This is a genomic window from Amycolatopsis pigmentata, assembly GCF_042684065.1.
Taxonomy (GTDB): domain Bacteria; phylum Actinomycetota; class Actinomycetes; order Mycobacteriales; family Pseudonocardiaceae; genus Amycolatopsis_E; species Amycolatopsis_E pigmentata.
Map to the genome: position 1 here is coordinate 11,346 of NZ_JBHUKR010000005.1, position 40,777 is coordinate 52,122.

Genomic DNA, 40,777 nt, shown 5'->3' on the forward strand with positions numbered 1-40,777 from the left:
GCCCGGCCTTACGCGGGCGAAGTCGATCTCGACGAGGCCGGCCGCCAGCGGCCGGGAGTGCTGATCGAGCGGTTGGAGTAATTACTTGTGCCGACCCGCGGCTGTCAGAGTGACCACAGAGCGCGCCCTTTCTTTCCGCTATCGGGGCGGCAGGGCGCCCATTCGCTTGACGTTACGTGTGTTGGTAAGGAGCGCCCTGTCGACACGATCGCGTGGGCGCGCAAACTCGCGGAGAGGTTGGAGGGTCGGCGGTGACCTTGGTTCCGACAGCCGAACTCGTCGCCGACGCGGTCGCCAGGGGCGGCGCGGTGGCCGCGCTCAACGTGATCACGCTGGAACACGCGGAGGCGATCTGCGCGGCCGCCGGCGCACGCGGAGTTCCGGTGATCCTCCAGATCAGCCAGAACGCCGTGCGGTACCACGGAAACCAGCTCATGCCGATCGTCGCGGCGACCGCCGCGGCCGGCCGGCTCGCCACGGTCCCGGTCGCGCTGCACCTGGACCACGTCACCGACGAGGAACTCGTCCGCCAGGCGGCCGCGGCCGGTTTCAGCTCGCTGATGTACGACGCGGGAGCACTCCCGTACGAGGAGAACGTCGAACGGTCCGCCCGGGTGGCCCGTGCCGCGCACGCGGCCGGGCTGTGGGTGGAGGCCGAACTCGGTTACGTGGGCGGAAAACCCGGCGCGCCGGCGAGCGCGCACGCGGCGGGCGTGCGCACCGATCCGGACGAGGCCGCCGACTACGTCCGGCGCACCGGCGTGGACGCGCTGGCCGTCGCCGTCGGCAGTTCCCACGCGATGACCACCCGCACCGCGAACCTCGACACCGAACTGATCGCACGGCTGCGCGCCCGGCTCGACGTGCCGCTGGTGCTGCACGGTTCCTCCGGGGTGCCGGCCGGGCAGCTCAGTGCCGCCGCCCGGGCCGGAATTCGGAAGATCAACGTGGGCACGGCGCTCAACGTGGCGATGACGGACTCGCTCCGCCTGACCCTCGCCGGGGACCGGCGTCTGGTCGACCCTCGCAAATACCTGACTCCGGCTCGCGATGCCATGTCGGACACGGTCGGCCAATTGCTCGACGCGCTGCCGTAGCGCCGGCGGATCATTCGGGCAACCCACGACCGTAGCAGGACAACGGCGCCGTCAACCGGCCCCGCACAAGGGAAATGCCGGATCAGGCGATCGGCCGGCCGATGGCACTTGATCTGCCTTGACACGATCTTCGCACCGCGGGATTCTCGTCGCGAGGCCGGGTATTTCTTCGGAGCAGGGCACGGGTGAGCGCCCGCCGCGCGAATTGTTCGCGGTCCGTCGTTTCGGCAGGGGTCGACGCATTATCGGGGGGAGTTTATGGGGCGAGCCGGGGAGAGCGCGCCGGAACAATATGATGTACACCTCGGCACCTCGAAGGCGACGCGCCGACCATGCGGAGGGATAGCGATCTCCACGGTCGGCCTCACCTTTCCGGTGAACACCACCTACGAGGAATGGTTGCGGGCAGGCGCGCAGATTTCACGGATCGTCAATTCGTCGGCGTGGTGCCTCGGCGACTGGCTGGTGCGCGGCCAGGACCGCTACACCGACCGCTACCGCCGGGCGATCGACGACGTGGGCCTCGACTACCAGACCCTGCGCAACTATGCCTGGGTGGCAAGGCGTTTTCCGCAGGAGCGCCGCCGCGCGCCGCTCAGCTTCGGCCATCATGCCGAGGTCGCCGCGCTGCCCGGACCCGAGCAGGACTATTGGCTGAATCAGGCGGACAATCGGGGATGGTCCCGTAACCAGCTCCGCAGGCAACTGCGGGAGAGCCGTCGCCGTGAGCACGGCGAGACGGGCCCGCTGGTTCCGTTACCCCGTTTGGTCGTGGGGCGTGAGCGCATCGACCGATGGCGTAGCGCCGCGTTACGCGAAAAGAGCGAATTCTCGTCGTGGCTGGTCGCCAAATTGGACCAGGCCGCGGCGAACGTGCTCACGGAATTCGATACGGACTAGCGCGTGTCCCGCCGGCGGGACAAGGCGTGCGAACTCTTTCCTTTCGCCGCCCGGCCCCGATACGGTCGGCACGCCGCTCGGGATTCCCTTCCCGGTATTCGCATTATTCGATACATCGACACACAGGAGTGGACAAGATGCCGAATTTACCCGACAGCGCGACCGTGCCCGAATTGGCCGCGGAAATCGGCGCCAGCCCGGCCGAGATCGAAGCGCTGCCCGAGGACGTCAAGCAGCTGACCAAGGGACAGTTGCTGGCACTGTGGGGCGCCCACGACACGCGGGGCGCCGTGCAGGCCTACAACAGTCATCACGGCCAGTTGCTCCCCACGCCGAACGCCGCCGGGCCGGACGCGCCGCTGCATCTGTCGTTGCAGGACGTCACCGCGCTCCAGCAGCTGTTCAGCGCCTCCCGGGTGCAGGCGGCGGTCGGCGGCGCGGCGCATCCGGCCGCGCACGCCGATTTCAGCATTTCGTGCTGCTGTTGCACGCCGTGCTGCACCTCGGCGACCCTTCTGGCGGAGTAGAGCACCGGTACCCATGCGCATCCTGCTGATCTGGCCGCTCGCCCGTCTCGAGCCGGAATGGAATGCCGACCTCGGCGCCATTTCCGAACCGCTGTGCCTGGAGTACCTGGCCGCCGTGGCGGCCGAGGACGCACACGAAGTACGCATTCTGGATCTCCGGCTGCACCCGGACGAGCTGGACGCCACGCTGACCGGGTACCAGCCCGATCTGGTGGGTGTCACGGCGTACTCGATGCACGTCTCGGCCGCGCTGGCCAGTTGCCGCCGGGTCCGCGAGTTGCTGCCCCGGGCCCGGACCGTGATCGGCGGGCACCACGCGACCTTCCTCCCGGAGGACTTCTTCACCGGCGCGGTCGACTACGTGGTGTCCGGCGAGGGCACGGGCCCGTTCCGGCGGCTGCTGCGGCGGCTCACCGAAGGCGGCGATGCGCAGGGGATTCCCGGCCTCTGGTCCCGGGTGGCGGGCCGGTTCACCCTCGGCGGAGAAGAGGAACCGTTCGAGGTGGACGGCCTGCCCCTCCCGGACCGGTCGATCACCGCTTCCGACCGCTCCCGGTACTTCATCGACTGGATGCGGCCGGTGGCGCTGTTACGCAGCACCGTGGGCTGCCCGTTCCGGTGCAACTTCTGCTCGCTGTGGCAGCTCATGGGCGGGCGCTACTACATGCGTTCGATCGACGCGGTGGTGGCGGAGCTGGCGGGCATCGAAGAGGAATTCGTGTTCCTGGTGGACGACGAGGCGTTCATCCACGGTCCGCGGATGCGTGAGCTGGCCGCCGCGATCGCGGCGGCCGGTATCCGCAAGCGGATGTTCGCCTACTGCCGCATCGACTCGTTGCTGCGCAACCGGAAGGTGCTCGCCGCGTGGCGGGAGATCGGCCTGGAACGGATCTTCGTGGGAATCGACGCGATCACCGAGAAGGATCTGGCCGGATACCGCAAGAAGGTCAAGGTGCCCCAGATCGAGGAGGGCCTGCGGGCCGCCGACGAACTGGGCATCGAGATCTTCGCCCAGTTCGTGGTGAACACCGACTACCGCCGCGAGGACTTCCGGCAGCTGGTGCGCTTCATCGAGCATCACCGCATCCGTTATCCCACCTTCACCGTGCTCACCCCGCTGCCCGGGACCGAACTGCTGGCCACGTTCGACGACGTGCTGGTTCGCGGCCCGGACGGCAGACCGGACTGGGACGCCTTCGACTGCCAGCACGCGGTGACCCGCACGCGGCTGCCGCCGGAGGAATTCCACGCCGAATACCGCAAGCTCTACCGGATTTTCCGCGACCGGCCGGGCGAATTCCGCGCCCAGCACGAACTCTGGCGACCGCGGCCACGAAAGGTATCCACATGGTGAGCGAACCCCGGCTGGCCATGGCCGGCCTGCAGACCATCCCGTTGCCCTCGGCCGTGCTGCTGCGGCGCGGCGCGGTCGAGGTGAAGATCACCGGCACCGGTGCCGGGGAAGTGGTGCGCGTGCTGCTGTCGGCGTTCGCGCCACCGGGCGCCACGCCGGGCGAAGTGTGTGCCCGTTTCCCGGAACGCGACCGGCCCGCGGTGCGGAACCTCGTCGACGAACTCCGGCAACGCCGCCTGCTGCTCCCTGAGGACGTGGTGGCTGAGCCGGAGGACGTGGACGCCGCGCGCCGCGATGTCTTCCACTGGCATTTCGGGCAGCAGGAGGACACCGTGCGGGGGTCGCTGTCGTCCCGCCGGATCACCGTGATCGGCGTGAACGCCGTGTCCGCCCGCCTGCTTCCCGCGCTGTCCGCGGCCGGTGCCGCGAACGTCGAGCTGATCGACTTCCCGCAACTGCGCAACATCGCGTTGCGGCCGGAGGATGTGAGCACCGGGCAGGCCGCCGAGGCGGGTCCGGACTGGTTGGAAGGGGCCGACGCGGACACCGTCGGATGCGTGGTGGCCACCTCGGATTTCGGCCCGGTACCCGGTCTGCGGCTGTGGAACCGGTTCTGCGCCGAGCGGAGGATCCCGTTCCTGCCGGTGGTGCTGGACAACCTGATCGGCACCGTGGGCCCGCTTTTCCTGCTCGGCGAGACACCATGCTACGAGTGCCTCCGCGCCCGCGCCGATTCGCATGTGGACGATCTCCAGGCCCGCCGGGAGATCGAAAACGCCGCCTTCGAAGGACAACGCTTCGCGGCGCTGCATCCGGCGGCCGCGACGATCCTGGCGGAGTTGAGCGCGGTGGAGCTGACCCGGTGGTTCGGCGGCGGGCGGCCCTTGACGCGGCAGGCGGGCACCCTGGTGGAGGTCACCATGGCCGAACCGGCCGTGGTGACGCGCAAGGTGCTTCGTGTCCCGCACTGCCCGGTGTGCGGGCCGGCCACCACGCATTCGGCGAGCACGGTGTGGCTGACCGAGGTGGACCCGCGATGAGCGTGCTCGGGGCGGACCGGCCACGGCTGGCCGAGGTGATCGACGACCTGGTCGACCCCCGGGTCGGGCTGCTGGCTTCGGTGTCCGAAGTGCACAAGGACGCGGGGGCGCCGGAGTTCTTCCACTATTCCGCCAAGGCGGCCAACACCGTGGGGCTCGCCGGGCGGGAGAACTTCCGGCACACCGGGGGAGCGGCGGCGCGTCGTGAGGACGCGGTGGTGAAGGCGATCGGGGAGGCGATCGAGCGTTACAGCTCCGCGTGGTACCGGCCGGCGGAGCTACCGCTGACCACGCACCGGCAGGCCGATTTCGACGCGGTGCCACCGGAGGAGTTCGCCCTTTACCGTGCCGGACAGCTCGACCGGCCGGACTTTCCGGTGCGGCCGTTCACCCGGGACACCACCCTCCGCTGGACTCCGGCCCGCGATGCCCGCACCGGCGCCGAGGTCCACGTTCCGGCCGCCCGGGTGTACATGCCGTACGAGTGTGACCCGCGCACCGGGGACACCCCGGTCTGCCAGCCCATTTCCACCGGGCTGGCCTGCCACGAATCCTTCGCCGCGGCGGCGCTTTCCGGGGTGTGCGAGGTGATCGAACGCGACGCGATCACGATCGTCTGGCAGGCGATGGTCGCGCCGCCGCAAATCCGCGTGGAGAGCCTGCCGGACGAACTGTACGACCTCGTGGCGCGGTTCGAGCGGACGGCGGCCGAGGTGACCCTGTTCGACGTCACGCTCGATCACGGCGTTCCGACCGTGCTGTCGGCCTTGCGCGCCCGGCACGACGGTGGGCCCGCACTGGTGCTGGCCGGTGCCGCGGCCCCGAGCCCGGCGACGGCGGTCCGCAAGAGCCTGGAGGAACTGGCGCACACCCGCCGGTACTCGCAGTTCATCCGGACGCGGTCGCCGCGGCTGGTGCCCGATTTCCCGGACCACCGCGACGTCACCGGGCAACAGGATCACCTGAACTACTGGTCCGACCACGCGAATCTGCCCCAGGCGGAATTCCTGTTCTCCTCCGGTGAGCGTCGTGACTTCGACGATCTCGCCGATCCCGGAAGCGGTGACGCGGAGCAGGACCTGCGGATGGTGTGCGAGCGGGTCTCCGCGACCGGTGAACGCGTGTTGCTGACCGAGCTGACCACCCCCGACGTCGCCGGACTCGGGCTGTCCGTGGTCCGGGCGGTGATTCCGGGCTTCCACCCGTTGCAGCTCGGCCATGTGCTGCGCGCGCTGGGCGGGACCCGTCTGTGGACCGTTCCGCAACGACTCGGCCATCGCGGCATCGAACCCGGCACCGGGGACAACCCGTCCCCGCACCCCTACCCGTGAGGAAACCACCGACTATGTCGACGCGCGGCTGTCAAAGCGACCGGAGAGCGCGCCCTCTTTGTTCGCTATCGGGGCGGCAGGGCGCCGATCCTCCTGACGTGACCCGCGCTGGACAGGAGCGCCCTGTCGACACGATCGCGAGGGCGCGCAAGGCCGCGGAGAGAGAGGAAACCACCATGACGCGTTCTGATCTGTGGGACCAGTTGACCGGTCCTGCCGAACCGGAAGAGAAGCTGTGGTGCCTGTTCCACGAGAACTCCAAGGTGACCCGGTCCTTCCTGGCACTGCCCGACGAGGTGGTGGCGGCGAGGATGCGGGAGCTGACCGAGGCGCTCGGGTACGACCACTATCCCGCGACGCGACTGCCGGAGCCGTCCACAGTGGACGCTTCACTGGGCGAGGTGATGCGGGACAGGGCCAGCGCGCGGGACTTCCGGCCCGCCTCGATCGGGCTGACCGAACTGTCCGCGCTCCTGCGTCACGCGTACGCGGTGAACCGGAAAGGTGACGTCCGGTCCTTCCGCACGACGCCGTCGCCGGGCGGGCTGTACCCGCTCGAGCTTTATCTGCACTCCACCAGAGTGGACGGTCTGCCTTCGGGACTGCACCACTACCACCCGGTGCGCGGCGAGCTGCGCCGTCTTCACGAGGGGGATCTGGCCCGCGATCTCGCGTCCTGCTTCGTCCAAGGAGAGATCGTCTATGACGCGACGATCCTGATCTTCCTCACCGCCTGGTTCGAGCGGGTCACCTTCAAATACGGCGACCGCGGGTACCGGTTCGCGTTGCTCGAAGCGGGTCATGTGGCCCAGAACCTGAATCTGGCCGCGGCCGCGCTCGGCCTGGGCGCGGTGAACCTCGGCGGGTTCTTCGACCGGGAACTCGACGACGTGCTCCGTCTGGACGGCGTAACCGCGTCCACCCTGTACGCCGTGGCCATCGGCGTGCCCGGGGAAGAATCCGATGAATAGTCCGCACCGCCACGTCGCCACCCTGCGCGAGCTCACGCGGTTGCTGGCCGAGCACGGAGGTCCGGAACGCTGCCTGCTGGTGGACCTCGCGCTAGGATCGTGGTATCCGCACTCGGCCGCCCGCCAGCTGGCCGCGCAACTCGGGGTGGCCACGACGTTGCCGGCCCTGGCGTATGGCGAGCATCCCGGCGGTGAGCACGACATCCGGTACGGGGGACGGATCAGCGGCGGCATCGACGTGGAAGCGGCCGGCGACGCCGGGATCCTTGCCGCCGCACGGCTCGCGGACGAAATCTCCGCCGCGATCGACGCGGAGACGACCGTGTTGGTGCTCGTTCCACGCCCACCCGGTACTGTGCCGTTCGTTACCGATCCGACCACAGCCAGGGCGGAAACGGGTCTCTACCAGCAGGTCGGTCGCGGACCGCATCCGCCTGCTTTTGGCCGGATCGGTCACTGGGCGCACGAGGACGAGTACTTCCTCCGCTTTCTGCGAAGGCGGCTCGGCGCCGGTCGCCGGGTGGTCCTCGTCGGCTCCGGCGGGCTCGCCGATCCCGGTCCCGAACCGTTCGGACTGATACCCGGCCTGCTGGACCCGGTGCTGGCGCTGGCCCTGCGTGCCGACGCCACCGCGCTGACGCACCTCCCCGCGCTGCGGGGCGGCTTTCTCCCGGTACCACCGGAATGGCGCCCGGCGGGACCTGTCACGCCCGCGTGCTACGACGCGCTGGCCGCGCGGTCCGGTGGAGTGTCCTGGCTTCGTGCCTACGCGCAGTACCACGGCGACCCCGGAGCGGCCGAGGTGAAGGTACTGGCCGGACAGGGCTGGTCGGCGTTGCGGGAAGGCGCCGGTGGGCTCGCGGTCCGCCTGGCGAGGCGCGCGGTTTCGTGCGCCCGTAACCCGCTCGAACGCGCGGCGCTCCTTGCCGGCCTGCAGGCCATGCACATCGCGCTGTGCCGGTACGCCGACGCCGCCTCTGCCGAAGATCCAGGTCAGGACTTGCCCGATCCGCTGCGCGGGTTCCTCTCACAGGCCAAGGGCTGGGGCTTGACGATGTCGTCGGATGCGGCGGAAAACGCCCGCGCGGAAGGCTATCTCACCCAGGCGCGGCGGCTGCTCGGCGACTCCGTGGGCGAGCGGGAACTGTTGTACCTCGGCAACATCACCGCGCTGGCCCGGCTGAAAGCGGGCCACCCACGGCAGGCACTGGCCGATGAACGCGAGATCGAACGGCGCGCGGCCCGGCTCCGGCCCCGCGACCATCGGCTGGAGTACGTCAACGCGATCAACCAGGCGCGGCTGTACCGCAGGCTGGGTGACCATCCGGCCGCGCGGCGGTACTACCAGCGCGCGTTCGCGACCGTGGACGGCCTGCGCACGGACAGCGACGCCGTACACGCCAACGTCTGCCTGGCCCGGGTGGCCGGCGCGGCGGGCCTGCCGGACGAGGCCCGCCGCTGCTGGCTGCGCGCGGCCCTGCACTGGTTGTCCACCGAGGTCCCGGAAGCGCTGGCCTGGCGGGTGGTGACCGCGATCGCCGGGCACCGGGACACCCCCGACATCGTGACCACCGTGGCCGAGGCGCTGGCCGACCGGCTCGAGGCCCCGGCCCCGGGCGGGGGAGCGGCACCGGAGTTCGTCCGGCATCGCGACGGGGACCCGCCGCCGCGATGGGCGGCGATGGGAAACGGTTGGAGCGTCTTCGGTGTCCGCTCATCGCCGCGGCCACCGGTACGGGATTCCGGACCGGACACCCTGCGCCGGCTCCGGGAGCGGGTGCACGCCCTGCTGCTGGCCGACTGCCCGGACCGGCGGCTGGCGAACGCGGATCTCCTCGCGGTCCCCGACAACCAGGGCCGGGAACTGCCGGTCGCCACGGGCGAGCTGATCGGCGCCGGACTGCTCGCCGGCACCCGGACCTTCCTTTTGCCGGACGGTGTGATCGAACTGTCCGAACCGGACGCCGCCGCGGTGACGGCACGCTTCCGGTTCCGGATCGGGCCTGCGGTGGCCCGCATCGACTCCGACCGGACCGTCCACTTCAGACGGTACCGGCCACCGCTGAGGCTGGGCCCGAAGCCACGGCGGGCCGAACTGATCGCGGCCAGGGTGCTGGTCGCCGAACTCCCGGAGGACGCATGGAAACGGGTTGGTACCAAGCCGCGTTCGAGCGAGAACTGTCCGACGAGCTGACCGCGACGGATCTCGGTCCGGTGCCGTTGGTGCTGGTCCGCACCCCGGACCGGATCCGCGCCTTCGACGCGGCCTGTCCGCATCGTGGCGCGCATCTGGCGCACGGCGGCAAACTCGACGGCGCCGCCATCGTCTGCCCGTTCCACGGCAAGCGGATCCAGCTCGGCCCGGTCGGCCGGTACCGGGCCCGGGAACATCAGGTGCTCGGTTACGGCGGGATGGTGTTCGTCGGCCTGGGCGAACACTGTGACAACGGTTTCGCCGATCTGCTGGACAAGCTCACGGTGTCGCACCTGTTCATCCCGGGGTTTTCGCTGACCGTCGAGATGGCCGCGGACTGGGTCATCGAGAACGCGTTCGACGGCACGCATTTCCGGCCGGTGCACGGAATCGGCAACGAACCTTCGCTGGAAGTGGTGCCCGCCGGACTGGGTGACGAGCTGACCTTCGCGGTGCGCGGTGTTTTCCTGCTCCCTCCCTCCCCTTGGCGGCGCACCGGTGGAAAACCCACCGAAGTACCGTTCCTGGCGAAGGCTTTCAGCCCGCATGTCGTGGTCACGGAAATCGGTGGTCAATTCCCCTATACCGCGATCACGGCGGCCACCCCGCTGCCCGCCGGCGGCTGCCGGATCCGGTTCTCGGTGGCCGTGCTCGCCGACGGGCAGGAGTCGTTGCCCACCGAGCAGGCACGACGCTACTACCGCTATCTGCTGGAGAGCAGCCGGGCCGGGATCGAGCAGGACATTCCGATCTGGGAGCACCTCCGGCCGGTCGAACCGGACTACGACAGCGCCGACCACACGGTGATCGCCTTCCGCGAGTTCTGCGCGAAATTCCGGACGGAACCGCGATGCGCGTCGTGACGCGGTCCACCGCGAAATCGTGGGCAAGGCCGTCGAATTGACCGGATGTCAATTTCGGAATGCCGCTCGTGCCCTCACCGGACCGGCCGGGAGAAAACTGCTAAGGTCATTGCCGGACACGGCTGGCGAAAGGGGAGCGTCGTGACTTTTCAACTGTTCGGCGGAGCGGCTGTCACCCTACCGGTGAAATGGCGATCCGAACGATCTTTCACGGTCATCGGCGGGACGCGGGTGACCGCGCCCGAACCCGGTGACAACGCCCGGCTGAAGGTGACCTCGGTGCTCGGCTCCATCCGCGTCGTGGTGCCCGCGGGCACCCGGGTCACGCTCGAGGGCTTCAGCGTTGTCGGCGGCCGGGAAAATCGCGCGGTCGCCGGCGACGGACCGCCGATCACGGTGTCCGCGTCCACCTTCTTCGGCTCCGTGGTGGTGGAAGCGCGGTGAAGCCACTTATGTCAACGCGCGCCTGTCGAGGTGACCAGAGCGCGCGCCCTTTCTTTCCGCTATCGGGGCGGCAGGGCGCCCAACCGTTCGACGTGACCTGTACAGGGAAGGAGCGCCCTGTCGACACGATCGCGGTGGCGCGCAAACTCGCGGAGGAACAGCGGTGAAGCGGCCGTTTTTCGGGATCGACGCCCCGCCGATCGTCGTGGGGTATGGCCTGTTCGGCCTGGCCGGAATCGTGCTGATCGTGCTCGAGGCCGGATTCGGGGCGCACCTGGCGGGAGTCGGCTACTGGATGGCCGCGGTGGGCCTGCTGACCAGCGGCGCGATGCTGCACAGCTCGCTGCGCGGCAAGATCCGGCTGCGGGACCGGCTGCTCGCCCGGCTCGATCTCCAGCCCGAGCACGACGTGCTGGACCTCGGCTGTGGCAGCGGACTGATGCTGCTCGGCGCGGCGGTGCGCGCGCCGAAAGGGATCGCCACCGGAATCGACCTGTGGCGCGGGGTGGACCAGGCCGGTTCCAACCGGGATCGCTGCCTGCGCAACGCGGAGATCCTCGGTGTGGCGGACCGCGTTCGGTTGGTCGACGGCGACATGAGCGAACTGCCCCTCGAAGACGATTCGGTCGATGTCGTGCTCGCCACCCTGTCGATTCACAACATCCACGACCGGTCGAAGCGGGAACGGACCGTGCGCGAAGCGGCGCGCGTCCTGCGCCCGGGGGGCACCCTGGCGATCGTCGACTTCACCCGGACCGCCGAATACGCGCGCACCGCGGCGGACGCCGGTCTGTCCGAAGTGGACCGCTCCGGGCTCCGGTGGTCGATCTACCCGCCGGTGCGCGTGGTGACCGCGCGCAAGCCACGCCGGTAGGCGGCGCGGTCGAACCGCGCGCCCTTGCGCCAGATCGCGGCGATCGAGCGGGTGGCGGTGATATCGGTGGTCGGGTCGCCGTCCACCAGCAGCAGATCAGCCTGGTGCCCGGCGGCGACGCGGCCACGCCCGGCCAGCCGGAAGATCTCGGCGGGCCGGGCGGTCGCGGCGGTCAGCGCCTGTGCCGGACTCAGCCCGGCGGCGACCAGGAGTTCGAGCTCGCGGTGGAGGCCGGCCCCAGGCGCGGCGCCGGGGTTGGGGGTATCCGTCCCGGCCAGCAACGGAACGCCCTGTTCGTGCAGCCGGCGCACCGACGCCAGGGCGACGTCGATCTCAGGCCGTGGCGTGCCGGCGGTCAGGCCGGCTCTTCCGGCCGGGTGCAGATAGGGACCGATCCGCGGATCCGCCGCGAGGTGGCCGCCATCGCACCCTTCGTGCATGGTCAAGGTGGGTACCACCGCGGCCGAAGCCGCCGCGGCGGCTTCGGCGAAGGCTTCGTCGGCCGGACGGTCGGCGAAGACGTGTGCCAGCACGTTCACCCCCGCGTCGAGCGCGGTCGTGGCGGCGGCCAGGGTGCTCACGTGCGCGACCGAGAGCACGCCCGTCTCGCTCGCCGCCCTCGTCAACGCCCGCACGGCTGCCGGGGACAGGCACGGCACTTCCCGGCCGTACTGGACGCCGTCCTCGATGATGATCTTGACGTAGTCGCTGCCCTCGGCAAGCCGGTCGTGGACGAATCCACGCGCCTGCCCCGGGTGGCCCAGCGTCGGAAACGGCGGGTAGATGCCGCGCGTGGTGAGAACCCACGGATACCCGAGCGGCGCGGTGGCGCCGGTACCGGCCGAGCGCACGTCCGCCATGCCGGCGTTGCCCGCCGCCTCGGCACGCAGTCGCGCGGCGATGGCGGGGCTGGAGAACATGTCCAGTTCGGTGGTGACCCCGAAGGCGAGCGCCTGAACGGGACTGCCGGGGAACGAGTGGGTGTGGCTGTCGATCAGGCCTGGCAGCAGCGTGCGGCCAGTACCGTCGATGATCTCGGCGTCGGCCGGGGGCACCCCGGTACCGACCCATTCGATCCATTCACCGCGCACCAGCACCGATCCGCGGTCCAGCACGCCGGTACCGTCGAAGATCCGAACGTCCCGGATGAGCGTCACGTCCTCCAACGTCGCAGCTCGCCGCGAAAATGACAACGATCCTCGCGCTGCTCACGCCGAAGGTGTGACCGCCGTGCCGAAGACCTTCGCGTAGACCCGGGTGGCCGTCCGCATCGGGCGACGCCCCGTAACGTCCGTGGTTTTTCCATCGACCTTGTGAGCGGTATTTCGAAGACCGGTGTCTTTCGAGGGACCTTGCATGCGGGGAGTTCACATGGTCTTGACGGATTTTGTCGGTGGATTTCGACACAACAGGGGCAAGCCGAGCTGCTGGCATATTGCCAACGGATTGTTCGAGCCGCGCGGCCGGTATTTCCCGTTTCGTGACCGGCCCTGCCCAAATCTTGACTTCCGCGTTGCTCCGAATAGGTACAGCGGGACGAACCGGCGTTGACAGACTTATCGGACGGTGTTCCGATGAAACACCTGCAGGGCGTTGACCTGGGGAGGGATCGAATGGCTGGGAATGCTTCGAACAGGGATTTTCCCGTCGGCATCCGGAAACTGGCGGCGAACTATCTCACGCTGACGTCCCAGCGCGGGATCGCCGAGGCGTCCAGGGTCGGGTCGGAGGGCTCGGAGTTTTCCGAGGGCACCGAGGGCAGTGAGACCTCCGAACGTTCGGAGACCACCGAAACCAGCGAGACCACCGAGCGCAAGGAAACCATCGAGAGAACCTGGCCCACATCGACGAGGTGAGGGAAATGGCCGAGATTTCCTGCCCCTCGGGCGGTGAGGACGGCGCCGGCGAGGAAGGGCCGTTCATCCCCGCCGAGGCGAGGCCCGCGGTGGTCGAGGACCTCGCGCGCACCGCGTGGCAGGTCGCGGAGATCCTGCCGTTCCTGGAGGCACCCGGGCCGTGACACTCCTGGTCATCGCCCCGGAGACGGACGAGACGGCCCGGCGGTTCGCCGATTTCGCCATCGGGAACGGCGTTTCCACCGTGGTGGCGAAGGAGTTCGGCCGGGTCGGGGTGACGGTGCGCGCGGGCCGGGACGCCGCCGGCCGCGCCGAGATCACGGTCGACGGCGCCAAGGTGCGCGGTGTGCTGAACCGGGGGATCGGCGACTGGGGACGCGAACCGGACGCGGAGCGGGTGTTCGTGGCCGCCGAGACGTATGCCGCCTTCTGGGCGGCCCTGGCGCTGTGGCCGGGGCCGGTGGTCAACAGGCCGTCGGCACAAGGATTCTTTCCCCGTCTCGATCCTCTGGAACTCGTCGAGTCCGGCGATGTCGCCCCGCCGCGCACGGTGATCCTCAACGGCGGGACCGCGCCCGGAAGCGAGGTGTACCACCTGCCCGACTGGACCAGGCTGGAACCTGACGCTCCGCGAAGCCGATTCGACGTCGTGCAGATCACGAACCGGGATCCGGTCCACAGTAGCCACCTTCTGGTCGCCGGAACCGAGGTGTTCGAGATAGGCGGGGCGAAGTGGCTCGACGCCGGGACGGTCGCTGAAGTGGCTCCCGTGCTCGCCTGGATCCGGCGGCGCGGAATGGAGTTCTGCGACTTCACCGTGGAGCGGCAGCGCGGTGTGCTCCGGTTGGTGGACGTGTCGTGCTGGCCTGGCCATCACCTGTTCCCGCACCACGAGGACAGGGTTTACGCGGCGCTGCTGAACCGGCTCGGCCCGTGATCTTCTGCCTGGGCCTGGCCGCCGACCCGACCTTCACCGCCGGGGTGCAGGCCCTCAGACGGGCGGGCGCCGCCTTCCGGTCGGTCGACCTGCCGTCGCTGGCCCTGCGCGGCCGTCTGCGGATACCGCTGGAAAGTCCCGGTGACACCCTGCTCTGGCTGGACGGACAGCGGTACCGCCTCGGCGATTTCCCGGCCATCTGGTGCCGCCCCGTGGACGTCTCGGCGGCCGCGCCGACGCCCGAGCTGGCGGCGGCCGCCGCAGGCCAGTACCAGGCCTTGGCGCGGATTCTGGAGTCGTTGCCCGGCAAGGTGATGAATGCCCCGCTGCGCGAGGCCTCCGGATTCACGAAGGTTCCGCACGCGGTCGACCTCGCCGGGGTCGGCGGGTGGAAGATCCCGGAGACGTGCCTCACCTCGGATCCGGCGGAGGCGTCACGGTTCGTCCGAAGCTGCCGCAACGGCGCGATCTTCAAGGGTGCCAGTGCCGCGAAGACGTGGGCGACGGTCTTCGCGGCGAAGCATGAGCCCCGGCTACCTCGCCTCGCGCGCCTGCCGGTGCTCTTCCAAGAGCGCATCGTCGGACCCGATGTCCGGATCCACGTTGTCGGGGACCAGTCGTTCGGCGAGCTGATCGACTCGCCGGTACTCGACTACCGGACGGTGCGTGGCGTCAACTCCTACCGTCCGCTGACTCCGCCCCCGGAGATCGCCGACGGCTGTGCTCGGCTCACCGAGCATTGCGGAGTGCCGCTCCTGGGCGTCGACTTCAAGATCGAGCGCGCGACCGGTGCCTGGTTCTTCCTGGAGGCCAACTCGATGCCCTGTTTCGAGGGCTATGACGAACGCGCGGGCGGAGCCATCTCCCGCGCCATCGTCGACTGGCTCCGCGCACCCGGTCACTGACGGGGCGGGACCTGTTCAGCGGTATCGGAAGGAGTGACTGACGGCGGTGAGGGCCGGGACAGCGGCGTAGTGCGGACATGTTCGTCGACTGCGGCGATGTGCGTGGCAATGCGGTGCTGGTCGTCGAACGACGCGCGGAAACTGTTGCGCGCCAGGGTGGCGAGGGTGGCCCGGTCCAGGCCCAGGTGCGTTCGCACGGCCTCGTAGTTGTCGTTGACGTAGCCGCCGAAGTACGGCGGATCATCGGAGTTGACCGTGACCAGCAGACCGGCCGCCACCATCGCTCGCAGCGGATGCGCCGCCATGGAGGGCACCACCCGCAACGCCACGTTCGACAGCGGACAGACCGTCAGCGGGATCGCCTCGTCACGGAGCCGCCCAAGGAGGGCCGGGTCGGTGACCGCGGCGACGCCGTGATCGATGCGGTCGGGCCGGCACACGTCCAGGGCCTCGCGGACGTAGTCGGCCGGACCGTCCTCGCCGGCATGAATCGTGGTGCGATAACCGCGCGCGCGAGCAGCCGTGTAGTAGTCGGCGAACTTGGCGGGCGGATTGCCCCGCTCCGCGGCGCCGAGCCCGATGCCGAGGATCCGGTCGCGCCACGGCTCGATCAGATCCAGGACTTCCAGCGCGGCGGTCTGTGATCGATGCCGCTGGCAGGTGATGATCAGTGCGCCGTCGATGCCGAGATCGGTTCGTGCGTCGGAGATCGCGGCAAGAACGGTGTCGATCTGCTCGGCGATCGGTACGCCGGCGTCCAGGAAGGTCTGCACGCCGAGGAACATCTCGGTTCGCCGAACCCCGTCGGCGGCCGCGCGGGTCAGGTAGGCATGGGCGAGGTCGTAGAAGTCCTGGCCACCGCGCAGCACCGAGGCCGCTTGGAACAGCAGCGGCAGGAAGTGTTCCAGGCCGGTGAACGTGTAGGCGGCGCGCGCCTGGCCGATATCCGGCCAGGGCAGTTCCACCCGGTTGCGCCCGGCGAGCGCGAACAACATCTCTGGTTCGAGCGTCCCTTCCAGGTGGACGTGCAGTTCGGCTTTGGGCAGCGTCGCGATGAACGCGTCCGTCACGAGGTAACTCCCATCCCTTCTTGCCGGGCCGCCTGTCAGCCCTCGGAGACCTGGAGAACCACGCTGCCCAGGTGGGTGAAGCGTGCGACGATCCGCATTCCGGGCTTCAGGGTGACGGCGTCGGTCAGGCCGCCGGTGAGCACGATCCATCCGGGTTCGAGGTCGATCCCCCGCTCGCCCAGGGAGTTCGCGGCGAGCGCGAGTGCTTCGGCGGGGTGCCCCTGCACCGCCGCGCCAGTGGCGCTGTCGGCCACCTGGCCGTCGATTTCGAGATCGCACGCCTCCAGATCGAGCGCGAGGCCATCCGGGCGGTGTGCTTCGGAGCTGACGACGAACCGTGCCGAGGAAGCGTTGTCCGCCACCACATCCGGCAGCGTGAACCGGAAATCGGCGAAACGGCTGTCGATGATCTCCAGGCCGGCACGCACCTCCGACACGGCCGCCATCGCGCGCGCCGCCGTGACACCGGGGCCGGACAACCGCTGTCCGAGCACGAACACGATCTCCGGCTCCACCCGGGGATGGATCAGCGTGGACAGGTCGAGGAATTCTCCCGGCCGCACCGCCATGCGATCGGTGAGCCAGGCCGTCAACGGCGAGTCGATGCCCATCCGCCGCTGCTTCGCGCGGGAGGTGAGCCCGAGCTTGACGCCGGCGATCGTCTCGCCGGCCGCGATCTTGCGATCGATGAGACGCCGCTGCACCTGGTAGGCGGTGGCCAGGTCGAGGCCGGGCCATTCGTCGGTGATCGGTCCGCGGTCGGTGCGCTCTTGCTCGGCGGCCAGCAGCACCCCGGCCGCGTGGTCGACGGTCCACTCGGTCACCGGTCGATTCCTTCCAACTCGGCCAGAACGCTCGGCCACGCTTCGCTGGCCGGGTCGATGAGCTCGAAATGCGCTATGCCGGGCAGGGCGAGAAGTTTCGCCATCGGGTGCGCGTCGACGTAGGAAACGCTCTGCGACACCGGGACGCCGGTATCCGCCGCGCCGTGGACGAGCACGACCGGGTTCGCCGGATCGCTCAGCAGCACCGGATCGAGGTCCGGCCGGGCCGAGGGCGGGCCTCCGAGGAACTCGGCCACGGCACCGTCCCCCAGCCTCTGTTCGTGTGCCAGGCCCAGGTCCGCGACCGGCGCCAGCGCGATGGTCCCGATCAGGTCGTTCACCGTGGACGCGGCCCAGAGCGCGAGATGGCCTCCGGCGGAGTGTCCCATGAGGACGGTTCCGGCGCCAGGCATCTGTTGTGGCACACGAGAAAGAGCCGCGCGAAGGTCCTCGGTGTAGTGCTCGGGCCGCCCGCTCGTCCTGCGGTACTCGATCGCGGCGACCGGCCAGCCCTCGTCCCGCAGCGCGGCGCACAGGACCCGGGTGTGCGTGCGGTCGTACTCGGGGCTCCAGAACCCGCCATGGACGAACAAGACCAGCGGTTTGCCCTCCGAGGAGGGCAGCCACGCGTCGGCCAGGTGGTCGGGCCCGTCGCCGTAGCGCAGGGTCCGGTCGGGCTCCGGCGCGGGCCGGGTCAGGATCGACCGGTCCATCACGTCCTCCCGAGGAACCGCAGGGCATTGCCGGAGGTGATCTTCTCGCGCTGCCCGGCGGTGAGGAAGCCCGCCCCCCGCACGACCGCACCCACCGGCCGTTCGCCCAGCGGGTACGGGTAGTCGCTGCCCACCACCACCTGGTCCTCTCCCAGGGTGTCGACCAGCACCCGGAGCGCGGCCGGGTCGAAGACCACGGTGTCGGCGAAGAACCGGTGCACGTACCGGCTCGGCGGCCGCTGTGACCGGCCGCGCACGATGTCGCCGCGGCGGTGCCAGGCGTTGTCGGCCCGGCCGAGCCAGAACGGGAAACTCCCGGCGCCGTGCGCGAAACACAGCCGCAAGGTCTCCGGCACCCGGTCGAACACCCCGCCGAGGATCATGGTGAGCACCGAGAGGTGGGTCTCGGCGGGCATCCCGGTCAGCCAGCGTGCCATCCACCGGTTCAGCCGCGGTCCCTCCGGCATGTCCCACGGGTGCACGAACACCGGCGCGCCCACGTGCGCGCAGTGCTCGAGGAACGTCACGATGCCCTCGTCGTCGAGATCGCGGTCGCCGACGTGGTTGCCGATCTCCACTCCCGCGTGACCGGCCGCCAGGCACCGGTCCAGCTCCGCGCACGCGGCGTCGGGATCCTGCAGCGGCACCTGACAGAACGGGAGAAAGCGCGGCTGCCCGGCCAAGGTCTCCAGCGTGAGGTCGTTGAAGATCCGCGCGATCTTGGCCGCCTCGGCGGCGGGGAGGTCGTAGCCGAAGAACACCGGGGTCGGCGAGACGACCTGCAGGTCGACGCCGTCGTCGGCCATGTCCGCCAGCCGCGTCGGCGGATCCCAGGTCTGCGGGCCGATCGGCCGGAACTCGGTTTCGCCCACCATGATCATGGCCGCGCGCTCGGAGTCGATCCGCAGCCACGGCCGGCCGGGCCCGAGGTCCGGCCAGCCGTACGGCACTAGGTGGGTGTGGACGTCGACGAGCATCAGCCCTTCCCGGGGTGCAGGGTGCCGCACGAATCGCAGGTCCGGGCCCGCTCGTCACCGTAGAACTTCTCGAACACCGGCGGCAGATCGGCCACGATGTCCCGCACCTGGAGTTCCGCCTCGTGCACGAGCGCCGAGCAGCTCGGGCAGTACCACTGGAACTTCTCGGTCGTGCCCTCCTCGCGGACCCGCTCGATCACCACGCCGATCGAACCGGGCTCGGGTCGCTGCGGCGAATGGGGCACGAAGCCGGGCAGCACCCACATCTGGCCCTCGTGGATGTCGATCCGCTTCACGCCGTCCTCGGTCACCACGTTGACATGCATGTTTCCCTTGACCTGATAGAAGAACTCCTCGTAGGGGTCGACATGGAAATCGGTGCGCTGGTTGGGCCCGCCGACCACCTGCACGATGAAGTCCTTGCGGCCGGGGAACATCTGCTTGTTGTTCACCGGTGGCTTCAGGTCCGCGGCGTTTTCGGTCAGCCAGCCGGGAAAGTGGACCGGTTCGGACAACTGCGTCATCATTCCTCCTCCTTTTCCGCGAGCTTGCGCGCCCCCGCGATCGTGTCGACAGGGCGCTCCTTGCGGACGCACGTAACTCGGGACCGATGGGCGCCCTGCCGCCCCGATGAGGGGGTCTGGGGGCTTGCCCCCAGCGGGGGTGTGGGGGCTGTGCCCCCACAGAGCAGCGGATCAAGACGGCGCGCTCTGTGGTTACCTTGACGGCCGCGACTGGACCAGATCATCGTCCTCCTCGGGTATGCGGGCGATCGCGGAGATTTCGATCAGCAGATGGGGATGGGGGAGCTGGTGCACGGCCACGGTGGTCCGCGCCGGGCCGTCCTCGTCGAAGAACTGCCCGTACACCTCGTTGTAGCCACCGAAATCGTTCATGGACACCAGATACGCGGTCACCGACAGCACGTCACCGAGCCCCGCGCCCACCTCGGCGAGGATGTCGCGGATGTTTTCCAGCACGGCCCGGGTCTGCGCGCGGATGTCGAGCGTCGTGGTGCCCATCTCGTCGACGCTCGCGCCGCCGATCGTGTTGTCGGGCAGGCGGCTGCTGGTTCCGGACACGAACGCGAGCCCGCCGGAGACCTTCACATGAGGGAAGCGGCCCCGCGGTTTCGCCTTGCCCGCCACCGTTTTCGCCTGATTCATCACCGGCCTCCTCGAGAGCTCACGACCGCCTCCATGCCTTCGCCGTGCCACCCGCGATCGCCGCCGAAAGGCCGATTCCGGCGGCCACCAGCGCGCCGTGCTGCGTGCGGACCCGGCGGCGCACCTGCGCGTAGGGCACGTTCGAGAACGAGACCAATTCGTAGCGCGAAACGTACCGGCCTGGAAAGAACCGTTCGAGGGTGTGTTCGATCCGCTTGCCCAGCCGGTACACCGGCGAGGAGACCTTGTCCCGCATCTCGGTGAAGTTGGCGAGCGCCATCTGCGCGATGGCCTCGGTGTCCTCGCGGCGGGAGGCCTCGAACAGCGCCGGCGTCTCGGCCCAGTTCCCGTCCGTGCGCTCGAAACAGTCGTCGAGCACCACGACGTCCTCGAACGCGCAGTTCGCACCCTGGCCGTAGAACGGGACGATCGCGTGCGCCGCGTCGCCGATCAGGCATACCCGCCCGGCCCGCCACGGCGCGCATCGCACGGTGCCGAGCAACCCCACCGGGTTCTGCTGGTAGTCGGCGACCAGGCCGGGTACGAGTGGCGGCACATCGGGGTAGCGCGCGGCGAAGAACCTCTCGATGGCGGACGGGCTGCTCAGGGACGCGAACGCGCCGGTGCCGCTGTTCGGCCAGAACAGGGTGCAGGTGAACGACCTGTCGGGGTTGGGAAGCGCGATCATCATCGAGGCGCCGCGCGGCCAGATGTGCAGCGCACCCGGGTCGAGCGCGAACTCGCCGTCCCGTGGCGGGATCGTCAGCTCCTTGTAGCCGTAGTCGAGGAAATCCAGTGTCTCCTCCGTGACCCCGTGGCGCACCAGTTGACCGCGCACCGCGGACCCGGCTCCGTCCGCCCCGAAGATCACCGCGGCCCCGGTGCGCACCTCACCGTCCGGGGTCTGGAACACCATCGTGCCCGTCTCCGGGTCCAGCTCCGACAGGCGGTGCGCGAACCTGATGTCCACAACGGACTCCGCGGCGTCGAGCAGGACGTTGTTCAGCGCACCACGGCTGATGGAGTTGATCGCCCGTTCGCCGTCCGCGCTGTAGGGCTGGAAGTCCAGCTCACCGGCCACCGGATGGATCATCCGGCCGCGCATGGGCAGCGCGTCGGCGAGCACCTCCTTGTCCAGTTGGACCCGGCGCAGGGCGTTGAGCCCGCGCTCGGACAGCGCGAGGTTGATCGAACGGCCGCGTTCCGGCGTTCCCGCCCGCGGATCGGACCGCCGTTCGTAGAGCACGACCTTTTCGCCCCGCTGGGCGAGAAAACACGCGAGCAGGCTTCCCGCGAGCCCGCCTCCGACCACGGCGATCTCGTTCACAGGACCTCCTTCAGCGCGGTCGCGGCCCGCCAGCAGTCGTGGTAGCTCGAATACAGCGGCACCGGCGCCAGACGCACCACGTCGGGCCTGCGGGCATCGGCGCACACCCCGTGCTCCGCACGCAACCGCTTCGTCACCTCGTCGGCGTCCGCCACCTGGAGGGAGAGCTGGCAGCCACGCCTGGCGGGGTCACGTGGGGTGAGCACACCGGCCGGGACGAACTCGTCGAGCAGGCTTTCCAGGTAACCGGTGAGGCGGATGCTGCGCGCCCGCAGCGTTTCCATGCCGACCTCGTCGAAGATCGCGAGCGACGTGCGCACCGGGCTCATCGCGAGGATCGGCGGGTTCGACACCTGCCAAGCGTCTACTGTGGATGGTGGACGGGAGACAGGGGACATCTCGAACCGGGTCGCCTCCTCCGTGCTCCACCAGCCCTCGAACCGGGGAAGCCCGGCGTCGCCGAGATGGCGCTCATGCACGAACGCGCCCGCGACCGCGCCCGGACCGGCGTTGAGGTACTTGTACGAGCACCAGGCGGCGAAGTCCGGTGCCCACTCGTGGAGGCGCAGCGGCACGTTCCCCGCCGCGTGTGCGAGATCCCAGCCCACCATCGCGCCGGCCGCGTGGGCGGCAGTCGTGATCGCCGGGATGTCCAGCAACTCCCCGGTGAGGTAGTTGACCCCGCCCAGCAGGAGCAGCGCGACGGTGTTCCCTTCGCGCGCAAGGAAGTCGGGTATTTCCCCGCTGTCCAGGCGGACGACGGTGGCGTCCGGGTCGAGCCCGTGGAAACGGGCCTGGCTGCGCACCGCGTAGCTGTCCGACGGGAACGCGGAGGCCTCGATGACGATCCGGGTCCGGTCCCCGGCCGGCCGGTAGAACGACACCATCAGCAGGTGCAGGTTGACCGTCAGCGAGTTCATCATGACGGTCTCGCGGGGGAGCGCCCCGACCAGACGTGCGGCTGTCTCCGTCAGCAGTGAGTGATACGGCAACCACGGCCGCCGGGCGTCGAGGTGGCCTTCGACGCCGAACCTGGCCCAGTCATCGAGTTCTTCGAGCAGTTCCTCGCGGACCGTCAGCGGTTGCAGGCCCAGCGAATTGCCGGCGAGATAGGCGGTCTCGGCATACCGGCCACCGTCGGCGGGCGGGATGGCGAACCGCTCGCGGTGGCCCGGGTCGGCCCGGTCCATCCCGAGGGCACCGCCCTCGGTCGTGTCCATCACTCCATCACCGTCCTGGCGGTGAACAGCTCGGGAAACACCAAGCGCGTCATGCTGCGGCGCAGCCAGGTCATCCCGCTCGAACCGCCCGTGCCGGTGCGATTCCCCATGGACCGCCGCACGGCCTTGAGGTGCAGGTAGCGCCAGTCGTCGAACCGCTCCGCCACCTCGGTCAGCGCCTCCCCGAGCAACCTCAGGCGGTTTTCCGGTCCGTCGTCGGCATAGATGCGCACCCAGGCCGCCTCGACCGCCCGATGAGCCCGGTGCTCGACGGAAAAGTCCCGCACCAGCAAGGAATCCGGGACAGCGTGGCCGTGGCGCGCCAGGAGCGCGATCACGTCGTCCCAGACACTGGGCTCCCGCAGGCTCTCCTCCAGTTCGGCGTACACCTCGGGCTGGTGGTGGAACGGCCGGATCAGGGAGGCCGTCTTGAGGCCCAGCCGGAACTCCAGCCGCCGGTACATGGCGGACTGGAACCCGGATCCCTCACCGAGCAGGTTGCGGAACCGGTGGAAGTCGCCGGGGGTCATCCAGCGCAGGGTCTGCCAGCCCGCGTTGAGCCCCTCCAGGTGCAACGCGGCGCGGCGCAGCGGCAGCAACGAGCCCCAGACGTCGTCGTCCCGGAGCTTCTTCTGCACACCGACGAGTTCGAAATGGATCAGTCCGAAGTAGAGCTCCATCACCTGGCTGATCATCAGGAACGACATCTCGCCCGGATCGTCGCTCAGCGTCCGCTGCAACCGGTGGAGCGTCGTCGCGTGCACGTAGTCGTCATAGGGCACGCGGTCGAAGTCGAGCTTCGGATCGATGCTGGACCGCACGATCGCCTCCTCACCTTGCCGGCTCCCATGGTCCCAAGGTGGCAGGGCTGGGTTGAAGACCGATTCGAAGGACTATCTTGTCTCCGGTTTCGGATTTGAAGACAATCAGAGGTCCTGACCTTCAGATCGGATACCCGCGATGGATGAGATGGACTGGGCCTTGCTGGCGGAGCTGCAGGCCAACTCCCGGCTGTCGTTCAGCGAGCTGTCGAGGCGGGTGCACCTTTCGCCGCCCGCGGTCGCCGAACGGGTCCGGCGGATGGAGGAGACGGGCGTGATCGTGGGGTACCACGCCGAGGTCGAACTGGCGCGGGCCGGACGCCCGGTGATCGCCTTCATCCGGATGTCGTGCTACGGCCTCGCCTGCGTGCTGCGTGACCCGGCGGTGGCGCAATGGCCGGAGGTACGGGAGATCCACCGCATCACGGGGGACGCCTGCGCGCTGATCAAGATCGCGGTCGAGTCCATGATCGCGTTCGAGGATCTCATCGACCGTCTCGCCCCGTACGGTCCTCCGTCGAGCACCATGGTGCTCTCGACCCCGCTGGCCCACCGCCCGGTGCCTCCACCGGCGTGACCGCTCCGTGTCGCCTTCCCGTCACCAGTTCTCGATCGATTCGGCGAAGATCGCGGACAGGTCGTCCGCCCGGACGGGCCGCGGCGCGACCGCGAGCAGCCGTTCTTGTTTGAGCGTGCCTTCCACGAGCTCCGGGATGTCGTTCTCGTCGTAGCCGACACCACCGATTCCGTTGGGCGTGCCGATGTCACGCATCAGTGACGACAACACGGACGGGAGCTGGTCGACCGGGTGGCGCTGTTCCGGTGCGAGCGGGTCGAGCATCCGCGCGGCCCGCAGATGTTTCTCCGGATTCGTCGGGAAGGTGAACCGGAACGCGGCGGGCGCGGTCAGCGACACCGACTCGCCGTGGGGGACGAGCGGTTCGTCCTGCGGATAGTTGGCCGGCCGGTAGTCCTTGACCCGTCCGGCGATCGGGTAGGCGCAGGCGTGCGGAATGTGCACACCGGCGTTGCCGAACCCCATGCCGGCGAAGGTCGCGGCCATCATCATGTCGGTTCGCGCGGCCAGGTCGCCGCCGTTGAGCACGGCCTTGCGGAAGGAACGGGCCAGCAGCGTGAGTGCCTGCTCGGTCCAGGCATCGGAGACCGGGTTCGACCCGCAGTAGGCGACCCGGGTTTCGGCGCGGTGTCGCGGAAAGGAGTCGAACGGCTTCGCCGTGTAGGACTCCAGCGCATGACACAGCACGTCCATGCCGCCGGCGGCGGTGACCTCCGGCGGCATGGACAGCGTCAGCAGGGGATCGACGACCGCCATCGAGGGCCGTAGCCGCGGATGGCTGATGCCGGACTTCACCTTGAGCTCCCGGAAGTCCATGACGCACACCGGTGTCGTCTCGGCCCCGGTGCCCGCTGTCGTCGGCACCGCGATCAGCGGCTTGAGCGGCCCGTCCGGCGCCTTGCCCTGGCCGATCGGCTTGTTGACGTAGTCGAAGAGATCCGCCGGGTAGGTGGTCATCAGGTTGACGGCCTTGGCCGTGTCGATCGACGACCCGCCACCGACCGCCACGAAACCGTCCCACTCCGACTGCCGGGCGAACTCCACCGCGGCCTGGATACTGACGTCGGTCGGCTCGACGTGCACCTGATCGTAGATCTCGACGGTCAGCCCGCCCGCCTTCGCGGCCTCGGCGACACGCTCCGGCGCGCCGGTCGCGGCGATGCCGGGATCGGTGACGATGAGGACCCGTTCCGCGCCCATCTGCGCCAGATCCCAGCCGATCTCGTCGACCGCGCCCGCGCCGAACTTCAGCGGAGTGGCACCCCAGGTGAAGATGGTTTCGTTCGGATACTCGGTCACGTCCGCCTCCTCGATGGTGCTCGTCTCCAGGTTTACCCGAGATCGGTTGACCTCAACCATGGTGGAGGTTTCAGACTGGCGTCATGGAGACATCCTTCTTACGCGACAGTTTCGAGTCCGCCTATGAGTCCGGCACGGCGCCCTGGATCATCGACGAGCCGCAGCCGGCCGTCGTCGAGTTGGAGCGCGCCGGCTGGATCCGGGGTGAGGTCCTCGACCCGGGTTGTGGGACCGGTGAAAACACGATCCACCTCGCTCGGCTCGGCTACGACGTGCTGGGGGTGGACTTCTCACCGAGTGCGGTGCGGCACGCCCGCGCGAACGCGGCGGCACGACAGGTGACCGCGCGCTTCGAGGTCGCGAACGCCTTCGAACTCGGTACCGAGCCACGGTTCGACACCATTGTGGACAGTGCGCTGTTCCACATCTTCCAGGCCGGCCACCGCGCAGCCTATGTGCGCGGCCTGCACACCGTCACCCGGCCCGGCGGCCGGGTGCACGTCCTGGCGCTCGCGGACACCGGACCGCGGGTCGGGCCGCAGATCAGCGAATCCGTGCTGCGGGCAGCGTTCGGCGAGGGCTGGGTACTGGAAGACCTGACGCCGAGCCGCTACCGGATCGTCACCGACGCGCCGAAGGCCGCGCTGCTGGGCGTCTCGGAGGGTGACCACGTTGACGCCGCCGCCTGGCTGGCGCGTGCCGTCCGCACCTGACCGACCGGATCACGGACCTCATTCGGCGGCGGCGGGCACGACATCGCGCTCGCCGTTACCTCCGGACAACGGGCGTGTTCCCGCCGGTGCGGGCACGGTCGGCAGGTTCCAGGACTCCCGGAACGCGCTGATCGTGAGCCAGGCGAGCCTCGCGTTCACCGAGAACAGCTGACGTACTGAGGCCAGCGTGTCGAACGAGGCGTCACCCTCGCTGTCGCGGCCTCGGGCGAGGTCCTCCTTGCTGAAGCCGGTGCCGAAAACTTCCCTGACCGTGCCGAGGTAGTACAGGTAAGCGAGCGTCTCCATCTGGATCCGCAACAATGCGGTGGAATCCGCCTCCAGGGGGATCGGTGGTTTCGCGGCGGCTCCGAGGAGCACGGCCGGTTCGGTGACCAAGTGCGCGTCGACGTGCCTGACGAACTCGCCGGCGAGCACGTCGTCGTATGCCTCCCGCGCCACGATCGTCCGAAGCCCGGCCGCCTTTCCGGCCAGATCATCGGCGACGAGTTGGCGTGACACTTCCTCGAGCGTGCCATCCTGGGCGGTGACCTGGCGAGCGACACGGAGGAGTTCGCGCGGGAGCCCGCCCGACATGCAGTGGCACAGGCACATGAACGGCTCCGGTAACCCGAGAACGCGGCTGCTCAACACCGAGCGCGCGTCGTCGAGAGTCAGATACTCGAGCCGGAAGATCGCGTCGAAGGCGCTGTCGAAGGCGTCCCGGACCGGCAGCCCTCGCCGTTCGAACGAGGCCAGGGCGTCCTCCGACACCGAGACGAGGAACAGGAACCCGGGGACGTCGAGGTTGAACAGGGCCTTGACCTCGTTGACGAAGTCCTGCGCTTCGGCGGGGGAGAGAATCTTGTCCAGCTCGTCGAGGATGATCACCACAGACGGCGTCGCGATACTCGGCACCGCGGAAAGACACGTGATGGTGGTGCGAAGGAACTCGCTGAAATCGTGCACGATCCGGGGGTAGCTGCGGGGCTGGCGGGTCAGTTCGCGGGAGTCGGTGAGGCCGGTCTCGGCGCCGAAGAGCAGACCGACCTTGCCCGACCAACCCGAGGTGTGTTTCTGCTGGAACTCGATCCCGTTGAGCGTCTCGGCGGCGAGGTCACCCAGCGCACGCAGATCACCGGGCCTGGCCCTGGTGGATGGCGGTGGTGGGGCGGCAGGCGGCTTCCGTCGCAGGAAGAGATACACCAGGCTGGCCGAGCCGAGCACGAACACGATCGGCCACCACATCGTGACCAGCCAGGCGCGGAAGTCCGGACGTGGGTTCGTGATCGTCGCCGAGCCCGCGAATCCGACGACGACCCAGAGCGCCGCCGCGACCAGGAACGGCCCTGCCTTGCGCCCGTGGGCGAGCCAGGCCGGCCAGCGGCTCGGCTGGTCGTCGACGCGCTCGCCGCAGAACCGGATCACTTCCGTGCAGGTCCGGGCGAAGAGGTGGAGGACGAACTCCCGCGCGTCGTACCGCACTGGCACGCTTTCCAGGAGCGCGATGTGCTGCTTGCCAGGGCCGAGGAACTTACCCGCCTGGTACGCGTCGAGCATGGTGGATTTGCCGGCCCCGCGCGGTCCGGCCACGCCGACGGCTCCGCCGGTGATCCCGTCCGTCAGCGACCGGAGCCGGGCGAACGCGGCCGTGGTGACGACGCGATCACCCGCCCGCATCAGCCCGAGGCCGCTGCGGTCCAGTCCGGTCAGGACTGTGCTGAACGCCGGGTTGACGGTTTCGTGGAGATGGCGCGAAACGGTGGCCCGCACGGTTGTCCTGGCCGCCGTGTGCCAATCTTCCTCAGCGGCAAGGACGTTCCTGTGCAACTCGGTCAGGCGCTGGTTCCACACCGCACTCCCACGACGGTTCGGATCCTGGGAGAGCGATGCCGGAACCACCTGGGCCCTCAGCGTGATCGGGCCGATCACCACCAGAATCAGGAACGACATGGCATCCCCGGACACCCACCCCGCCCATTGCGGCCAAGACGTCGTCGCGGACAACAGAAGGTAGGTCATCGTTACGGCCGCGAAACCGAAGAGGAAGCCTCGGGCATAGACCTGCCGCGGCACGCGCCTGCCTTCTTCCTCGTTGGCCGTCGGCACGTTGGTCACCGCGACCAGCAAGAACAGCAGGACCAGCGTCACCAGACCGCAGGCGATCCAGACCACGGACGCCCAGAATGATCCCATGGCCGTCACGGAAGACGGCCCTACCCGCCACAGGAGCAGCAGGTAGGTCGTTGCCAAGGCGGTCATGAGCGGCCAGCCCGCGCCACCGAAGGCCCGCTTGCCGCTGAACCGGTTTCCCGCCCACGCCACCGCTACGTACGCCCATCTGAGCGAGAAGCCCGCAGCGACGACCAGACCGGCGAACACGCCGAACCTGACGATGCCCGTCGGCGTCGTCTGCCCGATCTGCCAGAACAGCAGCGGGTAGATCATTCCCAGCCAGAGCGCGAAGCCGAACGCGGCGTGTCCGGCGTTGTCGCGCGGGTTCGGGTTCCGGCCGGTCACTTCGGGTTCGGGCCGCAAGTGGGCGGCGAGCAACCTGTTGGCGAGTCGCAGCGCGGAGATCTCGGGGTTGGTGATCCGGAGGATGTCGTCCGCGTCGGCGAGTGCGCGTTTCCGGACTTCGTCGTTCACCCTCGCCCGGTCTGCGGCTTGCACGTCCCGATCGAGTTCGCCCACGACGTCCGCGCTCGCCAGCACCTCGTCGACAAGCCCGGGAAGACGCCCGCGTAGTTCGTCGACGAGGGCGTCCGCAGCCGGCTCGCTCCCAGCGGGAGGCTCCTGGCCAGGCGAATCTGATGGTGTGGGCGGCTGGGTCACGATGGTAGAGGTTATCGGGACTGAGCCGCGGGCGGTCAGGAATCGGACTGGTTCTCCCGTGTGCCCACCTGGACTTCGGACCAGTCCAGCTCGTCGAGGTTGATCACGATCGCCTCCTGTGTCGTGCGGGCGATGACCACGACGGCCTCGGTGTCGGGGTCCGGGTTCTCTTCGCGGTGCGGGACGTAGGGCGGCACGAAGACGTAGTCGCCGGGACCGGTGTGGATGTGGGTCTCGGTCGGCTCGTCTCCGTCGACGTCGAGGAACACGAAGGTCGGGTTGCCCGAGACGATGTAGATCGCGGTCTCGGAGTCACCGTGATGGTGGTTCGCCGAGGCGGTCGAGGCCGGCACGTGGGTCTGGCCCATCCACAGGCCGGTCGCGCCGACGGTCTTGCCACTGATCGCCTCGAGCCGCTTCATGCCCGGAGTCTGGGTGGTGTGGCCGATGAGACCGCTGGGGGCGACCCGCCGCAGCGCCCGGTGGAAGGGGTCGATCTCGGCGGGCACGAGCGCGCCGCTGGGGGTGCGGACGTACTCGCCGTCGTGGTCACCGGCGGGGATGTGGAGAGCGGACATTCAGGCTCCTTTGTATGTCTCAGACGCCGACGGGCTTGCGCCGGCGGAAAGCAGCCGGCGGAGTGATCTGATGGCGTGGCCGGACACCTGCGGGTCCAGGCCCTGACGACAGCAGGCGCTGAGGGGAAGCGGGTCGGGGACAGGAAGGTCGTCACGCGCCACCAGTCCCTCGGGAGTCTGGCCGAAGGTCGCCAGGAGCGCCACGCCCAGACCCGCCGCCGCGGCGGCGTGCACCCCGGCGAGCTGGTTGGCCTCCGCGCCGATCTCGGCCGGAATCCCGTGGCCGGCCAGTGTCTCCAGCGCGCTGGTGCGCAGCGCGCACGGGCTGTCGAAGGCGACCAGCGGCACCGGGCCGCTGGGCCGGCACCATCCCGGTGAGGAGTACCACGTCAGTTCCAGTTCGCCGACCACGGCGGCCCGTGGGTCGTCCGAGACACCGGGCAGGAGCACGAGATCCAGCCGCCCGGCGGCGAGTGCCGCCCGGAGCGCGGCTCCGCGGTCGAGACGGTACCGGACCCGGTGGTCGGGCAGGGATTTCGCGAGGGTGGCGGTCAGATAGGGGAGAAGCTGCGCCGCCGCGTGTTCGGTGGAGCCGATCACTATCGTTTCTTCGCTTTCGACACCGAAACTGCGCAGCGCCTCGTCGTGCAGCGCGAGAATCCGCCGCGCATAGCCGAGCAACTGCTCGCCGTCCGGCGTGAAACGCGACTTCCGGCCGTCACGTTCGACGAGTTGCCTGCCCGTGGCCGCTTCGAGCCTGCGCGCGTGCTGGCTCACCGCCGCCTGGCTCAGGTTCAGATACGTGGCGGCGCGCTGGAAGCCACCGCGGTCGGCCACCGCGACGAGACTCCGCAAGGGCACGATGTCCAGTATCTGGTCCATGTCCGGGAAAGCTACTGGAGCAATCATCACGAATCGTGATGCGTCCGCATCATGAAACATCGTTGGACATTCCGGGAACCGGCCCGGCATGCTCACAACCCTGACGCACGTTGAAGCGCGTCCGTTCCCCTTCATCACGGAAGTCTTCCCGACATTATTTTCACACGGAAAGGATCACCATGTCCCGTCGCACCCTCAAACTGGGTGCCGTCCTCCTCGGCGTGGGCGGGCCGGGCCAGCACGACACCTGGCTTCATCCGGAGATACCCGGCGACGCCAGTGTGGACATCGACTGGTACATCGCCCGGGCCCGGCAGGCGGAGGCCGCCAAGTTCGACCTGGTGTTCATTGTGGACAGTCAGTTCATCACGGAGAACTCGCCGAACCACTACCTCAGCCTCTTGTCTCATACGCCGACGGGCTTGAACCGCGCTCAGTGCCTCTGGCTGCCTGGGTCCCGGTGCCGGTCGCGCGATCGGCTGGAACCGTTGACCCTGCTTTCCGCGGTCGCGGTCCACACGACCACCATCGGACTCGTCGGCACGCTGACGACTTCCTACAACGAGCCCTTCAACGTCGCCCGCCGTCTTTACTCATTGGACCACATCAGTGCCGGCCGCGCCGGCTGGAACGTGGTGACCAGTGGCGACGCGGGGACGGCCGGCAACTACAGTCGAGACGAACACTACGACTACGCCACCCGGTACGGGCGCGCGCTGGAGCATGTCGGGGTCGTCCGGGGTCTCTGGGATTCCTACGAGGCCGACGCCTTCCCCCGGGACAAGGCGTCCGGTGTCTTTTTCGACGCGACCAAACAGCACCGGCTCGACCACAAGGGCGAGTACTTCTCGGTGGTGGGCCCGCTCAACCTCGAGCGTTCGCCACAAGGACAACCGGTCGTCTTCCAGGCCGGAGACTCCGAAGAAGGCCGTGACCTCGGAGCGGCCATCGCGGACGTGATCTTCACTCACGCCGCGAACCTGGAGCGGGCGCGAGCGTTCCGTTCGGAACTACGGGAACGAGCCGCCGCGAAGGGACGCGATCCGGAGAATCTGCTGATCCTGCCGGGTATCCGGCTCGTCATCGCCGACACTGACGACGAAGCGAGAGAGAAGGAAGAAGCCCAGCTCGGTGGCCGGAGCTTCGAGCGTGCGCTCGCCGAACTCGGCCGTCCCTTCGGCTGGCACGACTTCACCCAGTACGACCTGGACGCGCCGTTTCCGGACGTGGGCGACGCGGGGGAGCGCAGCTTCCGAACCCAGGCCGAAGCGATCAAGAAATTGGCGAAGGACAACGGCTTCACGCTTCGTCAGGTCGTCGAGCACCTGAGCGAGCAGGCGCGTTCGCCGTTCGTCGGGTCACCGGAGACCGTTGCCGCCACCATCGAGCACTGGTACGAGCAAGGCGCCTTCGACGGCATCAACGTCGTGGTCGACGCGCCGAGCGAGTTCGCGCTTTTCACCGACCGGGTCCTGCCGATTCTCCGGGCGCGTGGCGTGGCCAGGAGCGAGTACGAGTCGGGCACCCTTCGCGGGAACCTTGGCCTGCCGGTCCCCGGGAACCGTCACACCGCCGCCCGGAATCCGGTCCGGCAGTCCACGGACGAGACCACGGAAACCGCCGCCGGCACCCCCGCCCTCGCCCCGTGATCGCGGCGATTCCCACCCGAGAAAGACAGGAAATGTCCCTACCCAGAACGGCTCGCCGCTTCCGCGGCTCGGCCATCGGAACCCTCGTTGTCCTGCTTGCCGCCGTACTGAGCGCCTGCGGTAGTGGTGGAGCGTCCACTTCGGACGGTGCCGCGACGCTCAAGTGGGCCACCTCGGCCTTCCCCGCGCACTGGGACCCCGTGGTCTCGGGCAGCGGTGCCCAGTTCCGTGCACTCGCGCTCGCCTATGCCTCGCTCACCCGGACCGACGAGCAGGGTAAGGCGGTTCCCGACCTCGCGGAGAGCTGGAACTACAACGACGCCGGTGATGTGGTCACCTTCCACCTTCGTGCCGGCCTGAAGTTCTCCGACGGTCAACCGGTCGACGGCACCGCGGTGAAGGCCGCCGTCGAACGGGCCAAAACCCAGAAGAACTCCGCGCTCTTCGGCGACCTCACGTCCATCAAGTCGGTCACCGCGAGCGGTCCGGACGTCGTGGTCGTCCTGACCCAGCCCGACCATCAGATCCCACAGCTGCTCGGGGAGCGGGTACTGCAGATCGCCAGCCCGAAGGCCGCACAGGACCCGGGGAAACTGGATCAGAACCCGGTCGGCGCGGGACCGTTCATCGTCTCCCAACTCGTCCCGGGCACCAAAGCGGTGTTCAAGAAGAACCCGGATTACTGGGACGCCAAGAACATCCACATCGACAGCGTCGAGCTGACCTCCGCACCCGACGCCTCGACGGTCGTGTCCGGCCTGCGGACGGGCGTCTACAACTTCGCCGACATCAGGCCCAGCCAGGCCGACGAGGCCAAAAAGGCCGGTCTCGACGTCTTCGTCCAGCCCGGTTTCAACGCCTCCAACATCAGCATCAACGTCAACAAGCCGCCTTTCACCAACGACAAGGTCGTGGACGCGGTGCGTTACGCGGTCAACCGGCAGGAGTTCGTCGACAAGCTCACCTTCGGCTACGGGACCGGAACGGACCAGCCCTTCCCCGAGGGATACATCGCCTACGACCCCCAGTCCAAGAACCGCTATCCCTACGATCCGGCGAAGTCCCGGCAACTGCTCGCCGACGCCGGTTACCGGCCCGGGGATATCAAGCTCGATCTGGTGATCCCCGCCGCCCAGCCGGACGCCGAGATCGTCCAGTCCCAGCTCGCCGCGGTGGGCATCACGGTCGACATCAAGGTGAACAAGAACTGGGCGACCCCGTTCTTCGCCAAGGACCTGACCTTTTCCCTTTACGGCACCACCGGCCGTGATTCCGCGCTCCAGACCCTGACCGCCCACTTCGGACCGGACGGCCCGCTGAACCTCAGCACGCCGTACGAGCCGGCCGGTTTCGAGGACGCGGTGGCGAAGGTCCGCCGGACACCGCTCGACGCTCCCGACTACCAGCAGAACCTGCAGGCCGCCACCCGCGCCGGTCTCCAGAGCAAGGCTCTGGTGTTCACCTACTCCGCACCGAACCTGTTCGCCAAGAGCTCCTCGATCTCCGCGCTGGCGAAGAATCCCGCGCACCTCGACTGGACGGGCGTGACGATCAATGGCCACTGAGAGACCGACTGCGGATCGTAAGGTACCTGCGGAAGGTGATTGGCCGAACGCGCCTTCCGAAGGTACGGTGCGTTCACCAACAGGCACTGAGAGGATGCGACGGGCGAGTGGTCGCGTCCTGCTCACCCTGGCGCGGTCGGTCGCGATCTTCGTGCCCGTGTTCTTCGTCGCCACGTTCGTGACGTTCGCGCTCCGCTCCCTGAGCGGCCTTTCTCCGGCACGGATCCAACTCGGCGAGGACGCGACTCCCCAAGCGATCCACGCCATCGAAAGCCAATGGGGCCTGGACCGGCCTTTCCTGGTCCAGTACTGGACCTGGTTCACCGAAGTGCTCCACGGCAGGCTGGGGACGAGTTGGTCCAGTGGCGCCGACATCTCCACGCTGATCGGGCTCGGCCTCGGCGTCAGCCTTTCGGTGGCGACGCTGGCGCTCGTCCTCGGGGTGGTCCTGGGTTTCGTGCTCGGGACCGTGGCGGCCCTGCGCCGCACCACGTGGATCGACCGGGCGGTCACCGGCTTCGTCACGGTGGTCTCGGTGATGCCGCCGTTCGTGGTCGGGATCGTCCTCGTGGAGATCTTCGCGGTCGGGCTCGACTGGCTGCCGTCGGCGGGCTATGTGCCCGCGGCGGAAGGCATCGGCCCCTGGCTGGCCCACATCATCCTGCCCGCGCTCGCGCTGAGTTTCGACGTCGTGGCCGACGTGGCGCGGCAACTTCGCACCGGACTGGTCACCGCCTACCGGGAGAACTACGTGACCGGGGCGTTGGTGCGCGGGCTGAGCGCGCGCCGGATCTTCTTCCGGCACGTGCTGCGCAACGCCGTCGGACCGGCACTGGCCGTGCTGGGGGTGAAGTTCCCGGCGCTGGTCGGGGCTTCGGTCGTCACGGAATGGATCTTCGGTCTGCAGGGCTTCGGCCGGTTCGCGAACGACTCGGCGCAGGCCGGCGATGTTCCGGCGGTCCAAGGCGTGCTGGTCGTGTCGATCGCCTTGGTCGTGACCTTCAACCTCGTGGTCAACATCGTCTTGGGCCGTGTCGCGCCGGCCTCGCGAAGAGGGGTGTGAACCTTGGTACGCCGGATCTTCTCGCTCACTTCGGGACGCGCGGCCTGCGGAATCCTCGTGGTGATCGCGTTCCTCGCGATCTTCGGGCCGCTGCTCGCTCCCCACGATCCGCTCGCCACCAGTCACGACACCTTGGCGGCACCCTCCGGCGCGCATTGGCTCGGGACCGACTACCTCGGCCGTGACGTGTTCAGCCGGCTCTTGGACGGTTCCCGGATCAGCGTGGTGGGTTCACTGGAGGTCGCCTTGATGGCCCTGGTCGCCGGCGCCATTCCCGGAATCCTGTCGGTGTATCTGGGACGCGTGTTCGAATGGTTCACGCTCCGCCTCGCCGACACGCTCGTCGCACTGCCCTTCCTGCTCTTCGCGGTGGCGGTGACGGCGTTGCTGGGCAACGGGATCACGCAGGCGATGTTCGTGACGGGTGCGCTGGTCTCACCGCTGTTCTACCGGGTTTCCCGAGCGGCCACCTTGGCCGTCGCGCGTTCGCAGTACGTCGAGGCCGCCGTCATTTCCGGCGCCTCACTGGGATGGATCGTGCGGCGCCATGTCTGGGGCAAGGTGCTGCCACCGGTCGCGGTCACGCTCGCGCAGACCGTCGGCGTCGGTTTCATCATCGTGTCCAGCCTGACCTTTCTCGGCATCGGCGTGCAGCCGCCGGCACCGACCTGGGGCGGCCTGCTCGCCTCCGATCTGGGCTACCTCGGCTACCAGCCGTGGGCCCCGTTCGTCCCGGCGCTGCTGATCATGCTGACGGTGTGGGCGAGCAACCTCCTCGCCGACGCCATCCGCGACGTGTCGGGCGAAGCCGGCCGGGCTTTGCTCGACGACAGGAAAGCCCGGGGCAATCGTTCCGGCACCCTCGCTCCGAGTGGAGGCGCGTGATGACGACCCTCGCCGAGAACGCGGCATCCGCCGTGGTCACCACGGATCCGCTGCTCTCCGTGCGCGATGTGGTGATCCGGAGCCAGGCGGAGGACCGCGAGATCGTCCGGGGAGTGAGCTTCGAACTGACCCCCGGCAAAGTCGTCGGCATAGTCGGGGAGTCCGGCAGTGGGAAAACCCTGACCTGCCGGGCGATACTGGGCATCCTTCCGCCGCACTTCACGATCTCCGGGGGCAGTGTCCGCGTGGCGGGGCAGGACATCTCTGCCCTGACACCCGCGCGGTTGACCGCTCTGCGTGGCTCCACGATCAGCGCGGTGTTCCAGGATCCGGCGTCCTATTTGAACCCCTCGATGCCGGTCGGGCCGCAGATCGCGGAGGTCGTCCGGGTCAAGAAGGGCCTCAAACGCCGCGACGCCCGGCGCCGCGCGCTCGACCTGCTCACCGCGGTCCACCTGCGCGACCCGGATCTGGTCTACGGCCAGTACCCGTTCGAGCTTTCCGGGGGAATGCTCCAGCGGATCCTGATCGCGGCCGCGATCGCCGGTGAACCGCGGGTGCTCATCGCCGACGAGGCGACCACGGCGCTCGACGTTACCGTGCAGGCGGAGATCCTCGATCTGCTCGCGGACCTCCGTGAGAGGACCGGTCTCGCCCTGGTAGTCGTCTCACACGACCTGGCCGTCGTGGCCCAGTTGTGTGAGGAGGTACTCGTCATGCGGAATGGTGACGTCGTCGAGCAGGGCCCCACGGAACAGGTGCTCTACCGGCCGCGGCACCCCTACACCCGCCTGCTCATCGACGAACACGAACAGTACGGGCTGGACAGGTTCCTGGGCCGGGAAGAAGCGGCCTCATGAGTGCGCAACCGGTTCTGCGGGTCAGCGGCCTTGATGTCTATTATGGACCACGTCACCGGCGTCGCCATGCGCTGCGCGATGCGTCGCTGACGCTCGGGTCCGGTGAAGTCGTCGGCGTCATCGGGGAAACCGGCTCGGGCAAGTCGACTCTCGCCCGGGCCATCGTGGGACTCGTACGACCCACCGCGGGCCGGGTCGTCATAGACGGTGAGGACGTCACCGGCTACCGGAACCGGCAATGGCGTTCGCTACGCCGTCGCGGTGTGGTGCAGTACGTGTTCCAGGACCCGTTGCGCAGTCTGGATCCCGATCTGACCATCGAGGATTCGCTCGTCGAACCGTTGCTGGTCCAGGGAATCTTTCGTGCCGAAGCGGTGACCCGGGCCCGCGCTTACCTGTCCCGTGTGCGCCTGGACGAGGAGTTGCTGCGACGTTTGCCCGGCGAACTCTCCGGCGGGCAGCGACAGCGCGTCAGCCTCGCCCGGGCCCTCGTGGCCGAGCCGAAGCTGGTGATTCTCGACGAGCCGGTCAGCGCGCTGGACTCCGCCAACCGGGTCGGTGTTCTCGAAATCCTCAAGGAGCTTCGCGCCGGAGGCGTGTCGCTGATGTTCATCTCACACGATCTCGGTTCCGTGGCGGGACTCGCGGACCGCATCGCGGTGCTGTACCAGGGCGCACTCGTCGAGACCGGGCCCGCCGAAGAGGTCATCGCCCGGCCCGCGCACGCCTACACCCGCTTGCTCGTCAATTCGGCACCGACCCTGCGTTCGGCGTCGGCCGGCCGCGCGGAACGCGAAGCGCTGCGTGCGCTACTCGGCACCTGAACCATCACGAAGGGAACCATCATGACCCGCAAAATCCATCTCGCCCTGCACCCCTACGGCGTCGGCGGCCCCGGCCAGCACGGCCTGTGGAGGGACCCGAGCATCGCGAAGAACGCCAGCATCGACATCGGCTACTACATCCAGCAGGCGCAGGCGGCCGAGCACGCGTTGTTCGACGCTCTGTTCATTGTGGACAGTCAGTTCATCGATCCCACCTATCCGGCGCACTACCTCAACCGGCTCGAACCGCTGACCCTGTTGTCCGCGGTCGCCACCCACACCAAGCACATCGGACTGGTCGGCACGGCGAGTTCGACCTACAACTCACCGTTCAACCTGGCTCGCCGGTTCGGCTCGCTGGACCACATCAGTGGCGGACGGGCCGGATGGAACGTCGTCACGAGTTTCGACACCGGCACGAGCCGCAACTACGGCCTGGACGAACACCTCGACTACACGACGCGGTACGGGCGCGCCCTCGAAGCGGTTCGCGTGATCCAGGGTCTCTGGGACTCCTATGAGGACGACGCGTTCCCCGCCGATGTCGAGCGTGGCGTGTTCCTCGACCCGGAGAAGTTGCACGCGCTCAACCACGTCGGCGAGCACTTCCGGGTCGACGGCCCACTCAATCTCTCCCGCTCGCCCCAGGGGCAGCCGGTCATCTTCCAGGCCGGTGTCTCCGAAGAAGGGAGGAACTTCGCGGCCCAGGTGGCCGAGGGCATCTACGCCCCGGCGGGACCTCTGGATCAGGCACGCGCCTACTACGAAGACATCAAGCGGCGTACCGCGGCGGCGGGACGCGATCCCGAGCACATCAAGATCTTCATCCACGCCGGCCCGATCGTCAGGGCAACCGATGACGAGGCCCGGCGGCGCGCGCGGGAGATCTTCGAGGAGGACAACGACTTCGACCGCGACCTGGCGTTGCTCGGCCGCGCCTTCGGTGCTCACGACTTCAGCCAGTACGACCTCGACGCGCCCTTTCCTGACGTCGCTCACCTCGCGGAACGAGGCGGGCGCACGGCGGCGGCGAAGATCATCGAGCGGGCTCGCACGGAAGGACTCACGCTGCGCCAGGTGGTGGAGGCCTCGTTCGGGCAGAAGCAGTCACCGTTCGTCGGCGCGCCCGGCACGGTCGCCGACGCGATCGAGCACTGGTTCGCCGCCGGTACCTTCGATGGCCTCAACCTCGCGTTCCGCAACAACGAGGACCTGGAGCGGTTCGTCGACGGCGTGGTGCCCCTGTTGCAGAAGCGGGGCCTGTTCCGCACCGAGTACGAGTCCGGCACCTTGCGCGGCAACCTCGGCCTTCCCGTCCCCGTCAACCGCCACACCCGCGAGCGTTCGCTCGTGGACGCGTGAAGGAGCGTCATGACCCCTCCGGCTCGCCGTTTCCTGCCCTCGCCGTGGACGTTCCTGGCGCACGCCGCGGCTCGCACGAAGCGGATCAGGCTGGCCACGGCAATCACCTTCCTGCCCTTGGAGAACCCGGTGCGGCTTGCCGAAGATGTCTCGGTCGTCGACATTCTCAGCGGAGGGCGCGTCGAGATCGGAGTCGGCAGCGGCGGCAGTGAGGCCGAGTACGCGGCGTTCGGCCGTGACATCACCCGCAAACGGGAGCTGACCACCGAGGGCCTCCGGATACTGCGCAGCGCGCTGGCGCACATCGCCGGCGACGTGCACCGCGCGGCCCTTCGTTTCGGCGAGCGCGGCGCGTTCCCCGCGAACCTGGACATCGGCGAAGCACTGCGCCGGTTCCATGCCTTCTACGGACACCCGGACGAGATCGTGGCCGGACTGCGGCAGGAACGGGTGCTGCCCGTCGCGACCGACCTCATCACCCAGTTCGACCCCGCCGCCGCGGACTCCGACGCCGCGATCCGGGCACTCGAGCTCATCGCCACGGAGATCGCCCCGGCTCTGGGCCGGCGGCCCGTGCCACAGCCCGAACCGCAAGGAGTCTGAAGATGGGCCAGTACACCGATTTCCTGGGGCCTCAAGAGCTCCGCACGCGGGGCACGATCATCGTCGTCCCCGGCCGGGGCGAGACCCGCGAGACCTACACCCGGCTGGGAAAACGGCTGGCGGCCGACGCGTACCGTGTCCGGATCGTCGACGCGCCGCGAATCGACGAGGCCGATGTCAAGGGCTCCCTCGCGCGGCTCGCGGACGAACTGGCCATCGCGGCGGAGACCACGGAGGACGGCGAGCCCCGGCGCCCGGTGGTGCTGCTCGGCGCCGACTCCGGCGCCGCCACCGTGACCGCGCTGATCGAGGGCACGGTCGAGGGCGGATGGTCCGACGCCGTGGTCCTCGCCGGGCTTCCCGGACGCGCGGTCGGCGTGACGACGAGCTGGGACGAGGAACTCGACATCAGGACCTCCTGCGCCGTCCATCGCGGCGTGCTCAGTGGCGACGCGGCCGTGGAACGGGGCACCCTCGGCGTGCCCCTGCCCGATGACCTGCTGGACATCGCGTATGCGGGCACCTCGGAGATTCCCCAGCTCGTCCTGATCGGCGACGCGGATCCACTGGCCGACCGCGAGGCTCTCGCAAGGGCGGTCAAGACGTCGAAGGCGGCCCGGCTTTCGGTCGTGCGGGGCGCGCACCACGACGTCCTCAACGACCTGCAGCACCGCTCGGTCGCCGCCGAGATCGTCAGCTTCCTGGAAACACTCCGCAACGACCTGGTGCCGTTGATCTCGGTCGAGTCCAGCGCCTGGTGAAACCCGCCGGTACCGACACCTGACCGTGTGCCCGAAAAGGCTTGCTGTTGAGCATTTGACGCGATCGTCGGCGCGCTCCAGGCACCGCTTCGGCCGAAGGCGGATCGCTTGCCCCGTAAGGACTCGGCCCCGTGTCGGGGCGGTCACTACCGGCTGTTTTCACTCTTTCCGGTGGTCTCTTCTTTGCCTGGCTCTGCCGCGTTCAATTGTTCGATAAAATAGGGGTATGAGCGCCCCGACCGTCCCCATCCTGCCCGACTTCCCTGACCTGCCGGAGTTCCCCGGCATTCCGTCCAGCCGGCCGGGGATGCTGCGCCGGATGCGGCAGGTGCAGGCATGGGTGAACCGGTTGCAGGCCCACTATTTCGAGGCACTCGCCCATTTCACGCGTACTGCGGAGGAACCGGCGACGGTGCCGCACGAGGTGGCACTCGCGCTGGCCATCGGCAAACAGGCGGCGCACCACCAGGTGGAGTTGGCCCAGGCGCTGACCACGCGGCTGCCGCGCACCCTGGAGGCGATGCGGTGCGGCGAGATCGATGGGTACAAGGCGGCGAAAATCCACGAACCCACCGCGCTCCTCACTGATGAGGAAGCCCGCCAGGTCGACGCGGTGATGTCCACCCGCCTGGCGGGGAAGGACCCGGGCGGATTACGCCGGTCGACGAACCGGGCGGTCGCCCGCATCGACCCGGAGGGCTATGCCGGGCGTTGTCGTGCCCGCCGTGTGCGGCGGAAGGTGGAATTGATTCCCTTGGATGAGGGGATGGTCCAGCTCTCCGGTGATCTCCCGGTGGAGGTCGGTGTGGCTGCCTACCAGCGGATCGATCGGGAGGCGCGTCGGCGGAGGGTGCGGGACAAGACCCGGACGCTTGAGCAGCATCGGACGGACGTCTATGCGGAGTTGCTGCTC

At 68.8% G+C, this 40,777-nt stretch carries 41 protein-coding genes; 27 read left to right on the forward strand and 14 right to left on the reverse strand.

Annotated features, from left to right (window positions below):
• The first annotated feature begins 251 nt into the window (after window positions 1-251).
• The 11 genes from ACFSXZ_RS07795 (at window position 252) to ACFSXZ_RS07845 (ending at window position 11,595) form a co-directional block, all read left to right on the forward strand.
• On the forward strand, window positions 252-1,097 hold the full coding sequence (locus ACFSXZ_RS07795; RefSeq protein WP_378262834.1) for a class II fructose-bisphosphate aldolase: 846 nt from the start codon (window positions 252-254) through the stop codon (window positions 1,095-1,097).
• A gap of 348 nt (window positions 1,098-1,445) precedes the next feature.
• Window positions 1,446-1,997: an LmbU family transcriptional regulator gene (locus tag ACFSXZ_RS07800; RefSeq protein ID WP_378262914.1), complete on the forward strand. Its 552-nt coding sequence runs from the start codon at window positions 1,446-1,448 to the stop codon at window positions 1,995-1,997.
• Between the two features lie 137 nt (window positions 1,998-2,134).
• Window positions 2,135-2,524, forward strand: coding sequence for a hypothetical protein (locus tag ACFSXZ_RS07805; RefSeq protein WP_378262836.1), 390 nt, complete (start codon window positions 2,135-2,137; stop codon window positions 2,522-2,524).
• A 13-nt stretch (window positions 2,525-2,537) separates the two neighbouring features.
• Window positions 2,538-3,878: a B12-binding domain-containing radical SAM protein gene (locus tag ACFSXZ_RS07810; protein ID WP_378262838.1), complete on the forward strand. Its 1,341-nt coding sequence runs from the start codon at window positions 2,538-2,540 to the stop codon at window positions 3,876-3,878.
• Complete coding sequence (locus tag ACFSXZ_RS07815) at window positions 3,872-4,918, forward strand: TOMM precursor leader peptide-binding protein (protein WP_378262840.1); 1,047 nt, start codon at window positions 3,872-3,874, stop codon at window positions 4,916-4,918. Before ACFSXZ_RS07810 ends, ACFSXZ_RS07815 begins: the two co-directional genes overlap by 7 nt.
• The gene (locus ACFSXZ_RS07820) at window positions 4,915-6,249 is read left to right on the forward strand and encodes a YcaO-like family protein (RefSeq protein ID WP_378262842.1); all 1,335 of its coding nucleotides are present in this window, start codon (window positions 4,915-4,917) and stop codon (window positions 6,247-6,249) included. The genes ACFSXZ_RS07815 and ACFSXZ_RS07820 overlap by 4 nt, the downstream gene beginning before the upstream one ends.
• 176 nt (window positions 6,250-6,425) lie before the next feature.
• Window positions 6,426-7,220, forward strand: coding sequence for a SagB/ThcOx family dehydrogenase (locus tag ACFSXZ_RS07825; RefSeq protein WP_378262844.1), 795 nt, complete (start codon window positions 6,426-6,428; stop codon window positions 7,218-7,220).
• Complete coding sequence (locus ACFSXZ_RS07830) at window positions 7,213-9,414, forward strand: hypothetical protein (protein WP_378262846.1); 2,202 nt, start codon at window positions 7,213-7,215, stop codon at window positions 9,412-9,414. Before ACFSXZ_RS07825 ends, ACFSXZ_RS07830 begins: the two co-directional genes overlap by 8 nt.
• On the forward strand, window positions 9,360-10,277 hold the full coding sequence (locus tag ACFSXZ_RS07835) for a Rieske 2Fe-2S domain-containing protein (RefSeq protein ID WP_378262848.1): 918 nt from the start codon (window positions 9,360-9,362) through the stop codon (window positions 10,275-10,277). Before ACFSXZ_RS07830 ends, ACFSXZ_RS07835 begins: the two co-directional genes overlap by 55 nt.
• A 141-nt stretch (window positions 10,278-10,418) precedes the next feature.
• Window positions 10,419-10,721, forward strand: a complete 303-nt coding sequence (locus ACFSXZ_RS07840) for a hypothetical protein (RefSeq protein WP_378262850.1) — start codon at window positions 10,419-10,421, stop codon at window positions 10,719-10,721.
• A gap of 163 nt (window positions 10,722-10,884) precedes the next feature.
• Complete coding sequence (locus ACFSXZ_RS07845) at window positions 10,885-11,595, forward strand: class I SAM-dependent methyltransferase (RefSeq protein WP_378262852.1); 711 nt, start codon at window positions 10,885-10,887, stop codon at window positions 11,593-11,595.
• Here the strand turns inward: ACFSXZ_RS07845 and ACFSXZ_RS07850 are convergent.
• Window positions 11,550-12,752, reverse strand: coding sequence for an amidohydrolase family protein (locus ACFSXZ_RS07850; RefSeq protein WP_378262855.1), 1,203 nt, complete (start codon window positions 12,750-12,752; stop codon window positions 11,550-11,552). The two genes, ACFSXZ_RS07845 and ACFSXZ_RS07850, sit on opposite strands and share 46 nt — an antisense overlap.
• A gap of 456 nt (window positions 12,753-13,208) precedes the next feature.
• Here ACFSXZ_RS07850 and ACFSXZ_RS07855 point away from each other — a divergent pair, with 456 nt between their 5' ends.
• From ACFSXZ_RS07855 to ACFSXZ_RS07870, 4 genes are read left to right on the forward strand one after another with little or no spacing between them, the layout of a single operon-like run.
• The gene (locus ACFSXZ_RS07855) at window positions 13,209-13,451 is read left to right on the forward strand and encodes a hypothetical protein (protein WP_378262857.1); all 243 of its coding nucleotides are present in this window, start codon (window positions 13,209-13,211) and stop codon (window positions 13,449-13,451) included.
• 5 nt (window positions 13,452-13,456) lie between these two features.
• Window positions 13,457-13,615: a hypothetical protein gene (locus ACFSXZ_RS07860; protein ID WP_378262859.1), complete on the forward strand. Its 159-nt coding sequence runs from the start codon at window positions 13,457-13,459 to the stop codon at window positions 13,613-13,615.
• Entirely contained in the window at window positions 13,612-14,388 is a 777-nt protein-coding gene (locus ACFSXZ_RS07865; protein WP_378262861.1) for a hypothetical protein, read from the forward strand. The genes ACFSXZ_RS07860 and ACFSXZ_RS07865 overlap by 4 nt, the downstream gene beginning before the upstream one ends.
• Entirely contained in the window at window positions 14,385-15,293 is a 909-nt protein-coding gene (locus ACFSXZ_RS07870) for an ATP-grasp domain-containing protein (protein WP_378262863.1), read from the forward strand. The genes ACFSXZ_RS07865 and ACFSXZ_RS07870 overlap by 4 nt, the downstream gene beginning before the upstream one ends.
• Here the strand turns inward: ACFSXZ_RS07870 and ACFSXZ_RS07875 are convergent.
• From ACFSXZ_RS07875 to ACFSXZ_RS07915, 9 genes are all read right to left on the reverse strand, one after another.
• Complete coding sequence (locus ACFSXZ_RS07875; protein ID WP_378262865.1) at window positions 15,287-16,363, reverse strand: adenosine deaminase; 1,077 nt, start codon at window positions 16,361-16,363, stop codon at window positions 15,287-15,289. The genes ACFSXZ_RS07870 and ACFSXZ_RS07875 overlap by 7 nt on opposite strands.
• Window positions 16,364-16,398: 35 nt before the next feature.
• Window positions 16,399-17,187, reverse strand: coding sequence for a 2-keto-4-pentenoate hydratase (locus tag ACFSXZ_RS07880; protein WP_378262867.1), 789 nt, complete (start codon window positions 17,185-17,187; stop codon window positions 16,399-16,401).
• Window positions 17,184-17,900, reverse strand: a complete 717-nt coding sequence (locus ACFSXZ_RS07885) for an alpha/beta hydrolase family protein (RefSeq protein ID WP_378262869.1) — start codon at window positions 17,898-17,900, stop codon at window positions 17,184-17,186. The genes ACFSXZ_RS07880 and ACFSXZ_RS07885 overlap by 4 nt, the downstream gene beginning before the upstream one ends.
• Entirely contained in the window at window positions 17,900-18,877 is a 978-nt protein-coding gene (locus ACFSXZ_RS07890) for an amidohydrolase family protein (RefSeq protein WP_378262871.1), read from the reverse strand. The genes ACFSXZ_RS07885 and ACFSXZ_RS07890 overlap by 1 nt, the downstream gene beginning before the upstream one ends.
• Entirely contained in the window at window positions 18,877-19,404 is a 528-nt protein-coding gene (locus tag ACFSXZ_RS07895) for a 3-hydroxyanthranilate 3,4-dioxygenase (protein ID WP_378262873.1), read from the reverse strand. Before ACFSXZ_RS07895 ends, ACFSXZ_RS07890 begins: the two co-directional genes overlap by 1 nt.
• 189 nt (window positions 19,405-19,593) lie before the next feature.
• Window positions 19,594-20,043, reverse strand: coding sequence for a RidA family protein (locus ACFSXZ_RS07900; protein WP_378262875.1), 450 nt, complete (start codon window positions 20,041-20,043; stop codon window positions 19,594-19,596).
• 19 nt (window positions 20,044-20,062) lie between these two features.
• Window positions 20,063-21,370 (reverse strand): FAD-dependent oxidoreductase, encoded by a 1,308-nt coding sequence (locus ACFSXZ_RS07905; RefSeq protein ID WP_378262877.1) that lies wholly within the window; start codon window positions 21,368-21,370, stop codon window positions 20,063-20,065.
• On the reverse strand, window positions 21,367-22,590 hold the full coding sequence (gene kynU / locus ACFSXZ_RS07910) for a kynureninase (RefSeq protein WP_378262879.1): 1,224 nt from the start codon (window positions 22,588-22,590) through the stop codon (window positions 21,367-21,369). The genes ACFSXZ_RS07905 and kynU overlap by 4 nt, the downstream gene beginning before the upstream one ends.
• Window positions 22,590-23,411, reverse strand: coding sequence for a tryptophan 2,3-dioxygenase (locus ACFSXZ_RS07915; RefSeq protein ID WP_378262881.1), 822 nt, complete (start codon window positions 23,409-23,411; stop codon window positions 22,590-22,592). Before ACFSXZ_RS07915 ends, kynU begins: the two co-directional genes overlap by 1 nt.
• A 139-nt stretch (window positions 23,412-23,550) precedes the next feature.
• On the opposite strand from ACFSXZ_RS07915, the gene ACFSXZ_RS07920 reads away from it, so the two are divergent.
• A complete protein-coding gene (locus tag ACFSXZ_RS07920; protein WP_378262882.1) occupies window positions 23,551-23,988 on the forward strand; it encodes an Lrp/AsnC family transcriptional regulator in 438 nt (145 codons plus the stop codon).
• A 21-nt stretch (window positions 23,989-24,009) separates the two neighbouring features.
• Here the strand turns inward: ACFSXZ_RS07920 and ACFSXZ_RS07925 are convergent, their stop codons facing one another.
• Window positions 24,010-25,287 carry a hydroxyacid-oxoacid transhydrogenase gene (locus ACFSXZ_RS07925; RefSeq protein ID WP_378262884.1) on the reverse strand — a complete coding sequence of 426 codons (1,278 nt, stop codon included), beginning with the start codon at window positions 25,285-25,287 and terminating at the stop codon, window positions 24,010-24,012.
• Between the two features lie 83 nt (window positions 25,288-25,370).
• On the opposite strand from ACFSXZ_RS07925, the gene ACFSXZ_RS07930 reads away from it, so the two are divergent.
• Entirely contained in the window at window positions 25,371-26,000 is a 630-nt protein-coding gene (locus tag ACFSXZ_RS07930; protein WP_378262886.1) for a class I SAM-dependent methyltransferase, read from the forward strand.
• 18 nt (window positions 26,001-26,018) lie between these two features.
• Here the strand turns inward: ACFSXZ_RS07930 and ACFSXZ_RS07935 are convergent, their stop codons facing one another.
• The 3 genes from ACFSXZ_RS07935 to ACFSXZ_RS07945 are packed head-to-tail and all read right to left on the reverse strand — an operon-like array spanning window position 26,019 to window position 30,292.
• Complete coding sequence (locus ACFSXZ_RS07935; protein ID WP_378262888.1) at window positions 26,019-28,832, reverse strand: transcriptional regulator; 2,814 nt, start codon at window positions 28,830-28,832, stop codon at window positions 26,019-26,021.
• A gap of 35 nt (window positions 28,833-28,867) precedes the next feature.
• On the reverse strand, window positions 28,868-29,410 hold the full coding sequence (locus ACFSXZ_RS07940) for a cupin domain-containing protein (protein ID WP_378262890.1): 543 nt from the start codon (window positions 29,408-29,410) through the stop codon (window positions 28,868-28,870).
• Window positions 29,411-30,292, reverse strand: coding sequence for a LysR family transcriptional regulator (locus tag ACFSXZ_RS07945; protein WP_378262892.1), 882 nt, complete (start codon window positions 30,290-30,292; stop codon window positions 29,411-29,413).
• A gap of 179 nt (window positions 30,293-30,471) precedes the next feature.
• Here ACFSXZ_RS07945 and ACFSXZ_RS07950 point away from each other — a divergent pair, with 179 nt between their 5' ends.
• From ACFSXZ_RS07950 to ACFSXZ_RS07995, 10 genes are all read left to right on the forward strand, one after another.
• Window positions 30,472-31,941, forward strand: coding sequence for an NtaA/DmoA family FMN-dependent monooxygenase (locus tag ACFSXZ_RS07950; RefSeq protein ID WP_378262894.1), 1,470 nt, complete (start codon window positions 30,472-30,474; stop codon window positions 31,939-31,941).
• 32 nt (window positions 31,942-31,973) lie between these two features.
• A complete protein-coding gene (locus ACFSXZ_RS07955) occupies window positions 31,974-33,506 on the forward strand; it encodes an ABC transporter substrate-binding protein (protein ID WP_378262896.1) in 1,533 nt (510 codons plus the stop codon).
• Between the two features lie 94 nt (window positions 33,507-33,600).
• Complete coding sequence (locus tag ACFSXZ_RS07960) at window positions 33,601-34,569, forward strand: ABC transporter permease (RefSeq protein WP_378262898.1); 969 nt, start codon at window positions 33,601-33,603, stop codon at window positions 34,567-34,569.
• A 3-nt stretch (window positions 34,570-34,572) separates the two neighbouring features.
• On the forward strand, window positions 34,573-35,454 hold the full coding sequence (locus tag ACFSXZ_RS07965) for an ABC transporter permease (RefSeq protein ID WP_378262900.1): 882 nt from the start codon (window positions 34,573-34,575) through the stop codon (window positions 35,452-35,454).
• On the forward strand, window positions 35,454-36,314 hold the full coding sequence (locus ACFSXZ_RS07970; RefSeq protein ID WP_378262902.1) for an ABC transporter ATP-binding protein: 861 nt from the start codon (window positions 35,454-35,456) through the stop codon (window positions 36,312-36,314). Before ACFSXZ_RS07965 ends, ACFSXZ_RS07970 begins: the two co-directional genes overlap by 1 nt.
• Window positions 36,311-37,138 (forward strand): ABC transporter ATP-binding protein, encoded by an 828-nt coding sequence (locus ACFSXZ_RS07975; protein ID WP_378262904.1) that lies wholly within the window; start codon window positions 36,311-36,313, stop codon window positions 37,136-37,138. Before ACFSXZ_RS07970 ends, ACFSXZ_RS07975 begins: the two co-directional genes overlap by 4 nt.
• A gap of 21 nt (window positions 37,139-37,159) precedes the next feature.
• Window positions 37,160-38,500: an NtaA/DmoA family FMN-dependent monooxygenase gene (locus ACFSXZ_RS07980; protein ID WP_378262906.1), complete on the forward strand. Its 1,341-nt coding sequence runs from the start codon at window positions 37,160-37,162 to the stop codon at window positions 38,498-38,500.
• Between the two features lie 9 nt (window positions 38,501-38,509).
• Window positions 38,510-39,103, forward strand: coding sequence for an LLM class flavin-dependent oxidoreductase (locus tag ACFSXZ_RS07985; protein ID WP_378262908.1), 594 nt, complete (start codon window positions 38,510-38,512; stop codon window positions 39,101-39,103).
• A 2-nt stretch (window positions 39,104-39,105) separates the two neighbouring features.
• On the forward strand, window positions 39,106-39,864 hold the full coding sequence (locus tag ACFSXZ_RS07990) for an alpha/beta hydrolase (RefSeq protein WP_378262910.1): 759 nt from the start codon (window positions 39,106-39,108) through the stop codon (window positions 39,862-39,864).
• A gap of 226 nt (window positions 39,865-40,090) precedes the next feature.
• On the forward strand, window positions 40,091-40,777 hold a 687-nt coding region (locus tag ACFSXZ_RS07995), incomplete at its 3' end, for a DUF222 domain-containing protein (protein ID WP_378262912.1).

Bases quoted from the DNA above. Each gene is read 5' to 3' on its own strand.
- ACFSXZ_RS07890 (WP_378262871.1), bottom strand. From the start codon at position 18,877: ATGCTCGTCGACGTCCACACCCACCTAGTGCCGTACGGCTGGCCGGAC.
- ACFSXZ_RS07860 (WP_378262859.1), top strand. From the start codon at position 13,457: ATGGCCGAGATTTCCTGCCCCTCGGGCGGTGAGGACGGCGCCGGCGAG.
- ACFSXZ_RS07975 (WP_378262904.1), top strand. From the start codon at position 36,311: ATGAGTGCGCAACCGGTTCTGCGGGTCAGCGGCCTTGATGTCTATTAT.
- ACFSXZ_RS07955 (WP_378262896.1), top strand. From the start codon at position 31,974: ATGTCCCTACCCAGAACGGCTCGCCGCTTCCGCGGCTCGGCCATCGGA.
- ACFSXZ_RS07930 (WP_378262886.1), top strand. From the start codon at position 25,371: ATGGAGACATCCTTCTTACGCGACAGTTTCGAGTCCGCCTATGAGTCC.
- ACFSXZ_RS07805 (WP_378262836.1), top strand. From the start codon at position 2,135: ATGCCGAATTTACCCGACAGCGCGACCGTGCCCGAATTGGCCGCGGAA.
- ACFSXZ_RS07835 (WP_378262848.1), top strand. From the start codon at position 9,360: ATGGAAACGGGTTGGTACCAAGCCGCGTTCGAGCGAGAACTGTCCGAC.
- ACFSXZ_RS07895 (WP_378262873.1), bottom strand. From the start codon at position 19,404: ATGATGACGCAGTTGTCCGAACCGGTCCACTTTCCCGGCTGGCTGACC.
- ACFSXZ_RS07950 (WP_378262894.1), top strand. From the start codon at position 30,472: ATGTCCCGTCGCACCCTCAAACTGGGTGCCGTCCTCCTCGGCGTGGGC.
- ACFSXZ_RS07810 (WP_378262838.1), top strand. From the start codon at position 2,538: ATGCGCATCCTGCTGATCTGGCCGCTCGCCCGTCTCGAGCCGGAATGG.
- ACFSXZ_RS07900 (WP_378262875.1), bottom strand. From the start codon at position 20,043: ATGAATCAGGCGAAAACGGTGGCGGGCAAGGCGAAACCGCGGGGCCGC.
- ACFSXZ_RS07920 (WP_378262882.1), top strand. From the start codon at position 23,551: ATGGATGAGATGGACTGGGCCTTGCTGGCGGAGCTGCAGGCCAACTCC.
- kynU (WP_378262879.1), bottom strand. From the start codon at position 22,590: ATGGACACGACCGAGGGCGGTGCCCTCGGGATGGACCGGGCCGACCCG.
- ACFSXZ_RS07820 (WP_378262842.1), top strand. From the start codon at position 4,915: ATGAGCGTGCTCGGGGCGGACCGGCCACGGCTGGCCGAGGTGATCGAC.
- ACFSXZ_RS07970 (WP_378262902.1), top strand. From the start codon at position 35,454: ATGACGACCCTCGCCGAGAACGCGGCATCCGCCGTGGTCACCACGGAT.
- ACFSXZ_RS07885 (WP_378262869.1), bottom strand. From the start codon at position 17,900: ATGGACCGGTCGATCCTGACCCGGCCCGCGCCGGAGCCCGACCGGACC.
- ACFSXZ_RS07985 (WP_378262908.1), top strand. From the start codon at position 38,510: ATGACCCCTCCGGCTCGCCGTTTCCTGCCCTCGCCGTGGACGTTCCTG.
- ACFSXZ_RS07830 (WP_378262846.1), top strand. From the start codon at position 7,213: ATGAATAGTCCGCACCGCCACGTCGCCACCCTGCGCGAGCTCACGCGG.
- ACFSXZ_RS07825 (WP_378262844.1), top strand. From the start codon at position 6,426: ATGACGCGTTCTGATCTGTGGGACCAGTTGACCGGTCCTGCCGAACCG.
- ACFSXZ_RS07940 (WP_378262890.1), bottom strand. From the start codon at position 29,410: ATGTCCGCTCTCCACATCCCCGCCGGTGACCACGACGGCGAGTACGTC.
- ACFSXZ_RS07990 (WP_378262910.1), top strand. From the start codon at position 39,106: ATGGGCCAGTACACCGATTTCCTGGGGCCTCAAGAGCTCCGCACGCGG.
- ACFSXZ_RS07945 (WP_378262892.1), bottom strand. From the start codon at position 30,292: ATGGACCAGATACTGGACATCGTGCCCTTGCGGAGTCTCGTCGCGGTG.
- ACFSXZ_RS07980 (WP_378262906.1), top strand. From the start codon at position 37,160: ATGACCCGCAAAATCCATCTCGCCCTGCACCCCTACGGCGTCGGCGGC.
- ACFSXZ_RS07815 (WP_378262840.1), top strand. From the start codon at position 3,872: ATGGTGAGCGAACCCCGGCTGGCCATGGCCGGCCTGCAGACCATCCCG.
- ACFSXZ_RS07855 (WP_378262857.1), top strand. From the start codon at position 13,209: ATGGCTGGGAATGCTTCGAACAGGGATTTTCCCGTCGGCATCCGGAAA.
- ACFSXZ_RS07960 (WP_378262898.1), top strand. From the start codon at position 33,601: ATGCGACGGGCGAGTGGTCGCGTCCTGCTCACCCTGGCGCGGTCGGTC.